Source organism: Pseudomonas inefficax (assembly GCF_900277125.1).
Lineage (GTDB): Bacteria > Pseudomonadota > Gammaproteobacteria > Pseudomonadales > Pseudomonadaceae > Aquipseudomonas > Aquipseudomonas inefficax.
Genome location: NZ_OPYN01000150.1, coordinates 56,283 through 110,272, shown reverse-complemented (window position 1 = coordinate 110,272; position 53,990 = coordinate 56,283). Strand labels below are relative to the sequence as shown.

The following is a 53,990-nucleotide window of genomic DNA, read 5'->3' as shown; positions in this document are numbered from 1 at the left end:
ACTGCTGCTGTTCACCGCCGCGCTGCTGGCGGAGCGGCGCCTGGCCCGCGGCCTGAAGCTCAACTACCCGGAAGCGGTGGCGCTGATCAGTGCCGCCGTGCTCGAAGGCGCCCGTGATGGCCGCACCGTCGCCGAACTGATGAGCCTGGGGCGCGAAGTACTGCGCCGCGAGCAGGTGATGCCTGGCATTGCCGAAATGCTTCACGACGTGCAGGTCGAAGCTACCTTCCCGGATGGCACCAAGCTGGTGACCGTGCATGACCCCATCGTCTGAAATTGCCCAGGAGCCCCGCATGATCCCAGGTGAAATCCAGGTCGCCGCCGGCGACATCGAGCTGAACAGCGGCCGCGCGACGGTCAGCGTCAGCGTGGCCAACCATGGCGACCGGCCGGTGCAGGTCGGCTCGCACTACCACTTCTACGAAGTCAACGAGGCGCTGGTGTTCGAGCGTGCCCCGACCCTGGGCTTTCGTTTGGACATCCCTGCTGGTACCGCCGTGCGTTTCGAGCCCGGCCAGGCGCGTACCGTGCAACTGGTGGCCTACGCCGGCAAGCGTGAGGTTTATGGTTTCCAGGGCAAGGTGATGGGCGCGCTGGAGGGCAGGGCATGAGCCGCATTTCCCGCCAGGCCTATGCCGACATGTTCGGCCCCACCGTGGGCGACCGCGTACGCCTGGCCGACACCGCGCTGTGGGTCGAGGTGGAGCACGACTTCACCATCTATGGCGAAGAGGTCAAGTTCGGTGGCGGCAAGGTCATCCGCGATGGCATGGGGCAGGGCCAGATGCTGGCAGCCGAAGCCATGGACCTGGTACTGACCAATGCCCTGATCATCGACCACTGGGGCATCGTCAAGGCCGATATCGGTATCAAGCACGGGCGTATCGCGGTGATCGGCAAGGCTGGCAACCCCGATGTGCAGCCGGGCGTGAACGTGCCGGTGGGCCCCGGCACCGAGGTGATCGCGGCCGAGGGCAAGATCGTCACCGCCGGTGGCGTCGACTCGCACATCCATTTCATCTGCCCGCAGCAGGTGGACGAGGCGCTGAACAGCGGTGTCACCACCTTCATCGGAGGCGGCACCGGGCCAGCCACCGGCACCAACGCCACCACCTGCACGCCCGGCCCCTGGTACCTGGCGCGCATGCTCCAGGCCGCCGACAGCCTGCCGATCAACATCGGCTTGCTGGGCAAGGGCAACGCCTCGCGGCCGGAAGCACTGCGCGAGCAGATCGCAGCCGGCGCCGTGGGCCTCAAGTTGCACGAAGACTGGGGTTCGACTCCAGCAGCCATCGACTGCTGCCTGGGCGTGGCCGAGGAAATGGACATCCAGGTGGCGATCCACACCGACACCCTCAACGAGTCCGGCTGCATCGAAGACACCCTGGCGGCCATTGGCGACCGTACCATCCACACCTTTCACACCGAGGGTGCAGGTGGTGGTCACGCCCCGGACATCATTCGCGCGGCGGGGCAGGCCAACGTGTTGCCGTCCTCGACCAACCCGACCCTGCCGTACACGATCAACACCGTGGACGAGCACCTGGACATGCTCATGGTCTGCCACCACCTGGACCCGAGCATCGCCGAAGACGTGGCCTTTGCAGAGTCGCGTATCCGTCGCGAAACCATCGCCGCCGAGGACATCCTCCACGACATGGGCGCCTTTGCCATGACCTCGTCCGACTCGCAGGCCATGGGCCGGGTTGGCGAGGTGGTACTGCGCACCTGGCAGGTGGCCCACCAGATGAAGTTGCGCCGTGGGCCACTGGCGCCGGACACCAGCTATAGCGACAACTTCCGGGTCAAGCGCTACATCGCCAAGTACACCATCAACCCGGCACTGACCCACGGCATCGGCCACGAAGTGGGCTCGGTGGAAGTCGGCAAGCTGGCCGACCTGGTGCTGTGGGCGCCGGCGTTCTTTGCGGTCAAGCCGGCCCTGGTGATCAAGGGAGGGATGATCGTCACCGCGCCCATGGGTGATATCAATGGTTCCATCCCCACGCCGCAACCGGTGCATTACCGCCCGATGTTCGGCGCCTTGGGTGCGGCACGGCATGCCACGCGCATGACCTTCCTGCCCCAGGCGGCGATGGACCGCGGCCTGGCCGAGGAGCTGAACCTGCGCAGCCTGATTGGCGTGGCCCACGGCTGCCGCCGGGTGCGCAAGCCCGACATGGTCCACAACACCCTGCAGCCGCTGATCGAGGTCGATGCACAGACCTACCAGGTGCGTGCCGATGGCGAACTGCTGGTCTGCGAGCCGGCCCGCGAACTGCCGCTGGCCCAGCGTTACTTCCTGTTCTGAAGGAGCCCCGATGATTGTCTTGACCCGCCGTATCACCGAGCCCGGCAAGCTGAGCGAAACCGGCACCGTTACCCTGGACGTGGACAGCCGCATCAAGAGCCGCCTGCGGGTGACCCTGGATGATGGCCGCGAGGCAGGGCTGATGCTCGAGCGCGGCCACCTGCTGCGCGGAGGCGAACTGCTGGCCGATGCCGAGGGCACCCAGCTGATCCGTGTGCTGGCGGCGCCGGAGGCAGTGTCCACGGTGCGCTGCGCCGACCCGCACCTGCTGGCCCGTGCGGCCTATCACCTGGGCAACCGCCATGTGCCGCTGCAGATCGAACCCGGCCTGTTGCGCTTCCAGCACGATCACGTGCTGGACGACATGTTGCGTGGCCTGGGCCTGACGGTAGACGCCGAACTGGCGCCGTTCGAGCCTGAAGCGGGTGCCTACCAAAGCGCGCCGCACAGCCATAGCCATGCCCACGGCCACGATCACCCGTTCGTGCGCCTGCCTGCCCATTCCTGAACTGCTTGGAGCAACCGATGAAAAAGACTTTCGCCCTGTTTCTGCTGATGCTGGCTCTGCCTGCCTTCGCCCACCCCGGGCACGACGCCAACCCGCTGCAGGACGGCCTGTTGCACCCGCTGACCGGCCTTGACCACCTGCTGATGCTGCTGGGCACCGGTGTGCTCGCCGCGTTGACCCGGCGCAGCCTGACACTACCCTTGGCAACCCTGGCGGCGATGTTCGGTGGTGCGGTGTGCGGCCACCTGTTCGGCGATGTACTTGGCATGGAAACCCTGATCGCCGTGTCGCTGCTGGTGGCTGCCGGTGCAGTGCTGCTGCCAAGCCGCCAGCTGCTGCTGGCCATGGCCATGCCGGTGTTCGCCCTGTTCCATGGCTGGGCCCATGGCGTGGAAGCCACGCCAAGTGCGTTCTGGCAGTTCAGTGCCGGCTTCGTCACGGTCAGCGGCCTGTTGCTGGCGGTCGGCTTTGCGGTCGGTTGCCTGTTGCGCAGGCACAGCGGCCTGCAGAAGGCCTTTGGCGGTGGCCTGCTGGCCGGCGCCGCGCTGGTACTGGCCGGTTGATGGCCAGCGACCTGGCGCTGTTGCGCCTGCTGCAACTGGCCAGCCCTGGTTTGCCGGTGGGTGGCTTTACCTACTCGCAAGGCCTGGAGTGGGCGGTCGAGGCGGGCTGGGTACGGGACGTGGATGGTTTCGCTGCCTGGCAGCGCGAGCAGATCGACGACACCCTTGCCTGCCTCGACTGGCCGGTGCTGGCGCGCCTGTACCATGCCTGCCAGGCCGAGGATGCCGAGGCCTTCGGCCGTTGGAGCCGCTTTCTGCTGGCCAACCGCGAAACCGCCGAGCTGCGTCTGGAAGAACAGCAGCGCGGTGCGGCGCTGGCACGGCTGCTGGACGGCTGGCAGCTGGGCCAGGCGCCGGCCTGGCGGGCCAGTCTCGAACTCACCCAGCTGGGCGGTATGGCCTGGCTGGCTGCGCACTGGGCGATCCCGCTGCGCCAGTTGGCCCTGGGCCATGGTTTTGCCTGGCTGGAGGGCGCGGTAATGGCCGGGGTCAAGCTGGTGCCGTTCGGCCAGCAGGCTGCCCAGACCTTGCTGCGTGACCTGGGGGCAGGGCTGCCCGCGGCCCTCGACCAGGCACTGGGCCTGGGCGACGACCAGCTTGGCGGCGGCCTGCCGTTGCTGGCCATTGCCTCATCGCGTCACGAAACCCAATACACCCGTTTGTTCCGTTCCTGAGGACTGCCTGCATGCAAAGCTATCAACAACCCCTGCGCGTCGGTGTCGGCGGCCCGGTCGGCTCCGGCAAGACGGCGCTGCTCGAATCCTTGTGCAAGGCCATGCGCGACCACTACCAGATCGCCGTGGTCACCAACGATATCTACACCAAGGAAGACCAGCGCATCCTCACCGAAGCCGGGGCCCTCGAGCCGGAGCGCATCGTCGGCGTGGAAACCGGCGGCTGCCCGCACACGGCGATACGTGAAGACGCCTCGATGAACCTGGCGGCGGTCGAAGCCCTTGCGCGCAAGTTTGGCAACCTCGAGTTGATCTTCGTCGAAAGCGGCGGTGACAACCTGAGTGCCACCTTCAGCCCGGAGCTGGCCGACCTGACCATCTACGTGATCGACGTGGCCGAAGGCGAGAAGATCCCGCGCAAGGGTGGGCCGGGGATTACCAAGTCGGATTTCCTGGTGATCAACAAGACCGACCTGGCGCCCTATGTGGGGGCTTCGCTGGAAGTGATGGAGCGCGATACCCAGCGCATGCGCCCGCAGCGGCCATGGACCTTCAGTAACCTGAAGAAAGGTGAGGGGCTGCAGGCGGTGATCGACTTCATCGTTGAGCGCGGGATGTTGGGTGTGCGCGGCTGACAATGCAGCAGGTCGGCGCGGGCCCGTTTGTGGGAGCGGCCTTGCGTCGCGAAAGGGCTGCAAAGCAGCCCCAGCAATTTGTGCGTCGACGCTGAATATCCTGGGGCCGCTGTGCGGCCCTTTCGCGACGCAAGGCCGCTCCCACAAGAGCCCGCGCCTGGCTGGGGTCAGTCATGGCAGCAGCTGGGCTTGCCCAACTGCCCTTCATAACGGTCATGGTGCCGCACCCAGTCCATGGTCCCACCTTCGTTGCGCCCCAGTGGCGCGATGTCGAGGAAGTTGTAGGTGTTGACCAGGATATCCAGCCCGCGAGCATAGGTGGAGTAGGTATGGTAAACGCTGCCATCCGGCTCGCGGTAGAACGCACTCAGCCCGGGAAGCTCGCTTTCATCGCCCTCATACGGCTCATAGTTGTACTGCCGCTGGCCCTCGCTGCCGACGCTGACGCCAAAGTCCTCGTTGAACCCACTGCCATTTGACGAATACCAGGGGAACTGCCAGCCCATGCGCTGGCGGAACGCCTGGAACTCGGCATACGGCGCCCGCGACACCGCTACCAGCGACACGTCGTGATGCGCCAGGTGCAGGTTGGCGCCGTCAAAGTGGTCGGCCAGGAACGAGCAACCGTGGCAACCTTCGCTCCAGCCCTCGGCGAACATGAAGTGGTAAACCAGCAATTGGCTGCGGCCCGCGAACAGGTCGGCCAGGCTCAGTTCGCCGTGCGGCCCCTGGAAGCGATAGTCGTGTTCGACCTTGACCCAGGGCAGGGCGCGACGGGCTGCGGCCAGCGCGTCGCGGTGGTGGGTAAAGGCTTTTTCATGCAGCCACAGCTGCCTGCGGGCCGCCAGCCACTGGCTGCGGGAAACCACCGGGTGCCTGCTTTCGCTCGTGCTCATGGTGCTGTCTCCACATTGGGGGATTCACACACTAGTCGAGCACGGGCGGGTTGAATCGACAGGCCGCGGCGGTCGGGCGATGAGTGGTACTGTTCAGCCCGAATGGGCGATATGCCCATCGGCCAGTTCATCTGCTGCTTCATCTTCCCCAGGCAGCGCGGTGATCACGCTGAAGTCGCTGACCTCCACCTGGCCACCGCCATGGCCCAGCAAATGGAAGGAAAACGCCTTGCGCGCGGTCGGGTTGTCGAAGCTGAATTCCATCTCCAGCGGCTCGTCCGCGGTGACCCTCACCTCGTCAGGCAAGCCCAGCGGTACGTCCTGCTCCAGCTGCTTGGCCTTGAGCTGGATATAGGCTGCGCGCTTGGGGTCCAGCGAGCGTACCTTGACCCGTACGCGGGTATGCGAACCCTCGGGCATTTCCAGATACTGGGCGCCGATCAGGTTGTCGGCCCAGTCATCTTTGATGCGCTTGCGCAACTGGATCGGCGATGGGCCGCCGAACTGGTAGCGCAGGTTGAGCGGTGTTTGCAGCAGGGACTGGTCGAGCACCCCGGCGAGGGCACCGATCTGCTGGCCAAGCAGGCTGTCGCCCGGGCCCAGGTAGCGCGCCTGGTCGGCGATGAAGCCCGCGCTGGCGTAACGCCGGCAGCGCTGCTGGAAGTCGCATTCGGTGAACACACCCTGGCCGTCGTGATAACGCAGCATGCCGTTGGTGTAGGAGATCATTTCGCGACCGCTATCGTAGTCGCGATAAAGCGAGCGACCGCCGAGCGCCACGGGGATGGGCAGGGCAAAGTAGTCGAGCAGCGAGGTGGCCAGGTCGATATGGCCGTAGGTACCGCGCTTGATCCGTGGCAACTGTGCCTGCTCCGGCGCCAGGGTGAGGTTGAAGCCCCAGGAAGAGGCCAGGCGCACACCGTCGATGCCGTGGGACTCGTCGGAAGTCACCACCACCAAGGTGTCCTTGAGTACGCCCTGTCGCTCGAGATTGTCGAGGAATGCACCGAGTGCGTCGTCCAGGTAGGCGACTGCCGCCTGTTTCGGCGTGTCGTAGCGTTTCAGATACTCTGCCGGTGCCGAGTATGGCTGGTGGGTGCCTACGGTGAGCAGGGTCAGCATCCATGGTTTGTCCTGCTTTTGCAGTTGGCCGACGTAGTCCAGCGCACCCTCGAAGAAGGCGCGGTCATCCTTGCCCCAGAGGAAGTCCAGGTAGTTCTTGTTGCGGAACCATTCCTGGCCGTGCACCGCATCAAAGCCGATGTGCGGCATGATGCGGTCCTTGGCCATGAAGCGCAGGCCGGCGCCCTGCAGGTAGTGGGTGGTGAAACCGGCCTGGCGCAACTGTGCCGGCAGGCAGGCCTGGTTGCGTTCATTCTGGGTCAGCAGCTCCACGCCCTTGGGCGTGCCGTTGGCCAGCTTGTCGTAGTCACCGCACAGCATCGCGTACAGGCCACGGATGGTCTGGTGGGTATGCAGCACGTAGTCCGGGGTGTTCATGCCGCGCTCGGCCCACTGGCTGAGCTTGGGCATCAGGTCTTCGTCGAAGCGGCTCTGCAGGGCCTGACGGTTGGGCCGCAAATAGGCCCCGGGGATGCCTTCCACGGTGATGACCAGCAGGTTGCGGGCATTGCCTGGCCCGGCGAGCAGGCGCTGGCCATGCAGGTCGGACTGGGTCAGGCCGGTGCTGGCCAGCGGGGTGAAGGTTTTTGTCTGGCCCATCCAGCCTTCGACCTGGCGCTGCAGGTTGCCGGCCCCGGCCGACAGCAACTGGTGGGTGAGGTTGTATTGGCGCCATTGGTCGGCGTCGGAAGGTACCAGTTGCTGGCTGCCCCAATGGGCGCCAAACAGCAGCAACGGAATCGCCCAGGCCTTGCGTGGCAGCGGCTGGTCGGGTTGTGTGCGGCTGCGCCAGGCGATGGCCAGCCAGGCCAGCAGGCCGGCGCCCAGGGTCCAGGGCAGCCAGGCATGGGCCAGGCCACCACCGGTCGAGTTCTCCATGAACTGCGGGTCGACCAGGTACGCCAGGTCGGCGCTGGTAGGCAAACGGCCCACCGCGCTCACCAGTTCGGCCGAAGCCACCCAGAGGGCCGCCCAGGCCAGTAATATGGGGAGCGCCAGCCACCACGGCCGACGGTGCAGCAGCAAGACCAGCAAGCTGCCGAGTGCGAGGTCGGACAGGTAACCGAGCGGGTTGGACCAACCCAGCATGGCGCGCGTACCCAGTGGGATCACCAATACCAGGGCCGCCAGGGCGACAAGCCGGGTACGTGGGTGGTCTGACAGGTTCTTCACGAAAACATCCCTTTTGCCATTAAATCGTCATACAACTGTGCTTGATGATAACAGGCCGCGGCATGGAAGGCGGTCCGGGACAAGGTTGGTAACCATGAGCCGGGCCCTTTCGCGCAGGCCCGGCCGATGGCAAGTATCAGAAGTAGTAGGGGAATTTCAGGCTGAAGGAAAAGTCCGGCGCGTCATCGGTCAGACCAATGGCCAGGTTGGGCACGATGGTCAGGTTGTCGGTGGCGGCGAACGTCATGCCGATGTTGAAGTTGGCTGCGTTGTAGTCGCTGTTGGAGATCGACTGCCAGTCGCCGCCATCGGGCTTTATCTTGCTTTTGCGGGCGAACTGGTCGGACACCGAGAACGACATGCTCATCTTCTCGTTCAGGGCAAAGGCGATACCGCCACCGATCTGCCAGGAGTCGCCCAGCTTCACGTCGCCCGGCACCTTGCTGTTGACCTGTGGGCTGATGTCGCTGAACGAGTCTTCCATGTTGTAGGTGTAGGACAGGCTACCGAACAGTACGGCCGGGTCGAACGTCTTGACCAGCGAGATGCCCGGCGTGATCGACCAGACGCCATTGCCGGTCGGCAGGCTTTCCGGTACCGACAGGTTGTCGTTGCCCTCGACCTGGCGCAGTTTGATGCCATAGGGGTCTTTGCCGGTCGGCGCCTTGATGCGCAAGGTGGCAACGGCGTCGGGCCAGGTCTCGTCTTCGTCGAGGAACTTGTAGGCGACGCCGACGTTGACGTCGCCGATTTCCGGGTCGCGGGTCACGGTTTCGTCCGAGGTGCTCGCCCCGGCGCCTCCTGCACCGCCGGAAGAGTAGGTGGATTCGCGGTACACCACCGGCACGTTGATGTCGAACTGCCAACGCTGGGCGAGGTTGTAGCGGGCGGTCATGTCCAGGGTCCAGTTATCTGCCTTCACCCGGTCAAGGTTGATACTGCCGAGGAAGATCGAGTCCAGTGCCAGGAAGCCGTTGAGTACCAGCGCCCGGGTATCGTAGTGGGTATAGGTGACACCGGTCTCGAAGCTGAACTTGCCACCGCCGAAGAAGCCGCTGGCCTCGTCATACAGGTTGGAAACGCTTTGCGCAGGCTCCGCGTCGTCGGTCAGCGCCTGGCCATAGGAGCTGCCGGTGGTGCCCGGTGCGCCCGATGCCACCGTCTGTGCGCCCTTGACCCCTTCGGCCGGGGACCTGACCAGGCGTTTGGGCGGCGCTGCTGCCGGGGTTTCCTCGACCTGGCGTACGCGCTGCTCCAGCACCATCAGCGCCTGTTGCTGTGCCTCGTAGCGCTGCTTGAGTTCGAGCAGTTCCTGCTTCAGTGCTTCGACCTGCGGGTCGGCAGCTGCGAAAAGGGAAGTGGCCGGAGCCAGGGTGGTCAAACAGACAATGGCGCTGAGCGTGAATGATCGGTGCATGGATTTGCCGTCCCTTTCGACTGCCTTAGAACTTGGAGATCAATAGCCGAATGTGCGCAGGCCCTTCAGCTGGTCGAGGCTGCCGTTCAACGAAGCAGCTGTCGGCACGCTCTCGCGCATGACCACATTCAGGGATGTGATGTTGTTGACATGGTTGCCATTGCCAAGCAGCGTCGAGTTCTGCATCAGACCGCCCTGGGCCAGGCGCTGTACGCTGCTGCCCTGGTTGTTGCTGGCGTTGATGTTCAGCTGCACGCCAGCACCGGTGGACGACACGCTGAGCGAGCCGGCACCGTTTTTGCCGACCAGGGTCTGGCCCGCAGCCAGTACCTGGCCTTGCGGTTGCGTGGCTGGGGCCTGGTTGGCCTTGGTCACCTTGATGTCGACATTGTTGTAGGCGGTGTTGTTGTCACCGGCCGCGCGTACAACCTGGGTCACCCCTTCGGTGCTGTTGAGCCCGCTGCCGCCGGTGACCGTACCGTTGCCGGCAGGCGCGGCGCCGCTGGTGGTCGAACCGCTGCCTTTCTCGTCGATCATCGATACATGAAACTGCGGCTTGATGGTCGACTGCTGGATCTGCAGGGTGGAGGTCGCACCGATCACTTCACCGTTGGCGTTCTGCCAGGTGCTGGTCATGACGATACCGAAACTGACGATGCGCCCCGGCAGCACATAGCGCCCGCGCAAGTTCGCCAATTCCTGGTCCTTCAGTTCGATGGGCTTGAACGTTTCGGCGTGGGCCGGCAGGCTGGCTGCCAGGCAAACCAGTGCGAGCCATGATGCATTCTTCATTGGGGTGCTCCCCGGAGCCTCGTGCTCCTTGTCGTTGCAAGAGTCGTTAGAAGAAGTCGCTTTTGATGAAACCGAAGTCCAGCAGCTCTGCATCCTGCACCGGGGTGAAGTCGTTCACCCGGCCCTTTGCGGTCAGGGGCAGGGGCGGGTCGAGCAGGACGTTGTTCTTGTCGTAGCCTTGGCCGATCACGGCGAAGATGATGCCGTTCCAGCCCTTGAGAAAGTCGTCGACCTTGTAGCGCTTGTGGCCCAGTACCGGGTCACCGATGTACACCCAGCCCTTGTCTACCTTCTGCATGACCACGAAGTGCTTGTAGCCACGCACGTCCATCAGCACCACGACCGGGATACGTACGCTGTGAAGGGTCTCGGCTGCCACCCGGTAGCCGCGGGCACGCATCCCCAAGCTTTCCACGTAGCGTTTCATGTCCAGCATCGAGAAGCCTTGCGTGCGCACCAGGTCCTGGTCGGCGTGGGCCAGCATGCCTTCGATGATCTGTTGCTCATCCACGTCCAGCCAGTAGGCCTGGCGCAGGATGGTGGCCAGCGCGGCGGCGCCGCAGCTGAAGTCGGTCTTCTGTTGCACCAGGTCGGCGAACTTGCGCTCGCGCAGGCTCTGGATGGGCTTGAACACCACGGCGCCGCCCGGCAGGACGGACAGCGGCATTTGTGCGGCTTCACTCACGCTGGCCAGGCACAGGAAAAACGCCAAGGCAATGATGCGCATGATCGGATGCCTTCCGGTTCTGTTGAAGAAAGGCCCCCCGAAGGGGGCCTCAAGCACAGCGGTCAGAACGAGGTGTTGGAGATGGCCAGCGAGTTGCTCTGCTGGTTGCCCACACCGGCTGCCACGTTCACGCCCAGGTTGCCGCTGCCACCGTTTACCGAACCGCTAAGGGTTGCAGTGTTGGTAACAGGGTTGGCCCAGCCGGTCGGGGTCAGCACTTGGAAGGACACGGTATTGCTCAAGTCGTAGGCACTGCTTTCGCTGTAGCTCTTCGACACGTCGTTCGACGATTGAGACGATTTCTCGCCAGACTTTTCAAACGCCGATTCCGATGCGTTGGCATAGGACGACTCGTGGGCTTTTTCATACGACGAGTCGCGCGATTTCTCATAACTCGATTGGCGCGTCTTGTCGAACGACGAGTCGAATGCCTTCTCGAACGAGGAGTCGTAGGCGCTTTCCTGCGAGCGGTCGACATCGACATTGAGCGAAGCATTGAGCGAGGCATCGAAGCTGTCGGTGCGGGTGCGCTCGCGACGGCCGTTATCGGTGGCCACGGTGCGGGTCGCGTCGGCCGCAGCCGCCAGAGTGGCGCTCAGGCTGGAGCTGCTGGACGAGCTGGCAGTACCGGCCATCGAACCACTGGCATTCCAGCTGTTGGAGCCGCTGGCCGTCGAGTTGCGCGAGCCGCTGGCGTTCATGCTGCTCGATCCGCTGGAGTTCCAGCCACTGGAGCCGCTGGAACTCGCACTTTGCGAGCCGGCCACGCTGAAGCTCGAGGACGAGCTGCGGTCGTCAGTCGAGTTGAACGTGCCCTCACGCGAGCTGGAACCGCTCTTGGTGGTGGTGATGGTCAACGTATCCACCCGGTAGGTGCGGTCGGCGCCGTTGTTCACCGTCAGGCCTGGACCGTTCTGGTCGGCCGAGGCGGTGGCAGTGGCATTGCCCAGTGGGGCACCGGTGTTGGCGATGGCCATGGTGTTTTTCTGCTGGTTCAGGTCGCCGCCAGCAATGTTGACGCCGACGTTACCCTCCGCACCATCGGCCGAGCCGGTCATGACCGCCGAGTTCTGGGTGGACCAGTTGTCGACACGGTTGTTGTTGCTGAACTGGCGAACGTCAGCGGTGGCTTCGGCGGTTCCGAACACGAAGCTGTTGTCCAGGCTGGATTCGGACGAGGCGTTGGCAATGGCCGCAGCGTTGTCCTGCTGGTTGCCGTTACCGGCCGCCACGTTGACACCTACGTTGCCGCTGGCACCCGAGGCCGAGCTGCTCATCTCGGCTTCGTTGATGGTGCCTTGGTTGGTGATGGTGTTGCCGGTACTGCGCTGGCTGTCAATGGCATTGGCAGTGGCAAACACAGGGATCCTGGTGGGAGGAGGCGTGTGCTGCCCGTTGTTATGGTGACCATTGTGGTGCCCGCCACGCCGGTCGTTCTGATCAGCTTGTACAGCAACAGCCATGACCGCAGCAATTGCGAAAACCAGAGGCTTTATTGCCATCGAGGGTTTCATGGTGATTCTCCGTACGCTATTGGGTTAAGTGTCGTTCTTGACTGGAAGGGTCAATCCGCGACCCGGATGCTCAGGGTGTTGGCCATGCGGTTTCCCACCCCGGCACTCTGGTTCAACTGAATCACTCCACGGCTACCGGTGAAGGCCTGGTCACTGGTGGTGACCTGGCGATGGCCAGTTGAAGTGTCAATCGGACCGGAGTTGTTGAGCAGCGCCACGTTCTGCTGCATGAGGACGCTGTCGTCGATGCTTTGCGGCTGGGCACCGATACTGATGCTCAGTGCGTTCGCTTGCTGGGTGTTGGCGCCGGCGCTCTGGTTGACCCCCAGGGCGCCGCTACCGTTGCTGAAGGCGTCGCCCTGTATGGTCGAGCGTGCATCCATTGCGGGGTTTGCGGGGCTGTTCAGCCGTTGTCGGATCTGCGTGGTGGCGCTAGCTGCTGGCCCCACGGCGAAGGCGCGCGCGTTGGCCTGTTGCTGCTGGTCACCGGCCGCCTGGTTGACCGACAGGTTGCCCAGGTAATGGCTGCCCGAGCCGTCGATGTCGGCGTTGTTGATCACGGGAACCGGGGATTGCGCGAAGGCCGAGGTACTGCACAGCGTGACCAGGATCAGCAGCGTGTGCTTCATCTCACTTGCCTCCGGTCAGGATCTGCAGCGGCGCCAGGCCGCGCTGCACACTTGAATTGACCATGTTCGATATGCCATTGCCCGAGCCCGTACCGCGGCCACCGGCCAGGTTGGGCAGTTGGGACTGGTTGCCGAGGTTGCCGCCCAGGTTGTTGGTCTGCTGGGTGATCAGGGTGCCGATACCCGCACCGCTGCTGATGTTGGCGAAGTCGCCATCACTCAGTTCGCTGGTTTGCTTGAGGATGTGGGCGGAAGGGTTGGCATTGACGGTGGTGGGGTTGGGGTCGGGTCGTAATGGCGGGACCACGGCGTTGCGTGTCTGCACATCACGGGTTATCACGATGATGCCGTTGTCGGCCTGGGCCGACAGGCTCAACGAGCCCAGCACACAGCCCATCAGCAACAGGTGACAAAGGCGTTTGTCAGTTTTCCTCACGACGGCAACTCCTTCAATGAGCGCTGGCCCTGATCAGCGATGCGAACGAGGGAGCAGAAGGTGTGCCGCTTTTGAGAAGCGTTTGCAGATCAAACGCTTAAGGTGAGCCCCACGACAAGCTGCGGCGTATTCTGTCTCAGGGTTGAAACAGGCAGCCGCCAGCGGTGCAGGCAAAGCCAGTGCTGGCCTTGATTGGAAGGGTTTTTGCAGGGTTGTTTCAGCTGCTTGACACTAGCTTCGACGCCGCGGAAGGCCCCATGTTTTCAGGGGCTTCGCCGCACGGGGGTGTGTCAGTGGGTTAACACTCGGTTGGGCAGGATGGCGCATCGCTACCAATGAGACTAGCCACTGTTTGCAGTGCCAGCAACTGGCGTTGTGGCCAATTGCCCTCAATTATTTTGTACGCCTGGCCATGCCGTTGCAGCCAGTGCAGGCTGTCGTCGAAAAAGCGCTGGCGATCACGCAGTTCGGGCTGGCTGCGCTGGCCATCGGCAACCCAATCCACGCCCTGTGGGCTCAGCAACAGGTGCAGATGGTAATGCCGCGCCAGCAGCGCCTGCTCCAGCCAGGCCGGGCAGTCGCCGAACAGGGCGTGGCTCCAGAGCATGTTGCTGAGCAGGTGGGTGTCGAGAATCAGCAGCGGCGGTGCCTGTTCGCGGGCGTGGTCTTCCCAGGCCAGCTGGCCGCGAGCGATGGCGGGGATATCGGCATAGCAGGTGTCGCGGCATTCCTGGTCGATGAAGTGGCGCACGTATTCGGCCACCACCACGCCGCCGAAATGGGCCTGGATCACACCGCTGAGCCAGCTCTTGCCACTGGACTCCGGGCCGCACAGCACCAGCACTTTCATGGCCTGTGCCGCGCTCATGGCTGCACCAACGCCGGAGCACGGCGCCATTCCAGCCAGCCGCGCACGGCAATCAGCGTGAGCACGGCGAAGAAGCCTGCGGTGAAGTACAACTGCTGATCCAGGTACTGGCCCACGTAGACGATATCCACCACCACCCATAGCGGCCAGCACTGCAGGCGCTTCTGCGCCATCCACAATTGTGCCACCAGGCTGAAGCCGGTCAGGGTGGCGTCAAGCCAGGGCAGGGCGGCGTCGGTCCAGGTGGCCATGGCCGCGCCCAGGGCGGCGCTCAGCAGCACCCCGCCGGCCAGGCCGACGAGCAATGCAGGGGTCTGCAGGCGGGTGACCTGGCGGGCGTCTTCTGCATGGCCCGGGCGCTTCCATTGCCACCATCCGTAGACCTGCAGGATGGCATAGGCCAGTTGCAGCAGCATGCCGGAGTACAGCTTCACCTCGTAGAACAGCCAGCCATAGATCAGCACCATGACCAGGCCGATCGGCCAGCACCAGGCGTTCTGCTTGACCGTGAGCCAGACAGCGGTGACGCCGAGGACGGCGGCAATGAGTTCAAGGCCGGACATCGGCGATCCTTGGAGACTACGGGGGAGGGCGCGATTGTAGCGGGTCGGCCGGGGAAGGTGTAGGGCGTTGGGGCCTTTGGGGCTGCTCTGCAGCCCATCGCGACACAAGGCCGCTCCTACAGGGGACGCGATCGTCTGTAGGAGCGGCCTTGTGTCGCGAAAGGGGCGCAAAGCGCCCCCGGCATTCTCGACCTTATACCCGGAACTGCCGCAACAGTTGCTCCAGCTCTTCGCTCAACTGCCCCAACGCCATCCCTGCATCGCTGGACTGGCGCGCCGCATCGGCGGTCTGCTGCGACAACCCGGCAGTATCCAGCACATTGCGGTTGATCTCTTCGACCACATGCGACTGCTGCAAGGTGGCGCTGGCGATGGAGGCATTCAACGCCGTGAGGTTGTTCAGCGCCTGGTTGATGGCATCCAGGCTGGCACCGGCCTCGCGGGCCTGCTCGACGGTCTGGCGCGAGGCTTCGCTGCTGGTATCGATGGCTTTGACTGCAGCGTCCGACTGGCTTTGCAGATGCTCGATCATGGTATGGATCTCGGCCGTAGACTGCGCCGTGCGCTGGGCGAGCAGGCGCACCTCGTCGGCGACCACGGCAAAGCCACGGCCTTGCTCGCCGGCCCGGGCCGCCTCGATGGCTGCGTTCAGGGCCAGCAGGTTGGTCTGTTCGGCGATGGAGCGGATCACGTCCAGCACACCACCGATGCGCGTGCTGTGCCCGGCCAGGTCGCGGATCACCTGCACGGCCTGGTCGATGGTCAGCGACAGCCGATCGATTTGCGCCAGGCTGCCGTGAATGGCCTCCTGGCCGTGTGCCACCTGCTGTTGCGCGGTGCGCATTTCACCGGCGGCCTGTTCGGCGGTCTTGGCCACGTCCTGCACGGCGTAGGTCACTTCGTTGACCGCGGTGGCCACCTGGTCCATTTGCAGCGACTGCTGGGCGCTGTGTTGTTGCGCGGCGCCGGCATTGTCGCCGACATGCCCGGCGGACCGGGCCAGGGCATGGGCCGCCCCTTGCAACTGGCCGATCACGCCTTGCAGCTTGCCGTTGAAGCGGTTGAAGTGCTCGCCCAGATGGGTGATTTCGTCACGGCCGTGAGTGTCCAGGCGCCGGGTCAGGTCGCTTTCACCGCTGGCGATGTTGCCCATGGCCTGCACCGCTTCCTGCAACGGGCGGGCGATGCTGCGGGCAATCAGCATGACCACCAGCGCCATCAGCAGGGCGATGACCACGCCCACCAGCGAAGCATCACGCAACTGGCGGGTGAACTCGGCCTGCACATCGTCGACGTAGACGCCCGAGCCGATGATCCAGCCCCAGGGCTTGAACAGCTGGATGTAGGAAGTCTTGGCCACCGGCTCGCTGGCACCAGGCTTGGGCCAGCGGTAGTTGACCGGCCCGGCATCCTGCTGCCGTGCCAGGGCAACCATTTCGTTGAACACGGCAAAGCCGTCGGGGTCGCGGATGGCCGACAGGTCCTGGCCGTCGAGCTTGGGGTTGGCCGGATGCATGATCATCTTCGGCCCCAGATCGTTGATCCAGAAGTAGTCGTCGTGGTCGTAGCGCAACGCGCGTACCACTTGCAGCGCCTGTTGCTGGGCCGCTTCGCGATTGAGCGTGCCGGCTGCCTCCAGGCCTTGGTAATAGGCCAGCACACCGGCTGCGGTCTGGACCACGTGGCGGGTCTTTTCCGCTTTGGCCTGGTACAGGTCCCCGTGGATCTGACGCAGCATCAGCAGGCCCAATACCACCAGCATTGCCACCGCCACCAAAAGGATCAGCCACAAACGGCGGCTGATAGACATCGATCTCAGGGTTTTCATACCACAGCTCCCGCATTGTTCTTTTTATATAGGCGCATCCAAGCATGCTTTGCGCCAGGCCCCCACTCGACCAATGGCTAAGTGCTATACATCCGATAGTCTGCAGCAGGTTGTACAGGGCGATTGCAAAGGCGCTCTGACAGGATTTCGGCCGCCCAAGATGAAACCTTTAGGCGGGGTGAACTTTTCTACTGGCATTGCGCCCAACAGTCGCTGTAAAACAGCCGGGCCGCGCGCGGCAATTTCAAGCAAATCAAGAACAAGGGGCCTGCCACGAGCAGCGCTCCATCGGGGGAACGATGGATTTTTGGACTGCCTTTCAGGCAATCATCTTGGGCGTGGTCGAAGGGCTGACGGAGTTTCTGCCGATCTCCAGTACCGGCCACCAGATCATCGTCGCCGACCTGATCGGGTTTGGTGGCGAACGGGCCATGGCTTTCAACATCATCATTCAGCTGGCGGCGATCCTGGCGGTGGTGTGGGAGTTTCGCGGCAAGATCTTCGACGTGGTGTTCGGCCTGACCAGCCAGCCCACGGCGCGACGTTTCACCGGTAACCTGCTGTTGGCGTTCCTGCCGGCAGTGGTGCTGGGCGTGCTGTTCGCCGACCTGATCCACGAGTACCTGTTCAACCCGATCACCGTGGCGGCTGCACTGGTGGTGGGCGGGGTGATCATGCTCTGGGCCGAGCGCCGCGAGCACCGTGTGGAAGTGGACCACGTGGACGACATGCGCTGGAGCCACGCTTTGAAGATCGGTTTCATCCAGTGCCTGGCGATGATCCCGGGCACTTCGCGCTCCGGCTCGACCATTATCGGCGGCCTGCTGTTTGGTCTGTCGCGAAAGGCGGCGACCGAGTTCTCGTTCTTTCTGGCGATGCCGACCATGGTCGGTGCGGCGGTGTATTCGGGCTACAAGTACCGCGACTTGTTCCAGCCCGGCGACCTGCCGGTATTTGCCATCGGCTTCGTCACCTCGTTCATCTTTGCCATGATCGCCGTGCGCGGCTTGCTCAAGTTCATTGCCAACCACAGCTACGCGGCGTTCGCCTGGTATCGCATTGCCTTTGGCCTGCTGATCCTGGCGACCTGGCAGTTCGGCTGGGTTGACTGGGCGACGGCGCATGGCTGAGGCGACACGGGGGCAAAGGAAGGAGGGCGTACGCAACGTGCGCCTGAAGCTGCTGCTGTTGGGCCTGCTGTGCCTGCTGCCGGGCCTGGGCGCGGCGCGCATGGCCTGGGTCGACCAGGCTTGGTGGCCGCTGGCGCTGTACCCGGCAATGAGCCTGATCAGCCTGTTGCTGTATTGGCAGGATAAACAGCAGGCGCGTACCCAGGCCTGGCGCACGCCCGAGAAGGTGCTGCATGCCAGTGAGTTGCTGGGCGGCTGGCCGGGGGCGCTGCTGGCGCAGCAGCTGTATCGGCACAAGACGCGCAAGGTGTCGTACCAGCTGGTGTTCTGGGGGATTGTGCTGGCGCACCAGGTGTTCTGGGCGGACTGGCTGTTTCTTGGGGGGCGGTACCTGCCCTTCAGTTGATATGTGACTGTGCTGGCCTCTTCGCGGGCTTGCCCGCTCCCACAGGGTTTTCACTACTCTCAAGGCCTGTGGAGTACCGGTGGGAGCGGGCAAGCCCGCGAAGAGGCCGGCACAGGCTAGCTAGATCACCAACCCCACCTGCAACCGCTTCGGCAACCGCCGCACCACCAGCTGGTGCGAGCGCTGCAACAGATCACACAGCTCCTCGCGCCCCATGGGGTAGGGGGACGCCATGCTGATCCACCGCGCCCGTGCCAGGTACGGCGCAGGCCGCACCCCCGGGCGATCGCAGTAGCCGAGAAACAGTTCGTCGGCCACCTTGAATGACAACCCCGCACCCGCCAGGTCGAGCACCGCGAACATCTTGTTGCCTGCCACCGAGAACACACGAATGCCACCCCATTTGTAGTCTTCCCGCGCACCCGGCAGGCTCAGGCAGAACGCTGCCACCTGGGTTTCGCTCATGTTTCGCTCAGACATACTTTTCTCCACAGGCCTCGAACGACGCCGCCAGGTGGTCGATCCACACCCGTACCGCAGGGAGCAAGCCGCGCCGATGCGGGTATACCGCCTGAAGGTAGCCACCCGGCAGCGACCAGTCCGGCAGCAGGCGCACCAGTTCGCCTCGCTCCAGTTCCTCTTCACAGAACATGCTAGGCAGCGCAGTAAATCCCAGGCCCGCCCGTACAGCAGCATTACGTACTACGAAATCATCGATGGCAAGGCGCGGCTCCAGGGCTATTTCCTGTTGTTTGCCATGGGGGCCGAACAGGCGGAAGTGTACCAGCCGGTCCGCCTCGGCAGCGCCCAGCACCGGCAACGATGCCAGTTGGCCCGGTTCGCGAATGTGGTCGGCGAAACCGGGCGCTGCAACCAGTTGCATCTGCGCCTGGCGCAGGCGGCGAGTGACCAGGGCCGGGTCTTCATCGCCCAAGTCCCGTACACGCAAGGCCACATCGATCCCTTCGGAAATCAGGTCGACCCGGCGGTTGAGCAACACCATGTCCAGTTGCACCAGCGGGTACTGTGCGAGAAAGCGGCTGATCACATCAGGCAGGAAAGCGTGGGCCAGTGCCACAGGGCAGGACACCCGCAAGCGCCCGCGCGGCTCGCTGCTCATGCTGGCCACGGCTTCGTCGGCGGCTTCGGCCTCCAGCAGCATGGCCTGGCAGTGGTGCAGGTAGCGCTCGCCCACCGCGGTGAGCTTCAGTTGCCGTGTAGTGCGTTGCAGCAGGCGTGTGCCCAGGCGTTCTTCAAGCTCGGCGATACGCCGCGACAGGCGCGACTTGGGGATGCCCAGCTGGCGGCCGGCTGCGGCGAAACCGCCGGCTTCGACCACGCGGGCGAAGTAGAAAAGGTCGTTGAGGTCTTGCATGGGAATGTCTCACTGTTCCATCTGTAGGACAAACTAACGCATTTTTGCCGCCTTATCAGCCATTGTTGATGTGGGTAGGATTCTCTCCATCGTGATCGCCCAACGTCGCGGTCTTCATTCACAGGAGAGTCCCATGAAACTGTTGCATATCGATTCGAGCATCCTGGGCGACAATTCCGCCTCCCGCCAACTGAGCCGCGAAGTGGTCGAAGCGTGGAAAGCCGCCGACCCGAGCGTGGAAGTGGTGTACCGCGACCTGGCCGCTGACGCCATCGCCCACTTCTCTGCAGCTACCCTGGTAGCGGCTGGCACCCCCGAAGATATGCGCGACGCAGCCCAGGCCTTTGAAGCCAAGCTGAGCGCGGAAACCCTGGAAGAGTTCCTGGCCGCCGATGCCGTGGTGATTGGTGCGCCGATGTACAACTTCACCGTGCCGACCCAGCTCAAGGCGTGGATTGACCGCGTTGCCGTCGCCGGCAAGACCTTCCGCTACACCGAAGCTGGCCCGGAAGGCCTGTGCGGTAACAAGAAGGTAGTGCTGGTGTCCACCGCTGGTGGCCTGCACGCTGGCCAGCCGACTGGCGCCGGGCATGAGGACTTCCTCAAGGTGTTCCTGGGCTTCATCGGTGTCACCGACCTGGAAATCGTCCGCGCCCATGGCCTGGCCTATGGCCCTGAGCACCGCAGCCAGGCGATCGATGCTGCCCAGGCGCAGATTGCCAACGAGCTGTTCGCTGCGGCCTGATTCGGCTGTCTTGCACTAGCGTCAAAGGCTGCGCGAACTCTGTGGGAGCGGCCTTGTGTCGCGAAAGGGCCGCGAAGCGGCCCCAGAGATCTCGGTGTAAACGCTGACATCCTGGGGCCGCTTTGCGGCCCTTTCGCGACACAAGGCCGCTCCCACAATCAACCTCAGGCTACCGGAATGGCCGGGTCAGCCGCTGCCAACGCCGCAGCACGTTCGGCCGCCGGCGGATAGATCCACATCGTATTGATCTGCGCCTTCAACACCTTGGCCTCGGCCTTGTCCTCCGGTGGCGACACCGTGCGCTCCCACCCTTCGGTATACACCGCCCCCCAGGCCCCAAGGTCGAGGCAGGTCACGTACTTGGGCTGGCTGTAGGTCTTCGGTGCCACGCCAATCAGCTCGGCCGCCGCGTTGTTACCCGCATGACGCCCCAGTGGTATCGCATGCTGGCAGGACATAACCGTGTAATTACCAAGCTCGTCGCAGGCGGCATAGGCCACATCACCTGCTGCGTACACGGCATCATTGTCTTTCACCTTGAGATTGCCATCGACATGCAAGCGGCCCTGGCGGTCGCGCTCGCCGCTGACCTGTTCGGTGAGCGGGTTGGCCTTGAAGCCCACGGTCCAGATGACCGTGCTGGCGTCGATGCGCTGGCCGTTGTCCAGCAGCACGCCGGCAGGGTCGACCGAGGCTACCGTGGCGCCGCAGATCCATTCCACGCCCAGGGCCTCGGAGGCCTGCTCGATGGCGGGGCGGATGCCGTCACCCAGGGCCGCGCCGATCTTCGCCCCACGGTCGACCACGACCACGCGCAACGCCGCGCCCTCGCCGAGGATCTCGCGCAGTCGGGCCGGCAGTTCGGTGGCTGTCTCGATGCCAGTAAAGCCACCACCGGCCACCACCACGGTATTGCGCGCCGGTGTGTCGGGCAGCTTGGCCAGTGACTTCAGGTGGGTTTCCAGGCGCGCGGCGCTGTCGAGCTTGTCGACATCGAAAACATGCTCGATGCCGACCATGTCGGGCCGGTTGAGCACGCTGCCGCAGGCCATGATCAGGCGGTCGTAGGGCAGGGCGCACTGGGTGCCGCTGCGGGTGCGGTAGCCGACGCGGCGGGCCGATTCATCGATGTGGAAAGCCGTACCCTGTACGAAGCGGACGTTGACGGCATCGAACAGCTCTTGCAACGGCGCGGCCATGGCATGTACGTCGGGTTCGTAGAAGCGCGGGCGCACATGCAGCTCGGCCTGGGGTGCAAGCAAGGTGACCTCGACATCCTTGCGGCCGTGGAGGTCAAGCTGGCGGACGGCGCTGAGCGCGCTCCAGAGGCCGGCAAAGCCCGCGCCAATGATCAGGATCTGCTTCATGGTTGTGCTCCTCGAAAGTTCGGTTAACAAGGTAGACCCTGTTGCCGGATGTTGGGGAGCGAGCTTGCTTCAGAATGTTGGCGGCGTGATCACCCAGATCACCACGGCATCCACCTCACCGGGGTTGCCATAGCGGTGCGGTTCCTGGCTCGAGAAGCTGAAACTGTCCCCTTCACCCAGCTGGAAATGCCGCTCGCCCACCCACAGCTCGAAGCTGCCACTCAGGATATAGCCGGCCTCTTCACCGTCATGGCTGTAGCTCTGCTGGCTGTAGCTACCCGGAGGGAAGCGTGAATGCAGGATTTCCAGCTGGCGGTTGGGCTGGGGCGTGAGCAGTTGATCGACGATGCCATCTTCGTAATGCACGCTCAGGCGGCTGTTGCGCCGTACCACATAGCCCTGGTCCTCGGGCGCAGTGGTGGCTTCGCTGGCGAAGAACCACTGGATGGTCACCCCCAGGCTGCGGGCGATGTTGAACAGCGCCGGAATCGACGGGTAGGAGAGGTTGCGCTCCAGCTGGCTGATGTAGCCAGCGGTCAGTTCACTGTGCGTGGCCAGCTCTGCCAGGGTCATGCCACGGCGCTTGCGCAGGCCGCGAATGCGGCTGCCGAGAAACTGCGGCGCGGCGCCCCCGGCTTCGCTGGCGGGGGGCTGGGGAAGTTGGCTCATGCACGTCGGTCCATCGTAAAAGCCGCAGTATGTACAGCCTCAGAGCGCCCAGGCAACCGTCAGGCCATCGTGAATCGCTTCTTCGGCGGTACGCGGCGCCAGGCAGTCGCCAATGCGGCGCACCTCGACCAGGCCGGCCAGCTCCGTGGCCAGGCGGTCTTCCGGTTGATGGCCCAGGCACAGCACCAGGGTGTCGATGCCTTCGAAGATCATCGGCTCGCCGCTGGCAGTGTGCTGCAGGTACACCGTGTTGTCGTCGGTGCCATACAAGCGGGCATACGGTGTGATGGGAATACCCAGGCGATGCAGCTCGCCGGCCAGTTGATCACGCACGTACAGCGGCAGGTTTTCGCCACAATGGGTGCCATTGACCGCCAGCTGCACCTGGTGGCCTTCGCGTACCAGGCGTTCGGCGATGCCGGGGCCGATCCAGTCGCAGCGCCAGTCGATCACCAGCACCGAACGCCCCGGCTTTGCCTCGTTGCGTAGTATCTGCCAGGCATCCACTACCTGTAGCTCACCGGTGCGCTCGAAGGCTGGCCAGTAGGGGGTTGCGCCGGTGGCGGCGATCACCAGGTCGGGGCGTTCTCGCTCGACCAGTGCGCGATCGACCCGGGTATTGCGCACCACTTCCACACCCGCCAGGGCCATTTCCCTTTGCAGGTTGGTGCTGGCGCCACCGAACTCGCTGCGCCGTGGCAGCAACTGTGCCAGCAGCACCTGGCCGCCGAGCTGCGGGCCTGCCTCGTACAGCGTTACCTGGTGCCCGCGCGCAGCGGCCACGGCGGCGGCTTTCATGCCAGCGGGCCCGCCGCCGGCCACGAGAATGCGCTTGGGGTGGGTAGTGGGGGTCAGTTGCCCGTACTGCAATTCGCGGCCGGTCTCCGGCCGCTGGATGCAGGAAATGGGCAGGCCGCGATGGAAATGGCCGATGCAGGCCTGGTTGCAGGCGATACAGGCACGTACGTCCTCGACCTGGCCATGCTCGGTCTTGTTCGGCATCTGCGGGTCGCAGATCAGCGCGCGGGTCATGCCGCAGACATCGGCCTGGCCACGAGCCAGGATCAATTCGGCTTCCTGAGGCTGGTTGATACGGCCGGTGACGAACAGCGGAATGCCCAGGTGTTGCTTGAAGGAGCCGGCCTCCCGGGCCAGGTAAGCCGGTTGGATGGCCATCGGCGGCACGATATGCACGGCGCCGCCCAGGGATGCCGATGTGCCGGCAACGATGTGCAGGTAGTCGAGCTGGCCCTGCAAGGCAACCGCTGCGGCCAGCGATTCGTCCTCGCTCAGCCCCTGGCTGTCGCGCTCGTCGGCACTGATGCGCAGGCCGATGATGAATTGCTCGTCGGTGGCCGCGCGTACGGCGGCCAGCACTTCGCGCAGGAACCGCAGGCGCTGCTCCAGCTCACCGTTGTAGCCATCCGTACGCTGGTTTACCCGCGGGTTGAGGAATTGCGCAGGCAGGTAGCCATGGCTGGCGACCACTTCAACACCGTCCAACCCGGCCTGGTGCAGGCGGCGGGCAGCGCTGGCATAGCCCTGGACGATCTCGTCGATCATTGCCTGGTCCAGCGCACGCGGCATTACCCGGAAGCGTTCATTGGGCACCGCGGACGCCGAGTAGGCCACCGCCAGCAATCCGTCCGCCGACTCCATGATCTCTCGCCCGGGGTGGAACAGCTGCGAAAGCACCACGGTGCCATGCTCATGGCAGGCCTCGGCAAGCTGGCGGTAGCCGTCGATGCAGGCATCGTCGGTGGCCATCAGCACATGCGAGGTGTAGCGGGCGCTGTCATGCACCCCGGCGACCTGCAGCACGATCAGGCCGACGCCACCGGCGGCGCGAGCGCGCTGGTAGGCGATGAGTTTGTCGTTGACCAGGTTGTCGGTAGGCAGACAGGTGTCGTGGCCGGTGGACATGATGCGGTTCTTCAAGCGTTTGCCGCGGATCTGCAAGGCTTCGAACAGATGAGGGAAGGCGGTCTGCATACAGGCGGCTCCGGTACGGTGTTGTTTTTGTTTTTTTATAGAAGTGTAGCCATAGTAAAAAATCAACTTGTTTTTTTACTGGTCGGCGACTAGGTTTTTCTCACCCTCATGGCGAGGGCGTGACCTCACAACAACAAGAAAACGGGCCCCTCGGGCACCGGCAGGAGGCAATTACGATGCAGGTATTCCCACGTGTAAGCGGCCTTTGCGCAGCGTTGCTGGCCATGGGCCTGGGCAGCGCGCAAGCGGCACCGCAAATGGTCGTGGTCGGCTATGGTGGTGCCGGGCAGAAAGCCCAGGACGAGGCGATCTTCAAACCGTTCAGTGCCCAGGATGGCAGCAAGCTGATCCAAAGCGAGTACAACGGCGAAATGGCCCGGATCCAGGTAATGGCCGACACCGGCAATGTCGACTGGGACGTGGTGCAGATCGAAGGGCCTGACCTGATGCGCGGCTGCGACGAGGGCATCTACGAGCAGCTGGACTGGCAGCGCATGGGCCATGCGGGTGAACTGATTGCCGATGCCGCGCAGGCCTGCGGCTCGGCCGCGCTGGTATGGAGCGTGGCCATTGCCTATGACCGCAGCAAGCTGGCCCAGGCGCCTGCGTCGTGGGCCGATTTCTGGGATGTAAGCAAGTACCCGGGCAAGCGCGGCCTGCGCAAGCGTGCGGTGTACAACCTGGAGTTCGCCCTGATGGCCGATGGAGTCAAGGTCGAGGATGTGTACCAGGTGCTGGCCACGCCGGCCGGGGTCGAGCGTGCCTTTGCCAAACTCAGCGAACTCAAGCCGCATATCCAGTGGTGGGACGCCGGCGCGCAACCGGCGCAGTGGCTGGCCGCGGGTGATGTGGTGATGACCTCGACCTACAGCGGGCGCATCGCCGTGGCGGCCCAGCAGGGCAGCCCGCTGGCGGTAGTCTGGCCTGGCAGCCTGTATGGCATGGATTACTGGGCGATCATCAAGGGCTCGCGGCATGTCGAGCAGGCCAAGCGGCTGATCGCCTACGCCAACCAGCCGGATACCCAGGTGCGTTATGTACAGCAGATTCCCTATGGGCCGACCAATACCCAGGCGGCAGCGAAGCTCGACCCGTCCCTGGCCAGTTGGGTGCCTACTTCGCCACAGAACCTGCAGGGGGCGTTGGCGATGAATGTGGAATTCTGGGTCGACCATGGCGAAGAGCTGGAACAGCGCTTCAATGCGTGGGCCAGCAAATAGCGTTCTGCAAAGGGGTAACGATGATGACCGCAACGGAACAAAGCCTGCGCCAGGAGCTGGCCGCCTGCTATCGGCTGATCGCTCACTTTCGCATGAGCGACCTGATCTTCACCCATATTTCCCTGCGCCTGCCGGGGCCGGAGCACCACTTCCTGATCAACCCGTACGGCCTGCTGTTCGATGAGATCACGGCCTCCAGCCTGGTGAAGATCGACCTGCAGGGCCGGCCGGTCGATCCGACACCGCACCCGGTCAACCCGGCCGGTTTCGTCATTCACAGCGCCATCCATGCCGCCCGCGAGGATGCCCATTGTGTGCTGCACACCCACACCCGGGCAGGGTGTGCGGTGGCAGCGCTGGAATGCGGGCTGCTGCCGCTCAACCAGATGTCCATGGAGTTTTACGGCAAGGTGGCGTACCACGCCTACGAAGGGATAGCGCTGGACATGGATGAGCAGCGACGGCTGGTGGCAGACCTGGGCGACAAGCCGGTGATGATCCTGCGCAACCATGGCCTGCTGACCACAGGACGCAGCGTGGCCGATGCATTCCTGCGCATGTACTACCTGGAGAAGGCCTGCGAGATCCAGCTGGCGGCGCAGAGTGCCGGGCAGGTGATTTTGCCGTCGGCCGAAGTGTGCGCGCATACCGAGCGGCAGTTCAATGAGCCTGGGCGGGGGTTGAAGCAGGGCGAGCTGGCGGATCCGGATGCGTTGCAACTGGCTTGGCAAGCGTTGCTACGGATGCTGGAAAGGGTTGCGCCCGGTTATCGGAGCTGACGCGCGCTACAATCGCTGCGTCAAGATTTGCCCAATAACAGTCACTGTTGCGCAGCTCTATGCGGCAACTGTGCTGGTCCCTGTGAAAGGAATAGCCTTATGCTGTAACGAAATATGTCTAGAAAGCCTGAAGAAGGATGTCGCAATGCCGCTCAAGGACCTGCTCATCGCCCTGGTGGTGATTGTCGCCTGGGGAGTCAACTTCGTGGTCATCAAGGTTGGCCTCGATGGCTTGCCGCCGATGTTGCTGGGTGCATTGCGCTTCTTGCTGGTAGCGTTCCCGGCGATCCTGCTGGTCAAGCGCCCCAAGCTGCCCTGGCGCTGGCTGATTGCCTACGGTGCGACCATTTCGCTGGGCCAGTTCGCTTTCCTGTTCCAGGCCATGTACAGCGGTATGCCGCCGGGGTTGGCCTCGCTGATCCTGCAGTCGCAGGCGTTCTTCACCCTCGGCTTCGCCGCGCTTTTTCTCGGCGAGCGGCTGCGCTTGGCCAGCGTGCTGGGGCTGTTGGTGGCCGCCAGCGGCCTGGCGCTTATCGGCAGCGAAGACGGCGGCCATGTACCGATGCTGGCGCTGGTGCTGACCCTGTGTGCTGGTGCGATGTGGGGCATGGGCAACATCATTACCCGGCGTTTTGGCTCGGTTGACCTGGTGGCGCTGGTAATCTGGGGCGCGTTGATTCCGCCACTGCCGTTCCTGGCATTGTCCTGGTGGCTGGAGGGGCCGGAGCGTATTGGCCATGCCCTGGCCAATATCAGCTGGAGTTCGGTGTTGGCCCTGGCCTACCTGGCGTTTGTCGCCACCATGCTTGGCTACAGCCTGTGGAGCAAGCTGCTGTCGCGCCACCCGGCCGGCAAGGTGGCGCCGTTTTCGCTGCTGGTGCCAGTGATTGGCCTGAGTTCGTCGGCGTTGTTGCTGGGTGAGCGTTTGACCGCGACCCAGGGCTGGGGCGCATTGCTGGTTATGGCCGGGTTGCTGGTCAACGTGTTCGGCGCCCGCATTGGCCAACGGCTGCGCGCGGTTAGCGCCTAGTTGACGCCTTCACGCGCAAAGGCTGACTGAAAATCTGAAAGCTTGCGCGTTCCCTGTGGGAGCGGGCGCGCCCGCGCACACGGGCGAAGCCCGTGCCAACCACCGCGGTGCCTGCTTCGCGGGCACACCCGCTCCCACAATGGAGGCGTATCTGCGGGTCAGCGCTGCGCTCTGTTAGAATCGGCCTCTTTTGCCAGGCCAATGGAGCGCACCCCATGATCATTTCCACCACCAGCCAGCTCGAAGGCCGCCCGATTGCCGAATACCTGGGCGTGGTCAGCTCCGAATCGGTGCAGGGCATCAACTTCGTGCGCGATTTCTTTGCACGTTTTCGTGACTTCTTCGGCGGCCGTTCGCAAACGCTGGAAAGCGCACTGCGCGAAGCCCGGGAGCAGGCCACCGAAGAATTGAAGGCGCGGGCACGCCAGTTGCAAGCCGATGCGGTAGTGGGGGTGGATTTCGAGATCAGCATGCCGTCGGTACAGGGCGGCATGGTCGTGGTATTTGCTACCGGTACGGCGGTGCGCCTGAAGTAGAGCGCCTGCCGCTGGTCGGGTCCAGGGCTCCGGTCCGGGCGGTCCGCAAATGACCAGCTAGTCTCACTTTCACAGGCCGCGTTTAGTGGAGCAACGGTTCTGGTTGCCGACGCGTCCGCCACTGGAGGGAGACAGGGCATGAGCGAATCCTTTTTCGAAGACCTGAACGACGCGTTCCCGATCAACAGCCAGGTGCGTTGCGGCCAGGCGGCCTTCCGCCTGGGCTTCGCCCACATGACGCTTGATGATTCCGAACAGCTCCAGCCTGCACACCTGCAGCGCAGCAAAAAAGGCCGCTTCATGCCGCGGGTTCCACTGAAGAAGTGATCCCGCTCCAGCACAACCCCGCCGAATGGCGGGGTTTTTATTACATTTCTTGATCCGCCTCATGGCATTGCCGGGTAGCGCTCGCGGGAAAACCAAGGCTGTGGTTTTCTTGCGCGGCATTCCAGCAACGGAGGATTGAATGCTCATGCGAGTCAGGGAAAAGACCTATTGGCAATGGGCCGATGCCCAGCTGCACAGCCGCTGCCACGACGAAGCGCTCAGTGACGGCACCACGCTGGACGTGCAGGTGCGCTTGTCGCGCCTGGGGGCGACCCAACTGTTCCTGGGGTTGTATGCCGCCGATGGCCGAGCATTGCTGGAGGAGTATTACCCCGCACGGCCAGGCGAGACCATGACCCGGGCCCTGGTGTGGGGTGTTGACCGCGCCCGGGCGATGGCAACCGGCGCCTTGCCGCTGCCGGACCCCCGCAGCCAGCGGCGCCAGGCATGAAAAAGCCCGGCCTATGCGGGCCGGGCTCAGGTAAGGGTGGGAACCGTCAGTTGAGCGGCTCGATCACCTTGACTGCCTGCTGCTCACGGGCAGCGGGCCATTCTTGTTGCAGGGTCTGCAGGACGCGGCCAACGAACTCGGTGTCGGCGGCGGCCTTCTTGCCGACGTAGCCTTGGCCACGGCGGTAGACCTTGAAGCGCGCCCGCATGCTGGGCAGATGCTCTTCGAATTCATCTTCGACGGTGTTCGGTGGCAGGCGGTCGAGGCGCACTTCACCGGTCTGGCTGACCCACAGCAGGTGGTCGTCAAGGCTGTCCTTGCGTACGGCGAACAGCTGGGCCAATTGGTCGATAGTCGGATTGTTGTTCAAGTTCATCATAAAGCCCCCATTACCCATTCGTAGGTGATTTTTCACAGTTGGCGCTACCACGGTGTAGCGCACTACCAAGGCTGCTACAGCAGCATCGCAACAGGGGCTTTCTCACGCTGCCTTTTGGACAGTTTCCCTCTCCACGGACGGCCTGCGTTACCGCGCAGGCCGTCTGGAACACCCTTGCCACCGCTCCCGATCAGGGAGACGGCTTCATCATGCCCAAGGGCGATGAACGGCGTCAACCATTTTGTAGTGAATATTTTTGGTCACTACATTGTGTCGTTTTGTTCGACAATCGCTGCCCGCACTACAGCCCGGACAGAATGTCGAAGGCCGCGCGCACCCGGGCTTCGTTCGGGTAATTTCGGTTGGCCAGCAACACCACGGCCAGCTGTTCGGCGGGCACGAACGCGGCATAGGCGCCGAAACCATTGGTCGAGCCGGTCTTGTTGTACCAGGCTGCCGGCAGCGGTGGCAGGGCTGGTTGCAAGCGCGTGGTTGCCTGCGGTTCACGGACAAGCTGCGGGCCGTTGCCATCGACCAGTGTGCTCAGCGTGACCGGGTAGGGGTAGCGCTCCCAGCCCAGCCCCTGAGTCATGGCGCCCACCTGGAAGTAGCCCCGCTGGGTAATGGCCGTGGCTTGCGCCAGCGCTGGTGGCAGGCCCTCCGGCTGCATGTGCAGGCGCACATAGCGCAGCAGGTCGCTGGCACTGGTTTTGATGCCGTAGGCTTCGTCGGCGTAAGGGCCGGGGCCCACCCGCACCGGTTTGCCAGCACTGTCGTAGCCTTGGGCATACAGCCCCTGGGCGCTGACCGGGACCTGCAGGTAGGTGTTTTCCAGGCCCATCTGTTTCAGCAGGCCCTCGCTCATCAGCGTGGAAAACGGCTGATGCTGCGCGCGGGCGGCCAGGTCACCGAACAAGCCCAGGCTGGGGTTCGAGTAGCAGCGCTGGGTGCCAGGTTTGGCGCGGGGTTGCCAGTGACGGAAGAAATCGACCACTTGCTGCGGCGTCTGCACCTCATCCGGGAACTGCAATGGCAGGCAGTCGGCACTGTAGGCGCCCAGCTCCAGCACGCTTGCATCGCCGATGGGGGCACCGGCAAGGGCCGGGTGATAGCGCTTGGCCGGGGCATCGAGGTCCAGCTTGCCTTCGGCACTGGCCAGTGCCGCCAGGGTGGCGGTGTAGGTCTTGCTCAGCGAACCGATCTCGAACAGCGTGTCGCGGCTGACCGGCACATTGTCGGCCTTGCTGGCTACGCCATAGCTGAAGTAGTGCGCGTGGTTGCGAGCATAGATGGCCACCGACATGCCAGTGATGCCTTGCTCCTGCATCAGCGGGCGGATGATCTGGTCGACCTTGGCCTGCAACTGGTCGTCGGCCTGGGCGGCAATGTGGCCCAGGGTGAGCGTGATGGCGGCTGCAAGTGCAGCCAGGCGGGAGAGGGGCATGAGCGGGTCCTGTGCTGGAGCGTGTCCGTTGAGCGACACCGGTGGGGGTTCCGGCGTTAGCGGCGAAAAGCCGAAAACCTTATCGTCTGCCCTTGCACAATGACAAGATGGAAACTGCGATGAAGTATTTGCGAATGTTATTCGACAATTTCACCCTGGCCTTGCTCGGGGTGGTGCTGATTGCCACCGTGCTGCCTTGCTCGGGCGACGGCGCGGTGTACTTCGGTTGGTTGACCAACCTGGCCATCGGCCTGCTGTTCTTCCTGCACGGCGCCAAGCTGTCACGCGAGGCGATAATCGCTGGTGCCGGGCACTGGCGCCTGCACTTGCTGGTGTTCTCATGCACCTTCGTGCTGTTCCCGCTGCTGGGCCTGGCGTTCAAGCCACTGTTCGTGCCGCTGGTGGGCAACGAACTGTACCTGGGCGTGCTCTACCTGTGTGCCTTGCCGGCTACCGTGCAGTCGGCCATCGCCTTTACCTCGCTGGCGCGTGGTAACGTGCCGGCGGCCATCTGCAGTGCGGCGGCATCCAGCCTGCTGGGTATCTTCCTCACGCCGTTGCTGGTGATGATGTTGCTGGGGGCCAGCGGTGATACCGGTTCTGGCCTGGATGCAGTGCTGAAGATCACCCTGCAGCTGCTGGTGCCGTTCGTGGCCGGGCAGGTCGCCCGGCGCTGGATCGGTGCCTGGGTCAAGCGCAATGCGCGTTGGCTCAAGGTGGTGGACCAGGGCTCGATCCTGCTGGTGGTCTACACCGCGTTCAGCGAGGCGGTGGTCACCGGGCTGTGGCACACGGTATCGCCACAACACCTGGCCGGGTTGTTTGCCGTGTGCGGGATTTTGCTGGCGGTGGTGCTGTACGGTACCCGCCTGCTCGGCAAGCTGCTGGGCTTTGACCTGGAGGATCGCATCACCATCTTGTTCGCTGGTTCGAAGAAGAGCCTGGCCACCGGGGTACCAATGGCGCAGGTGCTGTTCGTCGGCAGTGGCATTGGCGCAATGATCCTGCCGCTGATGCTGTTCCACCAGATCCAGCTGATGGTCTGCGCGGTGCTGGCGCAGCGTTATGCCAGCCGTGAGCAGGTGGCTGAAGAAGCTTCTGCGGCGTCCTGATACCTGGTTTGGCCACTGATGCGGTCGCAGTGTAGGAGCGGCCTTGTGTCGCGAAAGGGCTGCGAAGCAGCCCCTCGATTTCAGCTTGGAGCAGATATTGCCGGGGCCGCTTTGCGACCCTTTCGCGACACAAGGCCGCTCCTACACTGTGACCGCGTAATGACCAGGAATTATCTGGCCTGCCCCGAACCACGCTCGCGCAGCGACTTGCTGACTTCGGCCTCGATCTTGTAGGCCGGCGCTTCGAGGTCGTCGTAGTTGCGCGTGTAGCGCCGGGCGAACTCTTCCACGCCCAGCTGCTGATACTGCTGCACATGCTTGAGCTCGTGTGCCCACAAGGCCACGTTGTCCTCGGCGTCGGCGGGGCGGCGGAAGATGATCGTGTCGATCAGTGTCACGGCGTTCACATCAGGGTTCTGCAGCAGCGCGTTGGCCGCGCTCATCTGCTGTTCATCACCCACGCGGAAGCGCGCCGCGTCGAGTACGGCAAAGTCGTACCAGGGTTCGAGTTGCGCACGGATATGCAACGGGATCGGCTCGACGCCGCTGGCGGTGGCTTCGTCGCGGGCCTGCTGCAAGGCGTAGGTCAGGCTGGAGGAAGCCAGTACTTCCACATCCTTGAAAATCTGCCCGGCCTGCCCGGGGTCGATGGGGGCACAGAAACACCCCATCAGGCATACCTGGTATTGCCCTGGCGGGCAGGCTTGTTCGGCGAGTGCAGGCAGGCTCAGCAGTAACCCCAGCAGTAGGCTAATCCGCTTCATGCAGGGCCTTCTCGACAAAGTGGCGGCTGGCGGCCAGTACCTGCGACTGCACGCTTTCCGTGGCCAGCATGCGCCCGACCAGCAAGGCGCCGACGCACTGGCTGATCAGTACCCAGGCCAAATCGTCATCCTCCAGGGTCGCGCTCCAGGCCTGGTGCAGTTCCACCAGCCAATGCTCGGCCACTTCACGTACGGGTGCTTCAGCCCGGGCGATTTCCACCCCCAATGGCGGCAGCGGGCAGCCACCCTCGGCATTGTGCAGGTGGGCCAGGCTCAAGTACTGCTGCAGGCAACGGCCCAGGCGTTCGCGGCTTGCGCCCTGGTTGGCCAGGCGCGCCAGCGGGCTGTTGCACAATTCTTGCCGCACAACCTCGGTGAACAGGTCGTCCTTGGACGGGAAGTGGTTGTAGAAGGCGCCGCCGGTCAGGCCGATCGCCTTCATCAGCCCGGCCACGCCGGTGCTGGAAAACCCCCCGCGTTTGGCCAGCGCGCCGCTGCTGGCCAGCAGCCGCTCGCGGGTTTGCTGCTTGTGTTCGTTGGTGTAGCGCATTCACTTGCCTCTGCAGGCGGGCTTGACGTTGGCAGCGATCATAACATAGCGTTCGTTTACTAAACGATCATTCATCAATGGAGACGGGCATGGCAGAACAACAAAAAGTGGTGCTTGTGATAGGCGCGGGGGATGCTACCGGCGGCGAAATCGCCAAGCGCTTTGCTCGCGAGGGCTACATTGCCTGTGTTACCCGGCGCCAGGCAGACAAGTTGCAGCCGCTGCTGGACGAAATTCGCGCTGCCGGTGGCCAGGCCCACGGTTTCGGCTCCGATGCGCGCAAGGAGGAGGAGGTGGCGGCGCTGGTCGAAACCATCGAGCGTGATATAGGCCCGATCGACGCCTTTGTGTTCAATATCGGTGCCAATGTGCCCTGTAGCATTCTTGAGGAAACCCCACGCAAGTACTTCAAGATCTGGGAGATGGCCTGTTTTGCCGGCTTCCTTACCGCGCAGGCGGTGGCCCGGCGCATGGTCCAGCGCGAGCGCGGCACCATCCTGTTCACCGGCGCCACCGCTGGCACCCGTGGCGCGGCGGGCTTTGCGGCATTCGCCGGTGCCAAGCATGCCTTGCGCGCCTTGGCCCAGAGCATGGCGCGCGAGCTGGGGCCGCGGAACATCCATGTTGCCCACGTGGTGGTTGATGGTGCCATCGACACCGCCTTCATCCGTGACACTTTCCCCGAGCGCTACGCCCTCAAGGGCCAGGATGGCATCCTCGACCCGGCACACATCGCCGACAGCTACTGGTTCCTGCATGCCCAGCCCCGCGACGCCTGGACCTTCGAGCTGGACCTGCGCCCCTGGATGGAACGTTGGTAAGCCCCTTTCCCGAGCAAGGACCGTAACCATGCACAAGACTGTCGACTTCTTTTTTGACCTTGGCAGCCCGGCCAGCTATCTGGCCTGGACTCAACTGCCTGGGCTGTGCGCCCGCCAGGGTGCCACGCTGCGCTACCGGCCGATGTTGCTGGGCGGGGTTTTCCAGGCCACCGGCAATGCTTCGCCGGTGATGATCCCGGCCAAGGGCCGTTACATGTTCACCGACCTGGCGCGCTTCGCCGAGCGCTACGGGGTACCGTTCGGGTTGCCGCCGGGTTTCCCGGTCAATACCTTGACACTGATGCGCGGGGCAGTGGGCACCCAGCTGCGTTCGCCGGAGCGGTTCGAGGCGTTGCTGGCGGTGCTGTTCAATGGGCTGTTTGCGCAGCGCCGCAACCTGGGCGATAGCGCCGCCCTCGACGATACGCTCAGCCAGGGCGGCTTCGACCCGCAGGTATTTCGCGCGCTGGCGGCTGATGAGGAGGTGAAGGCTGCGCTCAGGCACGCGACCGAAGAGGCCGTGGAGCGCGGGGTGTTTGGTGCGCCGACCTGCTTTGTCGGTGACCAGATGTTCTTCGGCCAGGACCGCCTGGACTTTGTCGAAGAGGCCCTGCGTCAGGGCGCCAGCAGCCGTTCCAGCTGAGTGCGCAAGCGGTCCGCGTACTGTGTGGGAGCGGGCGTGCCCGCGAAGAAGATGCCGCGGTGGATGGCACGGGCTTCGCCCGTGTTCGCGGGCACGCCCGCTCCCACAGGGATCGCGCCAGCTTTGAAATAGAGCAAGACAGCCAATCAGAAATTCGCCGGGGTGTTGGCGCTGATGATCTCGGCCTCGTCCGGGCCGATATTCTTGAAGCTGTGCGGCAGGGTAGTGGGGATGTAGTACCCGTCGCCCGAGTTGAGCACGCTCACCTGGCCATCGACCCACAACTCGACGGTGCCGCGGGTGACCAGGCCACACTCTTCGCCCTCGGCATGCACGATCGGTTCGCCCGAATCGGCGCCCGGTGCATACAGTTCACGCAGCATGCGCATCTGCCGGCCTTCGACGCTGGCGCCGACCAGCAGCATGCGCAGGCCGTTGCGGCCCAGGTCTGGCTGCTCACCACCACGGAACACGTAGCGCTCTTCGCGCACCGGTTCGTCGAAACTGAAGAACTCCGCCAGGCTCATCGGAATGCCTTCGAGCAGTTTTTTCAGGGAGCTGACCGAAGGGCTGACGCGATTCTGCTCGATCTGCGAGATCGTCGAATTGGTCAGCCCGCTGCGGCGGGCCAGTTCCCGTTGGGAGAGGTTGTTGCGTTCACGCACCAGTTTGAGTCGCGTCCCCGTGTCCATAGCCGCCTTGTAATCAGAGGTGTCAATAATAATGAGCGATGCGCATTAAAACACACTCTGCACGCTTGCGCGCTGTGCTTGTCAGGCCCGCTGATCGCGCGGCATCGGCCATAACCCGACCAGCAGCAACAGCGCCGCCACTGCCAGGAATGGCAAGCGTGGATCGACCGCATATGCCAAGGTGCCAGCCAGCGGCCCGATCACTGCGCCCATGCCCTGGGCAGCACCGATGGAGCCGGCCGTGGCGCCTTGCTCGGAGGCGTGCATGGCATTGGCCGCCAGCGCCGAAAACGCCGGGAAGACAAAGCCCATGCCAGCCGCCGCAACGAAATAGCAAGCCCACAGCCAGGGGGCTGTGGTGGCCAGCGAGCCGCAGGCAAAACCCAGGGCTGAAACCGTGGCGCCGACCCGGATCATCTTCAACGGCGGCCATTCCAGTTGGCGCAGCAGCACCTGCGCCAGGATCAGCGCCACACCTACCGTGGTCAGCGCGATACCGGCGGCCTGCGCAGCCTCGGCAGGGCCCAGGTGCAGGCGGTCGAGGGCAAAGAAACCGACAATGATCTGCGATACCGTGACGCTGAGCATGGCGCTGAACGCCACCAGTAAGGGCCGGCGCAAGCGTGGGTCGTTCAGCCGCACCGGGCTGGGCGCATGGCTGTGCGGCAGCGCCTGCGGCTTGAGGGTGAACAGCAGCACCAGGAAGGCACTGGCCGGCAGCAGCGACATGATATGGAACGGCAGGCTCAGGCTATGGCGCGCCAGCAGCGCCGCCAGCGCCGGCCCCACCACCAGGCCGACGGCGTTGGCCGCACCCAGCGAGGCCATGGCCCGGGCCCGTCGTTGCGGTTCGACATGGTCGGCGATCAGCGCATTGCAGCCTACCGGGATAGCAGCATAGAAGGCGCCGATACAACCGCGCGCGACCATCAGGCCGATGAAGGCCAGGGTCGCCCCCGGCAGCCAGCGCAGCGCACCCTCGACGAACAGGCACAGCAGCCAGTAGGCCAGGGTGAAGCCGGCGCTGCCCAGCAGCAGGATGCGCCGTCGGCCCAGCCGGTCTGCAGCACGCCCCCAGGGCCGGGCCAGCAGCACCCAGATCACGCCCGCCACGGTCACGGCGGCACCGGCTTGCCAGGTGGCCATGCCGAGCTGGCGGGCGATTGGGCCGATCAGGGCGACGAAGGCAATCATCGACATGGTACAGGCCATGTTGGCCAGCAGCAGGGGGCGCAAGTCCAGGGTACTGGCGGGTGCGAGTGTGGCAGGATCCTTTGCGACATTCATAGGGCAGTCCAGGGTGGTACGGCGAATAGAAAGCCGATCTTGTTAGGAATTGTTATCGATTGTCGACCCCCGGGCTGCCGAGCGTCATTCGCTACGGCGCAGTGGGCCAGGCCACATGCTACGCAACACACCATCGCGGCGCACCCACGCGTGCATCAACGCCGCGCCCACATGCACCAGCACCGTGGCGAACAGCAGGTAGCCGGCCCAACCATGGGCCTGACGCAGTACGGCGTACAGTTGCAGGTCATGAGGGGCGATCGCCGGCAAGCCCAGCGGGCGTGGGTAGCCACCAGCCGACAGCATGGCCCAGCCCAGCAGTGGCATGGCAAGCATCAGGCCATAGAGCACCAGATGCGAGGCCCCGGCAGCCCAGCGTTGCGCTGCAGGCAGGTCGCGCGGCAGGGCCGGGTGGGGCAGGGCCAGGCGTACGCCGATGCGCAGCAGCACCAGTACCAGCAAGGCCAGGCCAGTAGCCTTGTGCAACCCGATCAGCACGGGATGGCGCGGCGAAAGGTCGGCGACCATGCTCACACCGATGAACAACATCGCCAGGATCAGCACGGCCATCAGCCAGTGCAACAGGCGGGCGAGGGGGTGGAAGGCGTCGGTTTTCATGGGTGGGCTCCGGTGCCGAGCGATTCGCGGCTGCGGCGGTTGAAGGATTCCGAGTAGGCGGCCGAACGGGCGGCAAGGATCGGGTCGGCGGAGGGCTGGATGCCCCGGGGCAAGATCAGCGGGTCGAAGTTGAGGTCGCGGCAGGCCCCTTGCTCGGGGCCGTCGACCTGCTCCAGCACCAGCGTGCCGGCGTTCACGCTGCGCCGGTCGGCAGGCCAGGGGCTGGCAGGGTCGTCCACGGCATCGCCAGGCTCCGCCAGCACCAGGCGCAGGGTCCAGCGCAGCGGGCCTTCGGCCAGGCGTTGCTGCAGGTCGTGCTGCAGGAACTGTTTGTCATCAACTTGGGCAGGCAAGGCGGCAAACGCTGTTTGCGGTTCCAGTTGCCAGCGCACGGGGTGGTCCGCGCCGCTTGCGTCGATCAGCCGGAAGGCGTTGATGCTGTGGTACTGCGTGCTGGCGAAGCTGTTGCTGGGCTTGTAACCCGCCGCCCATTGGCGAAACGCCGCGCTCTCCGGGTGGGCGGCGAAAAACGCCTGCAGTTTGCCTGGGTCCGGTTTGCCAGTGGCCGGGTCTGGCGCCCCCGCCAGCACTTGCTCATAGAAGGCTTGTGGCGTGCTTACCGCCAGCCCCGGCGGGTTATTCATGCCGGTACGCCAGACCTGCCCGTCGTCGGTGCTCAGCTCGATGGCCAGGCTGCGCACCGGTATGCCGGTATCCGGCGCGAACGGGTTGGCACCGCCGATGGCGAAGCGGCCGATCACTGGCACCCGCGGCTGGCTGAACGCCCGCGCCGTGGACAGGCTGGCGGCCTGCCCGCTGGGCTGGAAGTAGCCGGTGACGCACAGGCCCTTGGCGTGGTTCTTGCGGTAACCCGGGTAATCCCCGGCCTGGGCTTCGAAGGTATCGATGATGCGTTGTGGGGTCAGGCGGGTTTCGCCAAGCCAGCCGGCGGCATAGGCAAAGGCGCCGCCCGCGGCCAGCATCACGGCGCCGATGGCGGCCAGGCGCAGGGCCTTGGCCGGGCCGTGCAAGGGTGAGTTCATGGTCATCGTCCGGTTCAGTGAAGGTGCCGGTACGACGGCGCAGGGAAAAACTTATTCCTTCACCGGGAATAGATTTTCTTCACAGGCGTCTGCCTCTTACACTGACAACCCCAGACGCCGGGACTTTGCCATGCATGATCTGGACGACCACCAGTGGCGCGAGCTGCTGGCCCGCCTGCGCCGCTTTGCCGTGTGGCTGACCCGCGAGCCGGGCAGCGCCGACGACCTGGTGCAGGCCACGGTCGAGCGGGCCTTGAGCCGGCGCGACCAGCAACGCGACGCTGACGCCCTGCGGGCCTGGCTGTTCACCATCCTTTATCGGCTGTTCCTCGACGGAAAGCGCCGCGAGCGCCTGCACGCGCGCTGGCTGTCCTGGTTCGGCCGGGACGAGCGCGACGACGAGCCGGTTGGCGGCAATCTCGAGGCCATCGTCCTGGCCCAGGCCGACCTGCAGGCTTTCGCCCGGCTCACGGCAGAACAGCGTGCGTTGTTGCTGCTGGTCAGCATCGAAGGCTTGAGCTACAAGGAGGCCGCCCAGGCCCTGGGCATCCCTATCGGCACTGTGATGTCGCGCCTGTCGCGCGCCCGCAATGCCTTGCGCGAACTGACCGAGGGCAGCCCCCAGCCCCCGGCCTTGCGGAGACTGAAATGAAGCGCCTGATCCCCAGCGAAGACGAACTGCACGCTTACGTCGACGAACGCCTGGAGTCTGTACGGCGGGCCGAGGTGCAGGCCTGGCTGGCGGCCAATCCGCAGGCTGCGGCCAAGGTCGAGGGCTGGCGTGCCGACGCCCGTCGCCTGCGTACAGCATTGGCCGGGTTTGGCGAAGTGCCCGGGGCTGTGCAGCTGGACCTGGGGCAGTTGCGTCGGCAATTGCGCCAACGCCGCCAGCGCCGCTGGGCCACGGCAGCGGTGTTGTTGCTGGCGTTGGGGGTGGGTGGCCTGGGTGGTTGGCAGGTGCGCGACGCGACCTTGGCACGTGGCGACCTGCCGATGGCAGATGCCGTCCAGGCACATCGCTTGTTTGCGGGCAGCCAGGCACTGGATATCCAGGCCAGTGACCCTGGCCAGTTGCGTGACTGGCTGGGGCGCCATTTCAGCCGCGTGGGCCAGTTGCCGGACCTGGCGGGCTACGGCTTCAAGCCGGTAGGCGCGCGCCTGCTAAGCAATGAGCGTGGGCCGGCGGCGTTGCTGGTGTTCGAGGATGGCAAGGGCCAGCGCATCAGCCTGTTCCTGCGCTCACCAGGTGATCAGTATCGGCGCATGCCGGACGGGCATCGCGTGGATGGCCAGCTGGAGGCACGGTATTGGTCGCATGGGGCCTACAACTTTGCTCTGGTCAGCGCGGCGGACGATGTGCGCGGGGCGGGGGTGGGGGAGGCGTTGCGGTTGGGGTTGTGAGTCTCTGGAAACCCTACATTCCAGCTTGGCTGCTGAAGTCGCCGGGGCCGCTTTGCGACCCATCGCCGGCAAGCCAGCTCCCACAGGTACAGCGCAGAGCTCAAGAGTTGTGCAATCTTTGTGGGAGCTGGCTTGCCGGCGATGGGCTGCGCAGCAGCCCCTGGCGATCAGCTTAATTCCAGCCAGATCGGCGCATGGTCCGACGGCTTTTCCATCCCGCGCAGTTCATAGTCCACACCCGCATCCTTGATTCGCGGCACAAGGTGCTGCGAAGCCATGATCAGGTCGATGCGCAGGCCGCGCTTGGGCTCGTCCTCGAAGCCGCGGCTACGGTAGTCGAACCAGCTGAAGCGGTCGGTCACTTCCGGGTACAGGTGGCGGAAACTGTCCACCAGGCCCCAGCCTTTCAAACGTTCCATCCACTCGCGCTCTTCCGGCAGGAAGCTGCACTTGCCGGTCTTGAGCCAGCGCTTGGCGTTGTCCGGGCCGATGCCGATGTCGCAGTCCTGCGGCGAAATATTCATGTCGCCCATCACCAGCAGTGGCTGGTCGTTGCGGAACTGGCCTTCGAGCAGCGCCTGCAGGTCGCTGTAGAAACGCTGCTTGGCCGGGAACTTGGTGGGGTGGTCGCGGCTTTCACCCTGGGGGAAGTAGCCGTTCATGATGGTGATCGGGTTGCCATCGGCATCGGCGAAGGTGCCCCAGATGAAGCGGCGCTGGGCGTCTTCCTCATCGCTGGAAAAGCCCTTGTGCAGGCTCAGGGGTGCCTGGCGCGACAGCAGGGCCACGCCATAGTGGCCTTTCTGCCCGTGGTAATGCACGTGGTAGCCCAGCGCCTGTACGTCGGCGAGCGGGAACTGATCGTCGCTGACCTTGGTTTCCTGCAGGCCGATCACGTCCGGCTGGTGCTTTTCGATCAGCGCCGCCAGTTGATGCGGGCGGGCTCGCAGGCCGTTGATGTTGAAACAGACGATCTTCATGGAAAGATGATCCCGGTAAAAGGCGCGATGCTAGCCGACATCGCTTGCCATCACCAGCATGGCGGCTTCGGGAGCCTGCTGCTAACGTCCTTTCCAGGGCACTGTAAGCCCATTCCAGGAGGACTGCCCGCAATGCCCGAAACCACTGCCACTCCGGCCCGTGTCTGCATGCTCGATGACGGCTACAGCCGCGAGGCGCGTTCGTTGCTGTACAACGCCTACCGTCACGAACCTACCTTTGCCTATATCTTCGAGGCCCAGCGCCCAGGCTACGAGCGGCGCCTGCGGGTGATGGTGCGAGAATGGGTACGCCAGCATTTCTACCTGCAACTGCCCGCCATCGGCCTGCTGGTGGAGGATCGCCTGATCGCCCTGGCCCTGATCGTGCCGCCGATGCGCCGGCTGGGCGTGGCCGACAGCTGGGCCTGGCGCCTGCGCATGATGATGGGCACCGGCCTGCGCTGTACGCGCCGTTACATGGACTACCAGGCCGCCCTGGCCACCTGCCTGCCCACCGATGAGGTGCATGTGCTGCCACTGTTGGGCGTGCACCCGCAATTCCAGGGCAAGCACTACGGCGAGCAATTGTTACAAGCTGTGCATGACTGGTGCGCAGACGACCCTGGTACCCAGGGTGTGGTGCTGGACACCGGCAACGAACACTACCTGGCCTTTTACCAGCGCCAGGGCTATGAGGAAATTGGTGAGGTGGCTGTAGGACCAATCCGTGAAAGGGTGTTCTTCCATCCCAACCCGGTCTCTTCCAATTCTGCTTTTGCCTGAGCAGACTGCGCGGCGGCTCCCTTGAGAGCCCGGCTCTGGTAGCATGCGCCGCATGACGTATTCAGGAAGATTGACCTGGGGCCTGGTTATCTGGGTCGCCAGTTTCGCAGCATGGGGCCAGAGCGAGTTGCTGGTGAAGGTCAAACCGGCCAACAAGGCGCTCAAGGCCAATGTCGAAGGCTATATCGGTTCCCTTGGTGACCGCGATGAAGAAGCGCTGCTGCGCTTCAGTCGCGGCGCCCAGGAGCAGGCGCGCAAAGCCGCGCAGGCACTTGGCTACTACCAGGCGCAGATCGACACGGAGGTCAAGCCCGCCAGCGAGGCTGACCGTTCCCCGCAACTGATCATCACCATCGACCCCGGCGAGCCGATTCGCCTGCGCAACGTGACCGTACGCATCGAAGGCCCCGCCAGCGAGATGAAGGCCTTTCGCGTGCCCGACAGCAAGGCCTTGCGCGCGGGCGAACAACTCAACCACGGCCATTACGAAGATGCCAAGCGGCTGATCCAGAACCAGGCATCGCGCTATGGCTTCTTCAGTGGGCGCTTCAGCCGCCAGCGCCTGGCGGTCGACCCTCAGGCTGGTGTGGCTGATATCGAACTGGTCTACCAGAGCGGCCCGCGTTATCACCTGGGCGCCGTCACCTTCGGTGGCGACACACCGCTGGACGACGACCTGCTGCAGCGCATGGTCTCGTTCAAGCCGGGTACCCCTTACGACTCGGAACTGATCGCCGAGCTGAACAATGACCTGCAATCGAGCGGCTACTTCGAAGGCGTGCGCGTGGATGCGGCGCCCACCGCCGCCGTGGGCGAAGAAATTCCCGTGGATGTCCGCCTGGAAACCCGCAAGCCGCGCACCATGGGCCTGGGCCTGGGCTTCTCGACCGACGTCGGGCCACGTGGCAAGGCCAACTGGACCCGCCACTGGGTCAACCCGCAGGGCCATAGCTACGGCTGGGAGACCGAACTGTCGGCGCCCCGGCAGAACGTCGGGCTTTGGTACGACATCCCCCTCGACCCACCGCTGACCGACAAGTTGCGCTTTGCCGGCGGCTACCAGAACGAAGAAATTGCCGGCACCGACACCCTCAGCAAACTGCTGACGGTGGGCCCCGAGTGGCACAGCAAGCTGCCAAGCGGCTGGCAGCGGGTGATCTCCCTCAAGTACCAGCGCGAGGAGTACCGCCTGGGTGATGACTCCGGGCTGAGCAACCTGCTGATGCCCGGCGTGAGTTACTCCTTCCTGCGCAGTGACAACCGCATCGACCCGCATAACGGCTACCGCCTGCAGTTCGATGTACAGGTGGCCAAGGAAGGGCTGGTCTCGGACACCAACCTGCTGCATGGCAACGTGCTGCTCAAGGGCCTGACCACGCTTGGCCGTGACCATCGCTTGCTAGGCCGGGTGCAGTTCGGCGGCAGCGCGACCAATGGCTTCAAGAACAACATTCCGCCGTCGCTGCGTTTCTTCGCCGGTGGCGACCAGAGCGTGCGTGGTTATGACTACCAGACCTTGTCGCCGAAGAACAGCGACGGCGACCGCATTGGCGGGCGCTACCTGGTCGCCGGCAGTGTCGAGTACCAATATTCGCTGACCGAAAAGTGGCGGCTGGCAACCTTCGTCGACCAGGGCAACTCGTTCAACGACCTGGAGCTACCAAGCCTCAAGACCGGTGTCGGTTTTGGCGTGCGCTGGGTGTCGCCGGTCGGGCCGCTGCGCCTGGACCTGGCCAAGGCGCTGGATGATGAAGGGGGTATTCGCCTGCACTTTTCCATGGGGCCTGAGCTGTGAAACGCGTGATCAAGTACATTCTGGCGGGCCTGCTCGGGGTAGCCGCAAGCCTGGGCCTGGCACTCGGCCTGCTGCTGGGGACCGAGGCCGGCAGCCGCTGGGTGCTGGGCAAGGTGCCCGGGCTTGAGGTGGCTGACTTCCAGGGCCGCCTGGCCGGTAGCTGGCAAGCCAGCCGGCTGAGCTGGGCCGATGACGGCAGCACGGTAGAGGTGCAGGCGCCGCTGCTGGCCTGGTCGCCGGCATGCCTGCTGCGCTCTACCTTGTGCATTGACCAGTTGCAGGCGCAGCGCATCGACATGGCCTTTGCGCCCAGCGCCGAATCGGCCGACAGCGGCCCGCTGCAGTTGCCAGCCCTGCGCTTGCCGCTGGCCATCGAGCTGGGTGAGGTCAAGGTTGGCCAGTTGCGCCTGGATGGCAGTGATCTGCTTGGCGACTTGCAACTGGCGGCGCACTGGACCAGCACCGGGCTGCGCATCGACAGCCTGCACCTGCAGCGCGATGACCTGCAATTGAACCTGCAGGGCGACCTGCAGCCCGAAGCTGACTGGCCGGTGCAACTCCAGGCGCAGCTGCAACTGCCAGCCGTAGACGGCAAACCGTGGCAGCTGGCGCTGACCGCTACCGGCGAGTTGCAGAAAACCCTGAAACTCGCCGGCACCAGCAGCGGTTACCTTGATGCCACGCTGAGCGGGCAATTGCAGGCGTTGGCCGAGCACCTGCCAGCGACCTTGCAGATCCGCTCCGAGGCATTCAAGCCGTCCGCCTCGTTGCCCGACACCGTGCAGTTCAACCAGCTCAAGCTCGATGCCAGTGGCGACCTGCGCAAGGGCTATCAACTTTCGGGGGCGGCCAGCCTGCCGGCCGAGCAGTCGCCGATCGCCTTGCTGTTGTCCGGGCTGGTCGACGGCAAAGGCGCCAGGCTCGATGCCCTGGACCTGAACGCCAGCGATACCCAGCGGGTCAAGTTGCAAGCCACCGCTGACTGGCAGCAAGGCTTGGTTGCCGATGCCCAGCTGGACTGGCAGGACTTCCCGTGGCTGCGCCTGTATCCACTGGAGACGCCGCCCGAGGTCACCCTGAAGCGGTTCATGGGCCAGGTGCATTATCGCGATGGCAACTACCAGGGCACCTTCAGTGGCGACCTGGATGGCCCGGCTGGCGCGTTCAGCCTGGCCAGCCCCTTCGAAGGTGACCTGAGCCAGGTGAAGCTGCCGCAGTTGGCGCTGACCGCCGGGCAAGGCAAGGCTGCCGGCAGTGTTGCCGTGCGCTTTGCCGACACCTTGGCATGGGATGTCGACCTGCAGTTGGCGGCGCTCGACCCGGCCTATTGGCTGGCCGAGCTGCCGGGTACCCTGGCGGGGCCGCTGCGCAGCAAAGGCGAGATGAAAGGCGACGCGTTGAGCCTCGATGCCCAGCTAGACCTGAAAGGCCGCCTGCGCGGCCAACCGGCAATGCTCAAGGTCGAGGCCCAGGGGGCAGGGCAGAGCTGGACCCTGGGCGCCCTGGCAATCCAGCTGGGGGATAACCGCATCAATGGAAGCGGCAGCCTGCAGCAGCGCCTGGCCGGGCGGCTCGACCTCGACCTGCCGCGCCTGGGCCAGTTGTGGCCAAGGTTGCAGGGCCAGGTCAAGGGGCGGCTGGACGTCGCCGGCACCTTGCAGGCCCCGCAAGGTACGCTGGCCCTGCAGGGCCAGCGGCTGGCCCAGGCGGAAAACCGCTTGCAGCAGCTGAACCTGGATGCCCGCCTGGACAACGCCCAGCGCGGCGTAATCGAACTCAAGGCCAGCGGCATTCACCTGGGTGACACGGCATTGGGCACCTTGCAGGCCAACGGCAAAGGCGACATTCGCCAGCAAGCCTTGACCCTGGCGCTGGACGGCCCGCAGCTCAAGCTCGACCTCGGCCTGGATGGCCAGTTGAACAAGGGGGACTGGCGTGGGCGCCTGGCCAGTGGGCGGATCCAGGCCGGCGGCCAGGACTGGCGGTTGCAGGCACCAGCGCGCCTGCAGCGGCTGGCCAGCGGCCAACTGGACTTTGCTGCGCACTGCTGGCGCTCTGGCCAGGCCAGCTTGTGTGGCGACGACCAGCGCCTGGCCCCCGAGCCACGCTTGCGCTACCACCTCAAGCAGTTCCCGCTGGACAGCCTGGCCCAGTGGCTGCCGAAGGACTTCGCCTGGCAGGGCCTGCTCAATGCCGACGTCAATCTGGACATTCCGGCCAGCGGCCCCAAGGGCAACATCGTCGTCGATGCCAGCGGCGGTACCCTGCGCGTGCGTGACAAGGACCGCTGGGTCGACTTCCCGTACCAGGCCCTGCGCCTGGACAGCACGCTGGCGCCACGGCGCGTCGATACTCGCCTGTCGTTCCGCGGCGAGCGCCTGGGCGAGCTGAACGTCAACACCCGCCTCGATCCACTGGGCAGGAACAAGCCGCTTTCGGGTGATTTCCGCCTGGCCGGCCTTGACCTGTCGGTGGTGCGCCCGTTCGTACCCATGGTCGAGCGCCTGGCCGGGCAGCTCAATGGCAGCGGCCGGCTGTCGGGCACCCTGCTGGCGCCGCAGGTCAACGGCAACCTGATGCTCAGCGGCGGCGAAGTCAGTGGCGCCGAACTGCCGGTCAGCCTCGAGGAGCTGTCATTGCAGGCAGTGATTGCCGGCGAGCAGGTGCAGCTCAATGGCGGCTGGCGCAGTGGCGAAGCGGGGCGCGGCCAGTTGAACGGCAACCTCACCTGGGGCCAGGCACTGGGCATGGACCTGCGCCTGCAGGGCCAGCAACTGCCCGTCACGGTCGAGCCCTATGCGACACTGGAGGTCGCCCCGGACCTGACCTTGCGCCTGATCGACGACAAGCTGGCGGTGACCGGCAAGGTTCAGGTGCCCAAGGGCACGATCACCGTGCGCGAGCTACCACCGTCCACCGTCAAGGTCTCGGATGACACGGTGATCGTCGGCCACCAGACCGAAGAGGGCAAGCCACCCATGGCGATGGCCATGGACATTGATGTCGAAGTGGGCCGCGACAAGCTTTCGTTCAGCGGCTTCGGTCTCAAGGCCAATCTGCTCGGCCATGTGCACATCGGCGACAACCTCGACACACGTGGCGAGCTGAGCCTGGCCGACGGCCGCTACCGTGCCTACGGCCAGCGCCTGACCATCCGCCGTGCACGGCTGCTGTTCGCAGGCCCGATCGATCAGCCGTACCTGGACATCGAAGCGATTCGCAAGGTCGACGACGTGATTGCCGGTATCCGCCTGAGCGGCAGTGCCGAGCAGCCCACCAGCAAAGTGTTCTCGGAGCCGGCCATGAGCCAGGAACAGGCGCTTTCGTACCTGGTACTGGGGCGGCCTCTGGGCGCCTCCGGCGAAGACAACAACATGCTCGCCGAGGCGGCATTGGGCCTGGGCCTGGCGGGAAGCGCGGGCATCACCGGCAGCCTGGCCTCGAGCCTGGGCATCGACGACTTCCAGCTGGACACCGAAGGTTCGGGCAATACCACCAGCGTGGTCGCCAGTGGCAATCTTACCGAGAAACTGAGCCTGCGCTACGGGGTGGGGGTGTTCGAGCCCGCCAACACCATTGCATTGCGCTACAAACTTAGCAAGAAGGTGTATCTCGAGGCTGCCAGCGGGCTGGCCAGCTCGCTGGACATCTTCTACAAGCGCGACTTCTGAGCCTGCGCGGCGGCTGTCAACGCACGGTGGCCGCCTCGATGTACTCATTGGTATCGGGCGAGGGCGGCGGGCTGGGGGCGCGTACCGGGATGATCAGGCTGGTGTATTCCTCGATCAGCCGATTGAGGGCTTCCGGTGGCTCGCTGGCCTGGAACTGCATGCGGATCTGCACTTCATCGGGGTCACGGTTGTCACCCTGACGGCCCTGGCCGCCGATGGTGACCTTGAAGCTCGCCGCCTTGTTTTCGCCTGCGGTCAGCAGTGCCTGCTGTGCTTCGGTCCCTTTGACCCTTACCGAAAGGTCGACCTGCATGCGCTCGAGGGCCAGGCCCTTGGGCGACACCAGCGCGAACAGCGGCACGCGCATGATGTGCTGGCCGTCCATGGCCACTTCGACCATCTTGGCTTTCATGGGGCCGCCCAGTACCTCGGTGTCGCACTCGAAGAACTGGTCGAACAGGTTGATGTACTGTTGCGCGATCAGGCTGTTGGTAGCGCTGGCAGCTTCCTGCAGGCCACGGGTGATTTCGCGCAGGTCGATGGAAGTCATTGGGGCGGGGGATTTATCCAATGGTTCGACTCCTCAGGCCAGGTGGTGCCCCCTGGTCAGGGGGGCTGTTCGGGGCGGGGAGGTGCGTCTCAAGGGGTTTCGGTGCCAAGTGCTGGAGCCCTGGCGGCCGTAGGGTGCTTCAAGGTATCGGCCTGGGAAATCACGTCCTCGCTGTCCAGTGTGGCGGTCTTGACCACGGTCGGCTTTGTCGCGGCGTCGGTCAGGAAGTCGATTACCCGCATCATCGCCTCTGGTGGATCCTGGCGCTTCAAGGTGGTGTTGAAGGCATAGCGGGCGCGGGTGTCTGTCTTGCGGGTTTGCGTGGACTTGTGGCTGACGCTGCCTTTCACGTTGAGCCTGAACGGCCCCCAGCCCAGCGATCCGGTTGCCTCGGCGCTCATGTCCTTGCTGGAAACATCTTCCGACATCTGGTTGATGACCAGCTCGAACTCGACATTACCTTCTTCGATGGAAATGTTCGGGTGGGTGATTGCCGCCACAAGCGGCACTTTCATGGTCTTGCTGACCACGCCCTTGTATTCGCCTTGTTCGTCGACGATGGTTTCGTCGTAGTCGAACTGGATGGCCACGGCCTTGCCGTCCTGGACGCACACCTGCATCAGGAAGTCGGCGTAGGATTTGCTGGCGGTGACCTGGGCCTGGACCATGGCCTGCAGGGGGCCTGCGATCATGCGGTCCATCGGCAGGGCATTGATTACGGAGCCGATGAGGCTGCTATCTATCGACATGCTGGGGTCTCTTTCTGGTTGGGTTATACGTGGGCGTCAGTGTTGGTCACGATGCCGGCGCTTCAGCGGGCGCAATGTTCCTGGCGGCGAATGTTGCCGATCTGGCGCAGGCTCAGGCCGTACTTGTCGGCGAGCAGGCTGCGGGACAAGCCGTTGGCGCTTTCCTTCTGGATCTGCAGGTTGCGCAACTGGCGCATGAAATGGTCAGCCTTGGGGATTTCCAGGGCGACACCGGCAAAGCGCTTGATCAGCGCGTCGAGCGCTTCGGGCGGCAGCACGTCGGCAAGCTTGGTGCGCTCGCGGTGCTTGGGAATGTACTTGGGCCTGCCGCCATAGGCGCAGGTCAGCTGGTAGGCGTTGTCGATGCCGATGCAGTCGATCAGGGCTTGCAGCGAGTGGGGCAGTTGGCTGATATCGATGCGGCTCAAGTCTGGCAGTTGCATATGGCGCTCCTTCGGGACGGATGGGCTGTGCTACACGATCACCAGCGGCGTTATGTCGAAGGTGTGACTGGATTTTCTGTGACAGCCGAGGCATGTCGCTAGGCGCCATATGGGTTGGGGCTTGTAGCTTCCGCGAACAGGTTTTGCAGGCAGCGATATCCGGCGTTGTAGGACATGGCTTCAATATTTGGCTGTAGCGGACGATTTCCCATCAGGTAACTCCCTCCGCTGCGCATTGGGTGTGGTAACCCTCAATCACACGGATAGCTACTCAGCAGGCTGGCGCTGGGCAGGTAGGCCTGGGGGGTATTGCGCATGCCTTGTGGCAGCGTGCGCCAATCGACCAGCAGACACAGTGCATGCAGCGGCTGCCCGTCACGGTGGCCGATGACCTGGTCGGCAAAGCTGCGGCGGTACAGTGCCTGGGTCTGCTGCTGCGCTTGTACCTGGTCGGCCCGGGCCAGGGTTTGCCGGGCCAGTTCGGGCAGTTGCACCGGGGGGACAGTGAAATGCACAGACGTACCGTTCGCCTGCAGGTAACCGGCCTGGCGCACGCGCTGCCACAGTTGTTGCCATTGGCTGGCGCCGGCACTGGCAGCCAGTTCGCGGCCCAGTTCGAGCAGTTGCTCGGTCGGGGTCTGGCGGGTGTCCAGCGCTTGGAGGGAAAAAGGGGTCAGGAACAGCGACGCGAACAAAAGGGGTTTGTACATGGTGCCTCCGCATGGGTGCTTGGAAGCCCCATGCTTTCAGGCCGGCGCCTTCCCACCCAGCAGGAAATGCAGCGCCGGGGCCTGTGGCCGTTGTATCATTGCCGCGGCTCGTTGCGAGCCATTTGCCTCTGATGTTGCAAGGAACCTTCGATGACACACGTGCAGCGCCTCAAATATTCCCTTCTGATCATCCTGGTGGTACTGGGCCTGATGCTGGGCCTGTCTCACCTGCAGAAGCAGGGCACGATCAGTGAGCAGACCTTCCAGTTGCTGGCCATCGCCATCGCCGTGGTGGTCGTGGTGATCAACGGCATCCTGCGGCGCAAGGTCAAGCCCTGATCCTGCGGGCCGGCCAGGTATGGCCGGCCATGCGCTCAGCGCACAGGCGTTCGCTCCAGCACCGCGCGTGCCTGCGGGTCGAGGCTGTAGCATTTGTCGCTGCCCAGCTGGATGACGCCCTCGCTGCACAGCCGCTTCAGCACTTCGCGCACGCTCAGGAACGACAGCGGAATATCCAGCTGTTCCAGCTGTGCATGCACGCCGCGCACGCCAATGCTGCGGCCATTGCGGTCGGCGGCGTGCAAGGCATCGATGACCTTGAGGCGGATCAGGCTGGTACGCAGCCCGAAACTGCGCAACAGCTCGCGGATCTGTTCGTTGCCGATGCGTTCGTCAGCCAAAACGTCCCGTTCCGTGGGCGCTTTGCCTGGGACGCGCCCAGCCTGGATCTCGGGTTGCGGGTTGTACATGTGAATGCTCCTTTTCGTGGACGAACCCGAAATTTGGGTGCCTCACTTACTAGGACGAATGAGAACGGGAAAACTGCAGCCCAGTCGCAAAAAAAAGCCTGGCTCTGTTCAAGACGTTCCATTGCCTTGTAATACGTAAAATTTTCATCTGGCCATTCGTCTGATCGGGATGACCCCCGAAGCCGAGGAGTGCCCGTGTTTCCACTTTCCCGTCCCATGAATTGCGTTGGCCTGGCCACCGCCCTGGTAGCCTTCAACGTCGGCGCAGCGCCGGTGCAGTCCGCCGCAGCCGATGCCAGTGCGCAGATTCGCCGAACCAGTTACGGGGTGCCGCACATCGTGGCCAAGGACGAGCGCGGGCTGGGTTATGGCATCGGCTACGCCTACGCCCAGGACAACCTGTGCCTGCTGGCCAATGAAGTGCTGACGGTGAGTGGCGAGCGCTCCCGCTACTTCGGTGCCAAGGGCAAGACCCTGGAACAGCGTGAAAACCTGGCCAGCGATGTGTTCTTCGCCTGGCTCAACACGCCGGCGGCAGTCGATGCGTTCTTGCAGGCGCAGCCGGCGCCAGTACAGGCGCTGCTGGCAGGTTATGCCAGCGGCTACAACCGGGCGCTGGCCGAGCGCCGCAGCCAGGGTTTGCCCGCCGAATGTGGCAAAGGCGAGTGGCTGCGGCCGATCAGCAGCGAGGACCTGGTCAGGCTGACCCGTCGGCTGCTTGCCGAAGGCGGTGTCGGGCAGTTCGTCGAAGCACTGGCAGGGGCGCAACCGCCAACGCTGGCCAGCCAGCAGGCGCCGGCCGGGTTTGCCGCGGCGCTGGCCAGGCAGCAACGCTTTGCCACGGAGCGCGGTAGCAACGGGGTGGCCGTCGGCGCCCGGCGTTCGGCCAATGGCCGCGGCCTGTTGCTGGCCAACCCGCACTTCCCGTGGATGGGCGGCATGCGCTTATACCAGATGCAGTTGACCATTCCCGGCCAGCTCGATGTGATGGGGGCGGCATTGCCGGGCCTGCCGGTGGTCAACATCGGTTTCAACCAGCATCTGGCCTGGACGCACACCGTCGATACGTCGAAGCACTTTACCCTGTACCGCCTGCAACTCGACCCCAAGGACCCGACACGCTACCTGCTCGATGGCAAGTCGCTACCGCTGACCCGGCAAACCGTCAGTGTTGCGGTGAAGGCCGAGGATGGCAGCCTGAGCCAGGTCCAGCGCCAGGTCTACAGCTCGCAGTTCGGCCCGGTGGTGCAATGGCCGGGGCGCCTGGACTGGGATGCGCATGCCGCCTACAGCCTGCGCGACGCCAACCTCGAGAACACCCGGGTGTTGCAGCAGTGGTACCAGATCAACCGCGCCGACAGCCTGGCCAAGTTGAAGGGATCGATCGAACAGCTGCAGGGCATACCCTGGGTCAACACGCTGGCGGTGGACCAGCCAGGCAAGGCCTTGTACCTGAACCAGTCAGTGGTGCCTTATGTGGATCAGCAACTGCTGAGTGAGTGCAGCAACCCGCAGGCACAAGGGCGTCTGGTGGTACTGGATGGCTCACGCAGCGCCTGCCAGTGGAAGGTCGATGCGCAGGCCGCACAGCCGGGGATCTTCCCCGCGCGGCTACTGCCGAGCCTGGAGCGCGAAGACTTCGTGCAGAACTCCAACGACCCGGCCTGGATGGCCAACCCGGCGCAGCCGCTGACCGGTTACTCGCCGCTGGTCAGCCGCGATGACCAGCCGCTGGGCATGCGTGGCCGCTTTGCCCTGCAACGCCTGCAGGGTACGGCCCGCCTGGGTGCTGACGACCTGCAGCGCATGGTGACCAATGACGAGGTCTACCTGGCCAGCCTGCTACTGCCTGACCTGCTGCAGTGGTGCAAGGGCGCCGACGCGGATGTGCGGGCCGTGTGCAGCAGCCTGGCGGCCTGGAATGGCAAGGCTGACTTGGACAGTGGCATTGGCCTGGTGCATTTCCAGAACCTGTTCGATGCCTTGGCCGATCACCCGGAAAGCTGGCGGGTGGCCTTCGACCCGGCCGACCCACAGCACACCCCGCGCGGGCTGGCGGTCGAGCAGGCGGCCGTGGGCAAGCTGCTGCACCAGGCCGCGCTGGCGTCGATCGAGCAGGTGCGTGACAGCGGCATGGCAGGGGAGGTGCGCTGGGGGCAGGTGCAACAGGCAAGCGATGGTACGCCGGTACCGGGTGGCCCGCAGGCGTTGGGCGTGTACAACGCGATCTACAGCGTACCGCACGGGCAGGGCAAGCGGCTGGTGGTCAGCGGTACCAGCTATCTGCAACTGGTCAGCTTTACCGACAAGGGGCCAGAGGCCCGTGGGCTGTTGGCGTTTTCCCAGTCGAGTGAAGCGGCTTCGGTGCATGCCAGTGACCAGACCAAGGCGTTTGCGGCCGGGCAACTGGCGGTGATTCCGTTTACCGAGGCGCAGATCAAGGCTGATCCCGAGTACCGGGAAGTGGTGATCAGCGAGGGGGACAAGGGGGCGGTGGTCAGCCGGCCTTGAGCCGATAGCCTGTGCCGGCCTCTTCGCGGGTAAACCCGCTCCCACAGGTATCGCGGCGCATTCAGCCCTGTGCATTACCTGTGGGAGGGGCGGTGGTCAGCCGGCCTTGATGCGTTAGCCTGTGCCGGCCTCTTCGCGGGTAAACCCGCTCCCACAGGTATCGTGGCGCATTCAGCCCTGTGCATTACCTGTGGGAGGGGCGGTGGTCAGCCGGCCTTGAGGCGTTAGCCTGTGCCGGCCTCTTCGCGGGTAAACCCGCTCCCACAGGTATCGCGGCGCATTCAGCCCTGTGCATTACCTGTGGGAGCGGGTTTACCCGCGAAAAAGGCGACTCGGTCGGTCAGGAAAACTCGAACGGCGCCAGCTGAAACCCTTGCTCGTCAACCTGCAAGGCCCAACCGCGGCGGTCCCAGTCGCCCAGCACGATACGCCGTGCCGGTTGCCCGTCCACCACCAGCTTGTGTATCGCCGGCCGATGGGTATGCCCATGCACCAAGGTACGTACACCATGCGCCGCCATCACCTTCGGTACTTCCTCCGGCGTGACATCGACGATCTCGGTGGACTTCATCCGCGTTTGCGTGCGGCTTTCGCTGCGCAGCTTGCGCGCCAGCTTGTAGCGGGCCGACAGCGGCAGGTGGCGCAGAATCCACAAACTCAGCGGGTTGCGCAGCAAGCGGCGCATTTTCATGTAGCCTAGGTCGCGGGTGCACAGGGTATCGCCATGCATCAGCAGCACCTGCTCACCACCCAGCTCGATCACGCTGGGGTCGTGCAGCAACGTGCAGCCCGCAGCGTCGCAGAAGGCCTGGCCAATCAGGAAATCACGGTTGCCATGCATCAGGTAGATGGCCGTGCCGCTGTCGCTCAGCCGACGCATGGCCTGGCAGACTGACTGCTGGAAGGGTGTCATGGCATCGTCGCCGATCCAGGCTTCGAAGAAGTCGCCAAGGATGTACAACGCCTTGGCATGGCGGGCACGGCCATCGAGCAGATCAAGAAACGCCCGGGTAATGTCCGGGCGTTCTTCTTGCAGGTGCAGATCGGAGATCAGCAGGATCACTCAATGATCTCGGCTTTCTCGATGACTACGTCTTCTTTCGGCACGTCCTGGTGACCAGCCTTGGAACCGGTGGCGACCTTTTCGATGGCGTCTACGATTTCACGGCCTTCGATCACTTCGCCGAATACCGCGTAACCCCAGCCCTGCACGTTCTTGCCGCTGTGGTTGAGGAAGTCGTTGTCGGAGGCGTTGATGAAGAACTGCGCCGAGGCGGAGTGCGGCTCCATGGTGCGGGCCATGGCGATGCTGTACTTCTTGTTCTTCAGGCCGTTGTCAGCTTCGTTCTGGATGCTGGCGCGGGTTTTCTTCTGGTTCATGCCCGCTTCGAAGCCGCCGCCCTGGATCATGAAACCTTTGATCACACGGTGGAACACGGTGCCATTGTAGTGGCCGTCCTTGACGTACTGAACGAAGTTTTCGGTAGTCAGTGGCGCTTTCTCGGCGTCCAGTTGCAGGACGATATCGCCGTGGTTGGTGCTCAGTTTGACTTTGGACATGCTGAAACTCGCTCTTTCAAGGCAATCAGAAATTGGGGTGCGCAGGGCGCGG

Annotated in this window: 58 protein-coding genes (1 of these 58 only partly in view); 26 read left to right on the top strand and 32 right to left on the bottom strand. The window is 64.3% G+C overall.

The annotated features are described in order from the left end of the window. The 7 genes in view from JV551A3_RS17025 to ureG are tightly spaced (at most 19 nt apart) and all read left to right on the top strand, a layout consistent with a single transcriptional unit that may run on beyond the window. A protein-coding gene (locus JV551A3_RS17025; RefSeq protein ID WP_133973251.1) for an urease subunit gamma crosses the window boundary here: on the top strand, positions 1–274 show its 3' portion. 29 nt of this gene lie to the left of the window's left edge; 274 of the gene's 303 nt are visible here — the last part of the coding sequence; its start codon lies beyond the left edge, outside the window; it ends in the stop codon at positions 272–274. Positions 275–293: 19 nt separating this feature from the next. Continuing rightward, positions 294–611: an urease subunit beta gene (locus JV551A3_RS17020; RefSeq protein ID WP_015270155.1), complete on the top strand. Its 318-nt coding sequence runs from the start codon at positions 294–296 to the stop codon at positions 609–611. Continuing rightward, the gene (gene ureC / locus JV551A3_RS17015; RefSeq protein ID WP_112253905.1) at positions 608–2,311 is read left to right on the top strand and encodes an urease subunit alpha; all 1,704 of its coding nucleotides are present in this window, start codon (positions 608–610) and stop codon (positions 2,309–2,311) included. The genes JV551A3_RS17020 and ureC overlap by 4 nt, the downstream gene beginning before the upstream one ends. A 10-nt stretch (positions 2,312–2,321) precedes the next feature. Beyond that, on the top strand, positions 2,322–2,819 hold the full coding sequence (gene ureE, locus JV551A3_RS17010; protein WP_112253906.1) for an urease accessory protein UreE: 498 nt from the start codon (positions 2,322–2,324) through the stop codon (positions 2,817–2,819). Positions 2,820–2,836: 17 nt separating this feature from the next. Further along, positions 2,837–3,382, top strand: coding sequence for a HupE/UreJ family protein (locus JV551A3_RS17005; protein WP_112253907.1), 546 nt, complete (start codon positions 2,837–2,839; stop codon positions 3,380–3,382). After that, positions 3,382–4,056, top strand: coding sequence for an urease accessory protein UreF (locus JV551A3_RS17000; protein WP_133973249.1), 675 nt, complete (start codon positions 3,382–3,384; stop codon positions 4,054–4,056). Before JV551A3_RS17005 ends, JV551A3_RS17000 begins: the two co-directional genes overlap by 1 nt. An 11-nt stretch (positions 4,057–4,067) precedes the next feature. Continuing rightward, positions 4,068–4,691, top strand: coding sequence for an urease accessory protein UreG (gene ureG, locus JV551A3_RS16995; protein ID WP_133973247.1), 624 nt, complete (start codon positions 4,068–4,070; stop codon positions 4,689–4,691). Between the two features lie 167 nt (positions 4,692–4,858). On the opposite strand, the gene JV551A3_RS16990 is transcribed toward ureG, so the two are convergent. From JV551A3_RS16990 to mcpP, 11 genes are all read right to left on the bottom strand, one after another. After that, positions 4,859–5,587 (bottom strand): DUF899 domain-containing protein, encoded by a 729-nt coding sequence (locus JV551A3_RS16990; protein ID WP_133973245.1) that lies wholly within the window; start codon positions 5,585–5,587, stop codon positions 4,859–4,861. A gap of 93 nt (positions 5,588–5,680) precedes the next feature. Further along, positions 5,681–7,882 carry an LTA synthase family protein gene (locus JV551A3_RS16985; protein WP_133973243.1) on the bottom strand — a complete coding sequence of 734 codons (2,202 nt, stop codon included), beginning with the start codon at positions 7,880–7,882 and terminating at the stop codon, positions 5,681–5,683. A gap of 136 nt (positions 7,883–8,018) precedes the next feature. Beyond that, complete coding sequence (locus tag JV551A3_RS16980; protein WP_133973241.1) at positions 8,019–9,299, bottom strand: hypothetical protein; 1,281 nt, start codon at positions 9,297–9,299, stop codon at positions 8,019–8,021. Between the two features lie 39 nt (positions 9,300–9,338). Continuing rightward, a complete protein-coding gene (locus JV551A3_RS16975; RefSeq protein ID WP_133973239.1) occupies positions 9,339–10,091 on the bottom strand; it encodes a hypothetical protein in 753 nt (250 codons plus the stop codon). A 46-nt stretch (positions 10,092–10,137) separates the two neighbouring features. Then, on the bottom strand, positions 10,138–10,818 hold the full coding sequence (locus JV551A3_RS16970) for a C39 family peptidase (protein WP_133973237.1): 681 nt from the start codon (positions 10,816–10,818) through the stop codon (positions 10,138–10,140). A gap of 62 nt (positions 10,819–10,880) precedes the next feature. Next, positions 10,881–12,332: a heme utilization protein gene (locus JV551A3_RS16965; RefSeq protein ID WP_133978982.1), complete on the bottom strand. Its 1,452-nt coding sequence runs from the start codon at positions 12,330–12,332 to the stop codon at positions 10,881–10,883. Between the two features lie 50 nt (positions 12,333–12,382). Next, entirely contained in the window at positions 12,383–12,961 is a 579-nt protein-coding gene (locus tag JV551A3_RS16960; protein ID WP_133973233.1) for an adhesin, read from the bottom strand. Position 12,962: 1 nt separating this feature from the next. Next, entirely contained in the window at positions 12,963–13,397 is a 435-nt protein-coding gene (locus tag JV551A3_RS16955) for a hypothetical protein (RefSeq protein WP_133973231.1), read from the bottom strand. A 298-nt stretch (positions 13,398–13,695) separates the two neighbouring features. Beyond that, entirely contained in the window at positions 13,696–14,265 is a 570-nt protein-coding gene (locus tag JV551A3_RS16950) for an AAA family ATPase (RefSeq protein WP_133973229.1), read from the bottom strand. Beyond that, positions 14,262–14,828: a nicotinamide riboside transporter PnuC gene (gene pnuC / locus JV551A3_RS16945; RefSeq protein WP_133973227.1), complete on the bottom strand. Its 567-nt coding sequence runs from the start codon at positions 14,826–14,828 to the stop codon at positions 14,262–14,264. Before pnuC ends, JV551A3_RS16950 begins: the two co-directional genes overlap by 4 nt. Before the next feature lie 193 nt (positions 14,829–15,021). Continuing rightward, entirely contained in the window at positions 15,022–16,656 is a 1,635-nt protein-coding gene (gene mcpP, locus JV551A3_RS16940; protein ID WP_133973225.1) for a methyl-accepting chemotaxis protein McpP, read from the bottom strand. A 299-nt stretch (positions 16,657–16,955) separates the two neighbouring features. Here mcpP and JV551A3_RS16935 point away from each other — a divergent pair, with 299 nt between their 5' ends. Continuing rightward, on the top strand, positions 16,956–17,786 hold the full coding sequence (locus JV551A3_RS16935; protein ID WP_003258998.1) for an undecaprenyl-diphosphate phosphatase: 831 nt from the start codon (positions 16,956–16,958) through the stop codon (positions 17,784–17,786). Beyond that, a complete protein-coding gene (locus JV551A3_RS16930) occupies positions 17,779–18,192 on the top strand; it encodes a DUF1294 domain-containing protein (protein WP_133978980.1) in 414 nt (137 codons plus the stop codon). Before JV551A3_RS16935 ends, JV551A3_RS16930 begins: the two co-directional genes overlap by 8 nt. A 120-nt stretch (positions 18,193–18,312) precedes the next feature. Here JV551A3_RS16930 and JV551A3_RS16925 read toward each other — a convergent pair whose 3' ends face one another. Further along, positions 18,313–18,672: an MmcQ/YjbR family DNA-binding protein gene (locus JV551A3_RS16925; protein ID WP_133973220.1), complete on the bottom strand. Its 360-nt coding sequence runs from the start codon at positions 18,670–18,672 to the stop codon at positions 18,313–18,315. Continuing rightward, on the bottom strand, positions 18,665–19,567 hold the full coding sequence (locus JV551A3_RS16920) for a LysR substrate-binding domain-containing protein (RefSeq protein ID WP_015270172.1): 903 nt from the start codon (positions 19,565–19,567) through the stop codon (positions 18,665–18,667). Before JV551A3_RS16920 ends, JV551A3_RS16925 begins: the two co-directional genes overlap by 8 nt. Before the next feature lie 133 nt (positions 19,568–19,700). Between JV551A3_RS16920 and JV551A3_RS16915 the strand changes: the two genes are divergently transcribed. Next, positions 19,701–20,312 (top strand): FMN-dependent NADH-azoreductase, encoded by a 612-nt coding sequence (locus JV551A3_RS16915; protein ID WP_049277030.1) that lies wholly within the window; start codon positions 19,701–19,703, stop codon positions 20,310–20,312. Between the two features lie 164 nt (positions 20,313–20,476). Here the strand turns inward: JV551A3_RS16915 and JV551A3_RS16910 are convergent, their stop codons facing one another. The 3 genes from JV551A3_RS16910 to JV551A3_RS16900 form a co-directional block, all read right to left on the bottom strand. Continuing rightward, complete coding sequence (locus JV551A3_RS16910; protein ID WP_133973218.1) at positions 20,477–21,679, bottom strand: NAD(P)/FAD-dependent oxidoreductase; 1,203 nt, start codon at positions 21,677–21,679, stop codon at positions 20,477–20,479. 69 nt (positions 21,680–21,748) lie between these two features. Beyond that, entirely contained in the window at positions 21,749–22,348 is a 600-nt protein-coding gene (locus tag JV551A3_RS16905) for a helix-turn-helix domain-containing protein (protein WP_025339404.1), read from the bottom strand. A gap of 39 nt (positions 22,349–22,387) precedes the next feature. Then, complete coding sequence (locus JV551A3_RS16900; RefSeq protein ID WP_133973216.1) at positions 22,388–24,340, bottom strand: oxidoreductase; 1,953 nt, start codon at positions 24,338–24,340, stop codon at positions 22,388–22,390. A gap of 176 nt (positions 24,341–24,516) precedes the next feature. Between JV551A3_RS16900 and JV551A3_RS16895 the strand changes: the two genes are divergently transcribed. The 6 genes from JV551A3_RS16895 to JV551A3_RS16870 all read left to right on the top strand — a co-directional run bounded on the left by JV551A3_RS16895 (position 24,517) and on the right by JV551A3_RS16870 (position 28,683). Then, positions 24,517–25,560: an ABC transporter substrate-binding protein gene (locus JV551A3_RS16895; RefSeq protein WP_112253925.1), complete on the top strand. Its 1,044-nt coding sequence runs from the start codon at positions 24,517–24,519 to the stop codon at positions 25,558–25,560. A gap of 23 nt (positions 25,561–25,583) precedes the next feature. Next, on the top strand, positions 25,584–26,339 hold the full coding sequence (locus JV551A3_RS16890) for a class II aldolase/adducin family protein (RefSeq protein WP_133973277.1): 756 nt from the start codon (positions 25,584–25,586) through the stop codon (positions 26,337–26,339). Positions 26,340–26,484: 145 nt separating this feature from the next. Further along, entirely contained in the window at positions 26,485–27,369 is an 885-nt protein-coding gene (locus tag JV551A3_RS16885; protein ID WP_133978978.1) for an EamA family transporter, read from the top strand. 215 nt (positions 27,370–27,584) lie between these two features. After that, positions 27,585–27,905 (top strand): YbjQ family protein, encoded by a 321-nt coding sequence (locus JV551A3_RS16880; protein ID WP_003258990.1) that lies wholly within the window; start codon positions 27,585–27,587, stop codon positions 27,903–27,905. Between the two features lie 138 nt (positions 27,906–28,043). Next, positions 28,044–28,232, top strand: coding sequence for a hypothetical protein (locus tag JV551A3_RS16875; RefSeq protein ID WP_003253897.1), 189 nt, complete (start codon positions 28,044–28,046; stop codon positions 28,230–28,232). A 139-nt stretch (positions 28,233–28,371) separates the two neighbouring features. Next, positions 28,372–28,683, top strand: a complete 312-nt coding sequence (locus tag JV551A3_RS16870) for a hypothetical protein (RefSeq protein ID WP_133973212.1) — start codon at positions 28,372–28,374, stop codon at positions 28,681–28,683. Positions 28,684–28,729: 46 nt separating this feature from the next. Here JV551A3_RS16870 and JV551A3_RS16865 read toward each other — a convergent pair whose 3' ends face one another. Continuing rightward, entirely contained in the window at positions 28,730–29,062 is a 333-nt protein-coding gene (locus JV551A3_RS16865; RefSeq protein ID WP_003253895.1) for a hypothetical protein, read from the bottom strand. 301 nt (positions 29,063–29,363) lie between these two features. Continuing rightward, the gene (gene ampC / locus JV551A3_RS16860; protein WP_133973210.1) at positions 29,364–30,506 is read right to left on the bottom strand and encodes a class C beta-lactamase; all 1,143 of its coding nucleotides are present in this window, start codon (positions 30,504–30,506) and stop codon (positions 29,364–29,366) included. Positions 30,507–30,625: 119 nt separating this feature from the next. Here ampC and JV551A3_RS16855 point away from each other — a divergent pair, with 119 nt between their 5' ends. Beyond that, positions 30,626–31,618, top strand: a complete 993-nt coding sequence (locus tag JV551A3_RS16855; protein ID WP_015270181.1) for a bile acid:sodium symporter family protein — start codon at positions 30,626–30,628, stop codon at positions 31,616–31,618. 170 nt (positions 31,619–31,788) lie between these two features. Here the strand turns inward: JV551A3_RS16855 and JV551A3_RS16850 are convergent, their stop codons facing one another. After that, on the bottom strand, positions 31,789–32,382 hold the full coding sequence (locus JV551A3_RS16850; RefSeq protein ID WP_133973205.1) for an eCIS core domain-containing protein: 594 nt from the start codon (positions 32,380–32,382) through the stop codon (positions 31,789–31,791). After that, a complete protein-coding gene (locus tag JV551A3_RS16845; protein WP_133973203.1) occupies positions 32,369–32,932 on the bottom strand; it encodes a TetR/AcrR family transcriptional regulator in 564 nt (187 codons plus the stop codon). Before JV551A3_RS16845 ends, JV551A3_RS16850 begins: the two co-directional genes overlap by 14 nt. Positions 32,933–33,021: 89 nt before the next feature. Here JV551A3_RS16845 and JV551A3_RS16840 point away from each other — a divergent pair, with 89 nt between their 5' ends. Then, a complete protein-coding gene (locus JV551A3_RS16840) occupies positions 33,022–33,753 on the top strand; it encodes an SDR family oxidoreductase (protein ID WP_133973201.1) in 732 nt (243 codons plus the stop codon). Between the two features lie 28 nt (positions 33,754–33,781). Then, positions 33,782–34,396: a 2-hydroxychromene-2-carboxylate isomerase gene (locus tag JV551A3_RS16835; protein WP_133973199.1), complete on the top strand. Its 615-nt coding sequence runs from the start codon at positions 33,782–33,784 to the stop codon at positions 34,394–34,396. A gap of 146 nt (positions 34,397–34,542) precedes the next feature. On the opposite strand, the gene JV551A3_RS16825 is transcribed toward JV551A3_RS16835, so the two are convergent. The 4 genes from JV551A3_RS16825 to JV551A3_RS16810 all read right to left on the bottom strand — a co-directional run bounded on the left by JV551A3_RS16825 (position 34,543) and on the right by JV551A3_RS16810 (position 38,042). Beyond that, positions 34,543–35,088 carry a cupin domain-containing protein gene (locus JV551A3_RS16825; protein ID WP_003248033.1) on the bottom strand — a complete coding sequence of 182 codons (546 nt, stop codon included), beginning with the start codon at positions 35,086–35,088 and terminating at the stop codon, positions 34,543–34,545. A gap of 81 nt (positions 35,089–35,169) precedes the next feature. Beyond that, positions 35,170–36,375, bottom strand: coding sequence for an MFS transporter (locus JV551A3_RS16820; RefSeq protein WP_133973197.1), 1,206 nt, complete (start codon positions 36,373–36,375; stop codon positions 35,170–35,172). An 84-nt stretch (positions 36,376–36,459) separates the two neighbouring features. Continuing rightward, positions 36,460–36,993, bottom strand: a complete 534-nt coding sequence (locus tag JV551A3_RS16815; protein ID WP_133973195.1) for a cytochrome b — start codon at positions 36,991–36,993, stop codon at positions 36,460–36,462. Next, complete coding sequence (locus JV551A3_RS16810; RefSeq protein WP_133973193.1) at positions 36,990–38,042, bottom strand: catalase family peroxidase; 1,053 nt, start codon at positions 38,040–38,042, stop codon at positions 36,990–36,992. The genes JV551A3_RS16815 and JV551A3_RS16810 overlap by 4 nt, the downstream gene beginning before the upstream one ends. Before the next feature lie 124 nt (positions 38,043–38,166). On the opposite strand from JV551A3_RS16810, the gene JV551A3_RS16805 reads away from it, so the two are divergent. Next, the gene (locus JV551A3_RS16805) at positions 38,167–38,688 is read left to right on the top strand and encodes a sigma-70 family RNA polymerase sigma factor (protein ID WP_133973191.1); all 522 of its coding nucleotides are present in this window, start codon (positions 38,167–38,169) and stop codon (positions 38,686–38,688) included. Next, complete coding sequence (locus tag JV551A3_RS16800; RefSeq protein ID WP_133978976.1) at positions 38,685–39,437, top strand: anti-sigma factor family protein; 753 nt, start codon at positions 38,685–38,687, stop codon at positions 39,435–39,437. Before JV551A3_RS16805 ends, JV551A3_RS16800 begins: the two co-directional genes overlap by 4 nt. 167 nt (positions 39,438–39,604) lie before the next feature. On the opposite strand, the gene xthA is transcribed toward JV551A3_RS16800, so the two are convergent. Continuing rightward, positions 39,605–40,417 carry an exodeoxyribonuclease III gene (xthA, locus tag JV551A3_RS16795; RefSeq protein ID WP_133973187.1) on the bottom strand — a complete coding sequence of 271 codons (813 nt, stop codon included), beginning with the start codon at positions 40,415–40,417 and terminating at the stop codon, positions 39,605–39,607. Between the two features lie 132 nt (positions 40,418–40,549). Here xthA and JV551A3_RS16790 point away from each other — a divergent pair, with 132 nt between their 5' ends. The 3 genes from JV551A3_RS16790 to JV551A3_RS16780 are packed head-to-tail and all read left to right on the top strand — an operon-like array spanning position 40,550 to position 46,666. Beyond that, positions 40,550–41,200 (top strand): GNAT family N-acetyltransferase, encoded by a 651-nt coding sequence (locus tag JV551A3_RS16790; RefSeq protein ID WP_133973185.1) that lies wholly within the window; start codon positions 40,550–40,552, stop codon positions 41,198–41,200. Between the two features lie 52 nt (positions 41,201–41,252). Further along, complete coding sequence (locus tag JV551A3_RS16785) at positions 41,253–42,995, top strand: autotransporter assembly complex protein TamA (RefSeq protein ID WP_133973273.1); 1,743 nt, start codon at positions 41,253–41,255, stop codon at positions 42,993–42,995. After that, the gene (locus tag JV551A3_RS16780; protein WP_133973183.1) at positions 42,992–46,666 is read left to right on the top strand and encodes a translocation/assembly module TamB domain-containing protein; all 3,675 of its coding nucleotides are present in this window, start codon (positions 42,992–42,994) and stop codon (positions 46,664–46,666) included. Before JV551A3_RS16785 ends, JV551A3_RS16780 begins: the two co-directional genes overlap by 4 nt. A gap of 16 nt (positions 46,667–46,682) precedes the next feature. On the opposite strand, the gene JV551A3_RS16775 is transcribed toward JV551A3_RS16780, so the two are convergent. The 4 genes from JV551A3_RS16775 to JV551A3_RS16760 form a co-directional block, all read right to left on the bottom strand. Further along, a complete protein-coding gene (locus tag JV551A3_RS16775) occupies positions 46,683–47,237 on the bottom strand; it encodes a DUF2589 domain-containing protein (RefSeq protein WP_112253481.1) in 555 nt (184 codons plus the stop codon). A 68-nt stretch (positions 47,238–47,305) separates the two neighbouring features. Next, on the bottom strand, positions 47,306–47,965 hold the full coding sequence (locus JV551A3_RS16770; RefSeq protein WP_133973181.1) for a DUF2589 domain-containing protein: 660 nt from the start codon (positions 47,963–47,965) through the stop codon (positions 47,306–47,308). A gap of 62 nt (positions 47,966–48,027) precedes the next feature. Then, complete coding sequence (locus tag JV551A3_RS16765; protein WP_112253483.1) at positions 48,028–48,408, bottom strand: Mor transcription activator family protein; 381 nt, start codon at positions 48,406–48,408, stop codon at positions 48,028–48,030. A gap of 251 nt (positions 48,409–48,659) precedes the next feature. After that, on the bottom strand, positions 48,660–49,118 hold the full coding sequence (locus tag JV551A3_RS16760; protein ID WP_133973179.1) for a hypothetical protein: 459 nt from the start codon (positions 49,116–49,118) through the stop codon (positions 48,660–48,662). A 150-nt stretch (positions 49,119–49,268) separates the two neighbouring features. Here JV551A3_RS16760 and JV551A3_RS16755 point away from each other — a divergent pair, with 150 nt between their 5' ends. Beyond that, on the top strand, positions 49,269–49,457 hold the full coding sequence (locus tag JV551A3_RS16755; RefSeq protein WP_039604521.1) for a hypothetical protein: 189 nt from the start codon (positions 49,269–49,271) through the stop codon (positions 49,455–49,457). 35 nt (positions 49,458–49,492) lie between these two features. Here JV551A3_RS16755 and JV551A3_RS16750 read toward each other — a convergent pair whose 3' ends face one another. Then, positions 49,493–49,867 carry a fe2+ zn2+ uptake regulation protein gene (locus JV551A3_RS16750; RefSeq protein WP_133973177.1) on the bottom strand — a complete coding sequence of 125 codons (375 nt, stop codon included), beginning with the start codon at positions 49,865–49,867 and terminating at the stop codon, positions 49,493–49,495. A gap of 195 nt (positions 49,868–50,062) precedes the next feature. Here JV551A3_RS16750 and pvdQ point away from each other — a divergent pair, with 195 nt between their 5' ends. Then, positions 50,063–52,378 carry a bifunctional acylase PvdQ gene (gene pvdQ / locus JV551A3_RS16745; protein WP_133973175.1) on the top strand — a complete coding sequence of 772 codons (2,316 nt, stop codon included), beginning with the start codon at positions 50,063–50,065 and terminating at the stop codon, positions 52,376–52,378. Between the two features lie 340 nt (positions 52,379–52,718). Here the strand turns inward: pvdQ and JV551A3_RS16735 are convergent, their stop codons facing one another. Both JV551A3_RS16735 and JV551A3_RS16730 read right to left on the bottom strand, forming a co-directional pair. Further along, complete coding sequence (locus JV551A3_RS16735) at positions 52,719–53,441, bottom strand: UDP-2,3-diacylglucosamine diphosphatase (RefSeq protein ID WP_133973173.1); 723 nt, start codon at positions 53,439–53,441, stop codon at positions 52,719–52,721. Then, complete coding sequence (locus tag JV551A3_RS16730) at positions 53,438–53,938, bottom strand: peptidylprolyl isomerase (RefSeq protein ID WP_133973171.1); 501 nt, start codon at positions 53,936–53,938, stop codon at positions 53,438–53,440. Before JV551A3_RS16730 ends, JV551A3_RS16735 begins: the two co-directional genes overlap by 4 nt. Positions 53,939–53,990: the final 52 nt, after the last annotated feature.

Bases quoted from the DNA above. Each gene is read 5' to 3' on its own strand.
- JV551A3_RS17020 (WP_015270155.1), top strand. From the start codon at position 294: ATGATCCCAGGTGAAATCCAGGTCGCCGCCGGCGACATCGAGCTGAAC.
- ureC (WP_112253905.1), top strand. From the start codon at position 608: ATGAGCCGCATTTCCCGCCAGGCCTATGCCGACATGTTCGGCCCCACC.
- ureE (WP_112253906.1), top strand. From the start codon at position 2,322: ATGATTGTCTTGACCCGCCGTATCACCGAGCCCGGCAAGCTGAGCGAA.
- JV551A3_RS17005 (WP_112253907.1), top strand. From the start codon at position 2,837: ATGAAAAAGACTTTCGCCCTGTTTCTGCTGATGCTGGCTCTGCCTGCC.
- JV551A3_RS17000 (WP_133973249.1), top strand. From the start codon at position 3,382: ATGGCCAGCGACCTGGCGCTGTTGCGCCTGCTGCAACTGGCCAGCCCT.
- ureG (WP_133973247.1), top strand. From the start codon at position 4,068: ATGCAAAGCTATCAACAACCCCTGCGCGTCGGTGTCGGCGGCCCGGTC.
- JV551A3_RS16990 (WP_133973245.1), bottom strand. From the start codon at position 5,587: ATGAGCACGAGCGAAAGCAGGCACCCGGTGGTTTCCCGCAGCCAGTGG.
- JV551A3_RS16980 (WP_133973241.1), bottom strand. From the start codon at position 9,299: ATGCACCGATCATTCACGCTCAGCGCCATTGTCTGTTTGACCACCCTG.
- JV551A3_RS16975 (WP_133973239.1), bottom strand. From the start codon at position 10,091: ATGAAGAATGCATCATGGCTCGCACTGGTTTGCCTGGCAGCCAGCCTG.
- JV551A3_RS16970 (WP_133973237.1), bottom strand. From the start codon at position 10,818: ATGCGCATCATTGCCTTGGCGTTTTTCCTGTGCCTGGCCAGCGTGAGT.
- JV551A3_RS16965 (WP_133978982.1), bottom strand. From the start codon at position 12,332: ATGAAACCCTCGATGGCAATAAAGCCTCTGGTTTTCGCAATTGCTGCG.
- JV551A3_RS16960 (WP_133973233.1), bottom strand. From the start codon at position 12,961: ATGAAGCACACGCTGCTGATCCTGGTCACGCTGTGCAGTACCTCGGCC.
- JV551A3_RS16950 (WP_133973229.1), bottom strand. From the start codon at position 14,265: ATGAGCGCGGCACAGGCCATGAAAGTGCTGGTGCTGTGCGGCCCGGAG.
- pnuC (WP_133973227.1), bottom strand. From the start codon at position 14,828: ATGTCCGGCCTTGAACTCATTGCCGCCGTCCTCGGCGTCACCGCTGTC.
- mcpP (WP_133973225.1), bottom strand. From the start codon at position 16,656: ATGAAAACCCTGAGATCGATGTCTATCAGCCGCCGTTTGTGGCTGATC.
- JV551A3_RS16935 (WP_003258998.1), top strand. From the start codon at position 16,956: ATGGATTTTTGGACTGCCTTTCAGGCAATCATCTTGGGCGTGGTCGAA.
- JV551A3_RS16930 (WP_133978980.1), top strand. From the start codon at position 17,779: ATGGCTGAGGCGACACGGGGGCAAAGGAAGGAGGGCGTACGCAACGTG.
- JV551A3_RS16925 (WP_133973220.1), bottom strand. From the start codon at position 18,672: ATGTCTGAGCGAAACATGAGCGAAACCCAGGTGGCAGCGTTCTGCCTG.
- JV551A3_RS16920 (WP_015270172.1), bottom strand. From the start codon at position 19,567: ATGCAAGACCTCAACGACCTTTTCTACTTCGCCCGCGTGGTCGAAGCC.
- JV551A3_RS16915 (WP_049277030.1), top strand. From the start codon at position 19,701: ATGAAACTGTTGCATATCGATTCGAGCATCCTGGGCGACAATTCCGCC.
- JV551A3_RS16910 (WP_133973218.1), bottom strand. From the start codon at position 21,679: ATGAAGCAGATCCTGATCATTGGCGCGGGCTTTGCCGGCCTCTGGAGC.
- JV551A3_RS16905 (WP_025339404.1), bottom strand. From the start codon at position 22,348: ATGAGCCAACTTCCCCAGCCCCCCGCCAGCGAAGCCGGGGGCGCCGCG.
- JV551A3_RS16900 (WP_133973216.1), bottom strand. From the start codon at position 24,340: ATGCAGACCGCCTTCCCTCATCTGTTCGAAGCCTTGCAGATCCGCGGC.
- JV551A3_RS16895 (WP_112253925.1), top strand. From the start codon at position 24,517: ATGCAGGTATTCCCACGTGTAAGCGGCCTTTGCGCAGCGTTGCTGGCC.
- JV551A3_RS16890 (WP_133973277.1), top strand. From the start codon at position 25,584: ATGACCGCAACGGAACAAAGCCTGCGCCAGGAGCTGGCCGCCTGCTAT.
- JV551A3_RS16885 (WP_133978978.1), top strand. From the start codon at position 26,485: ATGCCGCTCAAGGACCTGCTCATCGCCCTGGTGGTGATTGTCGCCTGG.
- JV551A3_RS16880 (WP_003258990.1), top strand. From the start codon at position 27,585: ATGATCATTTCCACCACCAGCCAGCTCGAAGGCCGCCCGATTGCCGAA.
- JV551A3_RS16875 (WP_003253897.1), top strand. From the start codon at position 28,044: ATGAGCGAATCCTTTTTCGAAGACCTGAACGACGCGTTCCCGATCAAC.
- JV551A3_RS16870 (WP_133973212.1), top strand. From the start codon at position 28,372: ATGCTCATGCGAGTCAGGGAAAAGACCTATTGGCAATGGGCCGATGCC.
- JV551A3_RS16865 (WP_003253895.1), bottom strand. From the start codon at position 29,062: ATGATGAACTTGAACAACAATCCGACTATCGACCAATTGGCCCAGCTG.
- ampC (WP_133973210.1), bottom strand. From the start codon at position 30,506: ATGCCCCTCTCCCGCCTGGCTGCACTTGCAGCCGCCATCACGCTCACC.
- JV551A3_RS16855 (WP_015270181.1), top strand. From the start codon at position 30,626: ATGAAGTATTTGCGAATGTTATTCGACAATTTCACCCTGGCCTTGCTC.
- JV551A3_RS16850 (WP_133973205.1), bottom strand. From the start codon at position 32,382: ATGAAGCGGATTAGCCTACTGCTGGGGTTACTGCTGAGCCTGCCTGCA.
- JV551A3_RS16845 (WP_133973203.1), bottom strand. From the start codon at position 32,932: ATGCGCTACACCAACGAACACAAGCAGCAAACCCGCGAGCGGCTGCTG.
- JV551A3_RS16840 (WP_133973201.1), top strand. From the start codon at position 33,022: ATGGCAGAACAACAAAAAGTGGTGCTTGTGATAGGCGCGGGGGATGCT.
- JV551A3_RS16835 (WP_133973199.1), top strand. From the start codon at position 33,782: ATGCACAAGACTGTCGACTTCTTTTTTGACCTTGGCAGCCCGGCCAGC.
- JV551A3_RS16825 (WP_003248033.1), bottom strand. From the start codon at position 35,088: ATGGACACGGGGACGCGACTCAAACTGGTGCGTGAACGCAACAACCTC.
- JV551A3_RS16820 (WP_133973197.1), bottom strand. From the start codon at position 36,375: ATGAATGTCGCAAAGGATCCTGCCACACTCGCACCCGCCAGTACCCTG.
- JV551A3_RS16815 (WP_133973195.1), bottom strand. From the start codon at position 36,993: ATGAAAACCGACGCCTTCCACCCCCTCGCCCGCCTGTTGCACTGGCTG.
- JV551A3_RS16810 (WP_133973193.1), bottom strand. From the start codon at position 38,042: ATGACCATGAACTCACCCTTGCACGGCCCGGCCAAGGCCCTGCGCCTG.
- JV551A3_RS16805 (WP_133973191.1), top strand. From the start codon at position 38,167: ATGCATGATCTGGACGACCACCAGTGGCGCGAGCTGCTGGCCCGCCTG.
- JV551A3_RS16800 (WP_133978976.1), top strand. From the start codon at position 38,685: ATGAAGCGCCTGATCCCCAGCGAAGACGAACTGCACGCTTACGTCGAC.
- xthA (WP_133973187.1), bottom strand. From the start codon at position 40,417: ATGAAGATCGTCTGTTTCAACATCAACGGCCTGCGAGCCCGCCCGCAT.
- JV551A3_RS16790 (WP_133973185.1), top strand. From the start codon at position 40,550: ATGCCCGAAACCACTGCCACTCCGGCCCGTGTCTGCATGCTCGATGAC.
- JV551A3_RS16785 (WP_133973273.1), top strand. From the start codon at position 41,253: ATGACGTATTCAGGAAGATTGACCTGGGGCCTGGTTATCTGGGTCGCC.
- JV551A3_RS16770 (WP_133973181.1), bottom strand. From the start codon at position 47,965: ATGTCGATAGATAGCAGCCTCATCGGCTCCGTAATCAATGCCCTGCCG.
- JV551A3_RS16765 (WP_112253483.1), bottom strand. From the start codon at position 48,408: ATGCAACTGCCAGACTTGAGCCGCATCGATATCAGCCAACTGCCCCAC.
- JV551A3_RS16760 (WP_133973179.1), bottom strand. From the start codon at position 49,118: ATGTACAAACCCCTTTTGTTCGCGTCGCTGTTCCTGACCCCTTTTTCC.
- JV551A3_RS16755 (WP_039604521.1), top strand. From the start codon at position 49,269: ATGACACACGTGCAGCGCCTCAAATATTCCCTTCTGATCATCCTGGTG.
- JV551A3_RS16750 (WP_133973177.1), bottom strand. From the start codon at position 49,867: ATGTACAACCCGCAACCCGAGATCCAGGCTGGGCGCGTCCCAGGCAAA.
- JV551A3_RS16730 (WP_133973171.1), bottom strand. From the start codon at position 53,938: ATGTCCAAAGTCAAACTGAGCACCAACCACGGCGATATCGTCCTGCAA.